The sequence below is a fragment of the Halorubrum xinjiangense genome, assembly GCF_900102375.1.
GTDB classification, from domain to species: Archaea; Halobacteriota; Halobacteria; order Halobacteriales; family Haloferacaceae; genus Halorubrum; species Halorubrum xinjiangense.
The window spans coordinates 1-40905 of record NZ_FNBO01000016.1 but is presented as its reverse complement, the minus strand read 5'-3'; the positions used below and the strand labels follow the sequence as shown (position 1 = coordinate 40905).

The window sequence follows — 40905 nt, the reverse complement described above, 5'->3', positions numbered from 1 at the left end:
CGTGGTCGTCGTGGTCGCCGTGGTCGTCGTGGTCGCCGTGGTCATCGTGGTCGCCGTGGTCATCGGACTCGACGTCGATCGTCACGGGCCCGTCGTCGTCGCCTTCCGACGGAGATTCCGCGACGCCGTCGACGGAGTCGAGCTCCTCTCCGTCCATCGATTCCAGCCCACTCAGAGCGTATCCGACGGCGTACCCCGTCGACCCGCCGATCAGCGCGCCGATGCCGGCGCCGACGGGTCCGCCCCGGGCGCCGAGGACGGCCCCGGTGAAGCCGCCGATCGTCGCGGGGCGTTCCGCGTCGCGCTCGGGGTCGCCGGTCGGTTCGAGCGGCTCCGGTTCATGTCGGTTCGTGTCGCCGTGGTCGTGGCCTGCCATATCGATCGTTAGGGCTGAGACGGTGTATATGTCCTGCCGAGCCACGCGTTTGCGGGGCGTTCGCTGGCGCGTACGTCTCCCCCTCGACCGGACCGGGCTCACGCCGTATGCTTCGCCTCTTCCGGGTCCTCGACGACCTCGACGCCGCGGTTGTTGACCGCGTACGGGTCGAGCCCCTGCTCCTGGAGGAACTGCTTATAAAGCCGCTCTGCGGTCTCGCCGTCTTTCTGCTTGTCGCTGGCGTGGTCGCAGAGCTCGACGAGGGTCTCGGGGACGTCGTTCTCGTGGACGATCCAGTGGTTGATCGTGTCCGACAGGCGGCGGATGGGCGACGTGAAGTGGCCGTAGATGTCGAAGTTGAGTGCGTGGTGGCCGCCGAACGGGTCGTTCATGTACTTCGCGCGGGGCATCACCTTCAACACGGCGCGCTGGATCTTGTTGAGCTGCCGCTCCGGAGACTCTTCGAGGGCGGCGTTGACGGCCTTCCGGGGGTCATCGCCCCACGCGTCGCCGGGGATCGAGACGCCGTCGAGCTCTTGGATCTCTTTGAGCGCCTCGTTCCACTGGTCGGGGGTCGGCTGCGGGTGGACGCGGTACATCGCCTCGACGCCGCGGTCCCACATCAGGGTGTGCGTCACCGCCTTGTTCGCCTTCAGCATCGACTCCTCGATGATGGTGTGCGCGCGGTCGCGCCGGGGGTTCAAGACGAGCGAGCCGTCCTCCTTGCGCTGCTCGTGCATCCGGTCGGCGAGCTCGAAGGCGAGCGTGTTCTCCTCACCGAGCGGCATGTCGGGGTCCTCGAGCCGCTTTTCGCACTGCTTGTAGGTGAGCCGCTCGTCGGAGTTGATGACGGACTTGTAGATGTCGATGTCCTCGAACGAGAGCGTCTCCTCGTCGATCTCCATCTCGACGGTGTGCGCGAGGCGGTCCTCGTTCGGCACGAGCGAGCAGACGGTCTCGGCCAGCACCGGCGGGAGCATGTGGATCGTGTAGTCGGGGAGGTAGACGGTGTTAGCGCGCTCGACCGCCTCCTCCCACATCGCCGTGTCCGGGGTGACGTAGTGGGTGACGTCGGCGATGTGGACCCACAGCCGGTAGGCCCCCTCCTCGCGCTCGATGGAGATGGCGTCGTCGAAGTCCTGCGCGTCGATCGGGTCGGTCGTCCACGTGGTGAGGTCGCGGAGGTCCTCGCGCTCGTCGATCTCGGCTTCGATCTCCTCGTAGACGCCCTCGGTTCGCGTCTCCGCCTCGCGGAGGACCTCGCTCGGGAACTCGTCGCGGATCTCGAACTCCTCGAACAGCTCCTCGCGCTTCTCGGCGAGTCGGTCCGCGAGCGCCGGCGTGATCGTCACGGGGCCCTGGTCCTCGGCGGACCCTTGCTTCGGCTCGTCGTCTGACATACCTCCACCAACGCGGGTCCGTTAGAAAGGCCTGTCGGGCGGGGAAACGCGCCGCGGGCGGCGAGTCGGGCGTATCGTCTCATATGGGCGTGCCGTCTCATCCGAACGAGCCGCACTCAGACGAACGTCGCGAGTGCCGGCGACAGCAGCAGGGCCGCGACGCCGAGCGCGACCGCGCCGAAGAGGATCGAGACCGCCGACGCGCCGACCAGTCGGAGTGCGGTCCGCCGCGCGCTCGCGTCCGAGACGACGAACGGCGAGCCGCCGGCGATCCGCGATTTCACCTCGCCGACGGGCGCGTCCGGGAACGCCTCGCTGTCGCCGACGACAGTCACCTCGTCGCCCGGGCGGAGCGTCCGCTGGACGTACCGGCGTCGCGGGTCGTCGCCGATCGTGAGCGGGCCGACCTCGTACCCGGTCTCCGTGTCGTCGACCTCGTCGACCGCGTCGATGAATCCCCGGACGCGTTCGGGCGGCTCCTCGCCCGCGTCGAGCTTTACCTTCTCGTCGACGTCGAGCGAGAAGGTCGCGGCCGCGGGGTCGACCCGGACGCCGGTTCCACCGTCCTCGACCCGGAAGGGAACGCCGGCCTCGCCCCCGTCGATCGTGACCCACGACTGCCCTTTCCCCTGGCTGCGGAGCTCGGAGACGTCGTACTCGACACAGACGCACGGCTCGCCGCCGAACGGCGCGGGGAGCGTCTCGCCGTCAACGTCGCCGGCGCGGCCGCTGACTCGTATCCGCCGCTCCGCGCCGTCGAGCCCGGTCGGACTCGTCGCGGTCGTTCGGAGGGTCCCGACCGCGTCGACCGTACCGCTCGCGCCGCGCGCGAGGAACGCGAGTCCGAGGATCAGGGAGCCGGCGCCGGCGACAGTCGTAGCCGGGTCGACGGTGCTGATGGCGGTCGGGACGAGGTCGACGGTGCTGATCGGGACGAGGGCAGAAGCCGCGGCTACTACGTGGAGGGCGCGCATGCGTACGGTCGCGGTACCGAGCCGCGACGGGTAGGATTATCGGTCGCGGTCGCGGTCGGAGCGCGTGCGGTCCGACCGGCCGCGGTCCGAGCGGCTCCCCGACCCGCCCTCGTCGCTCCGGCGGTCGGCGTCGTCCGCCACCGCGTCGGCGTAGCGGTTGAGGAACTCCTCGGTGGAGAGGCCGTCAGATTCGATCGAGAGGATCAGCGATTCGAGGCCATCGCGGGGCTGGTGAGATATCTCGTCGTCGCAGTCGGCACAGAGGTACTCGAACTCCTTGTCGCGCCGGTTCCAGCGGTCGCCCTCCTTGTCGTACTCGCGCGCGTCCTCCCGCAACACCGAGTCCCCGCACGCGATGCACACGACCGTCCGTCGGTCCCGACTCCCCCGGGAGCGCCACATATCGATACCCTCGGCCCCGCCCCACTTAGCGTTTGGTACCCGCGGCTGACGCCCGTCGGACGGGATTCTGGGTCGCGCATCGGACGGGATTCTGGGTCGCGCATCGGACGGAGTTTCGAGTCGCGTGGTTTGGCGACGAGCGCGGACGCGACCCCTGCCCGACGTACAGACATATTACGGTGGGCGCGCTGGTGCCGGTATGACGATCACCGAGTCCGACCTCCCGGGAGTCGGCAAGAAGTTCGAGATCGAGCTAGGTGGCGGCGAGGAGATGATCGTCGTCATCCACAACACCGGGAAACGCGAGGTGTTCCGGCGGCGCGACCCGGATGCCGACTCCGAGAAGGCGTTCGAGTTCTCCGACGACCTCGCGCGGACGATCGGCTCGATCATCGAGGGAGCGTACTTCCAGCCGGTCGAACCGGAGACGCAGGAGACGACGCTGCCGGGCGGGATCCTCTTGGAGTGGTACGAGCTCCCGCCCGGATCGCCGCTGGTCGGTGAGACGCTGGAGAGCGCCGACATCGGCAACCGCACCGGGCTCGCTGTCGTCGCGATCCAGCGCGGCGACGAGGTGCTCGACAGCCCGGGCGCCGAGACCACCCTCCGCGAGGGCGACACCCTGATCGGGGTCGGCACGCCCGAGAACTGCGCGGCGTTCGAGGAGATCCTCACGGAATGACCGGTCGGTACGGGGCGTCGGGGCTCGGCACGACGAGGCTCGGCGCGTCGGGGTTCGGCGGTACGGTCGGCCCTCCCGGCGGTGGTTGGTAGTGGCGCTGCTCGATGTCGGCGTCATGTTCGTCGCGGTCGCGGTCGCCGGCGCGCTCGCGAACCGCCTCGGACAGTCCGTGATCCCCGCGTACATCCTCGTCGGGATGCTGCTCGGGGAGTTCGTCCTCGGACAGATCGCGCTCCCCGCCGTCGGGACCGTCTACGTCCCCGAGACGGAGTTCATCTCGCTGGGCGCGGAGCTGGGGATCGTCTTCCTGCTCTTCTTCCTCGGCTTAGAGTTCAACCTCGACCGGCTGCTCGCCCGACGGGGCCCGATCGGGACGGCGGGCACGATCGACCTCGCGAACTTCGGGGTCGGGCTCGTCCTCGGCTGGCTCGTCTTCGGCGCGTTCCTCCCGGCGTTCCTGATCGCGGGGATCGTCTACATCTCCTCGTCGGCGGTGATCACGAAGTCGCTCATCGACCTCGGCTGGATCGCCAACGACGAGGCGGAGCCGATGCTCGGCACCCTGGTGTACGAGGACCTGTTCATCGCCGTCTACCTCTCCGTCGCGTCCGCCTTGGTGCTCGGCAGCGGCGACGTCGCGGCGGCCGCGACCGACGTGGGGATCGCGCTCGCGTTCATCGCCGGCCTGCTCGCGGTCGTTCGGTTCGGCACCCCGCTTTTCGACCGGCTCGTCGCGACGGACAACCGGGAGTTCGTGGCGCTGCGCGCCGTGGCGGCGGTCGTGTTCGTCGCCGGCGCGGCGCTCGCGCTCGGCGTCAGCGAGGCGGTCGCGGCGTTCTTCGTCGGGATGGCGTTCGCTCCGACCGCTCAGGCGCACACGATCGAGACGATCTTAGAGCCGGTCCGAGACCTCTTCGCCGCGGTGTTTTTCTTCTGGATCGGGCTCGTCACGAACCCCGCGCTGTTCGCGGACGTCGCGGCGCTCGTCGCGCTCGCCGTCGTCGTCACCACGCCGTCGAAGGTCGTCACGGGCTACCTCGCGGGGCGCGCGTTCGACCTCGACGCCCGCCGGTCGACGCGAGTCGGCCTCGGGATGACCACCCGCGGCGAGTTCTCGCTGATCATCGCCACGATCGCTGTCACCGGTGCGAACGCCGGCACGTTCGACCCGGCGTTGGCGGGGACGATCAACGCGTTCGCGGTCGGCTACGTCCTCGTGATGGCGGTCCTTGGGACGACGCTGATGGGGTACGCCGCCCCGTTCGAGTCGATCGCGACCGCGTGGCTGGACCGCGACGTGTCGGACGGCGGCGGGGCGAGCGGATAGGTGTTCGGCGCAGGAGTCGTTTATAAATGATGAGCTCTGTTAAAATCCTCTTTTTCAGACTCAGTAGTGTTTGAACGACCCAACTGGCGGGGAAACTTTCCGCATGTAGCGTCTACGTTCGACTACATGTTCGACCAAGATGTGGCCCCTGACGTTGTGGAATTCGGCCCGGGCGACGCGAACCTCGCTGTGGTCTGCAACATACACGGAGACGAACCGACAGGCGCCCGCGCGATCCATCGTCTCCTCAAGCAGTTGCCTGAATTCGAGCGGGCCGTAAAGTTCATCGTCGCCAATCCGCCGGCGTCTATCTCGCATCGCCGCTTTCTCGACGTGGACATGAACAGGGTGTTCCCGGGTGACCCGGAATCGGACGACCGCGAGCAGCGCCTCGCCGCCCAACTCGTTACCGAGACGGCCGGCTGTGACACCATCTCGCTCCATACGACCCACGCAACCCACGAGCCTGTCGCGTTCGTCTCGGAGGGACACCCCCGCTCGCTCGAGCTCGTCTCCCAACTCCCGATAGCGTATGTCATCAACGAGACGCCAGTCATCGACAGTTCGTTCAGTTCGACCGGGCAGATTGTCTCGATAGAGGTCGGGAAGGTCGAACATCCGAACTCGATCGCGAAAGCCGAGATGCTAATCCGGGCGTTCCTCACCAATGAGGGTGCCCTCTCGGGGAAGCCCCCGATGCATGCTCCCGTGACGAAATACTTCGATATCTACGACGAAGTCGAGAAGCCGTCCGGGGACAGGTACGAACTGCTCGCACGGAACTTCGAGCGAGTCGAAGCGGGAGAAGCGTACGCGAAATCGAGGAACGGGTATCTCCTCGCCGAGGAACCGTTCGTTCCGGTCCTGATGTCGCAGTCGGGATACGACGGGATATTCGGCTACCGGGGACGGAAGGTCGGAGAGTCGGTCGAGGACGCGAAGGAGGCGTGGCTTGATGAAGAGAAGTGACTGAACATCTGACTGATGGTGGAATGACCATCCTCGTACCGAATACACCACCTGTATTGACCGCAACCGGGTCAGAATGTGTCTCCTGTTACGGATTTCAACAGAGCCAAATGGTGGTCAACAGCCCGACGGTGAACACCGCCAAAGCCCCAGCCACGAAGCCGCCGCACACTCGCTGCGCTCCTTGCTCGTTCGCTTCGCTCACTCACTGCGGTGCTTACGTCGTCTGCGGCGGCTTCGTGGCTGACCCTTTGAGTCCCGCCCGGCACAGCGACCGCACCTCACGCCTCCCCAGCCTCGTCAGTCGGCCTCCGCTTCGCTCCGGCCGACTGACTCCCTCGCGCGTGCTCCTTGCGGCCGCCTTCGGCGACCGCTCGGAGGCGCGCGCCGACCGCTAGTTTATAAGTCACTCTCGTCGTCTCGGCGGCTGTTTATAAATAGAGTCGTCGCGCTCGACGCTTACTCGGTCGCGACCGGGCCGCGGCCGACGACGTCCTCGACCGCCTGAACGAAGTCGCTCCGGCTCTCGAACAGCGGGTCATCGGAGTCCGCGAGCACGTCGTCGAGGGCGCGGGGACCGTCGGGGGTCCGGAGCTCGGTGTCACCCTCCTGTTCGCGGACGTCGCTGTTCTTGGCGGGCCAGGTGAGCCGCGACGCGACGCGGGCGACCGGCTCGCCGGCCACCTCCGGCCCGTCGCCGAGTTCGACGGCCGGCTCCGCTTCCGCCTCCTCGTCCCCTTCGTCCGCGTCTGTGTCGCTCATGCCCCGCGGTTCCGCTCGGGCGACACTAATGGTTTCGATGCCGCTCGGGCGCCCGCAGAGCGGGTCCAGGCGCGCTCGGTCCGACTCAGGGAATACACCCGAAATAATTCGGTAATACCGTTATATTATCTGACGGTAATCCCCTATTGGGGGCAGGCACACGACTCCCGTATTCGCGTCTCGACGTCGACGCGCTGGTCTCCGCGTTTTCGCCGCATCACTCTTGACGACGGGCCGTGCGTCCGCGACCATCACGCCCAGCCGCGTCCGGTCCGGTTCAGCCGCTCGCAGCCGTCCTCGGTGACGACCACGAGGTCCTCGATCCGACAGCCGAACCGCCCGTCGAGGTAGATCCCCGGCTCGACGGAGCAGACCATCCCGGGCTCTAACGGGCGGTCGTTGCCCGCGACGAGGTACGGCTCCTCGTGGACGTCCAACCCCACGCCGTGGCCGGTGCGGTGGACGAAGGCGTCGCCGTACCCCGCCGCCTCGATCACCTCGCGCGCGGCGCGGTCGACGGCGGCCGCCGGGACGCCGGGCTCGACGGCCTCGACGCCGGCCGCCTGCGCCTCGCGCACGACCTGGTGGACCTCGGCGTACGCCTCGCTCGGCTCCCCGCCGAAGGCGAGCGTCCGCGTCTGATCGGAGGGATAGCCGTCGACGCGCGTCCCGAAGTCTAAGACGACCGGCTCGCCCGCGCGGATCTCGCGGTCGCCGTGGCCGTGGTGGGGCTTCGCGCCGTTCTCGCCCGCCGCGACGACCGTCTCGAAGCTGACGCCGCGCCCCCCGCGCTCGGCAAGGCGCTCGGCGATCCAGTCGGCGAGCGCGGCCTCGGTCATGCCGACCGCATCGGCCCCCAACTCGCGGAGGTCGTCCACGACCCCGTCCGCGACCGCGGCCGCCTCGCGGAGTGCCGCCAGTTCGGCCTCGTCCTTCCGGACCCGCAGGTCCGCGAGCGCCTCGCTCGCGAGCCCCCACGTCGCGTCGGGCGCCGCCGCGCGCAGGTCCTGCGTGAACCGCGCCCACATCGTGTCGTCGACGAGGAGCCGCCCCGCGTCGAGCCCTCGGTCCGCGAGCAGCTCGCGCGTCGCCGCGACCGGGTCGTCGCCGTCGTTCCACGTCCGTACCTCCCCGACGGTCGTCGCCTCCCGGACCTGCGTCTCGTACAGGGCCGGCGCGAGCAGCGCCGGCTCCGGCTCCGTGGCGCTCGAAGCGGGGATCACGAGGAAGAAGTGGCGCTCGCCGGGCTCCTCGGCGAAGCCGGTGAGGTACTGGAGGTTGCGGCTCGGGAACGCGACCAGCCCCGCCGCGCCGACGGCCTCCAGCCGCTCCGCGGCCCGTTCGCGTCGTCGCTCGTGCGGTCCGGTCGGCTCTCCCGCCGACCCGCCCGCGTGTGCGTCGTCGGTCACGCGCCGGAGTTCGGACTCGGTATATAAGTAGGGTGGCGTTGACCGGGCCGCAAGCGGTCCATAACTAGGGGCTGTCAGTCGCTATGCGATACCATGTCAACCGAGAAGGCCGCGACGTTCGACTGCCCGGAGTGCGACGTGTCCGCCCCCTCGACGTCGGTACCGTACGACTCGCTCGGCTACGTCGTCTGCCCGGTATGCGGGTACGCGGCCACGCCGAACGCGGAGGACTCGCCGGTCGCCGAGCGGTCGCCGAGCGCGGGCGATTGACTCGCCGGTCGCCGAGCGCGTCGCTCGGGGGCGCGACCTCGGGGCCCCGCGGCCGCCCCGGAACCGCACCGCTTTAGCCGCGGGACGCGTCCGTCCGGGTATGAGCTGGTCGCTGGAGCGCGACGACGGAACGGTCACCGAGTGGGAGCGATCGGACGGGTACGCGACGGTCAGGCTCCGCGAGCGCGCGGCCGGCGGCTTCGTCGTCCGCCTCGACGTGATGGAGCAGGCGGCCGACGAGTCGGCCTACGAGCGGGTTCGGTTCGACGACCGCGAGGCCGCCGAAGCGCGAGCGACCGAGTGGCGCGAGGGGCGCGACCTCGACGAGTAGCACCGCGGCTACGCGATATCGACGACGTCGTCGAGGAAGACCTGACACTCGACGGTCCGTCCCTCCGGGTCCTCGGCGAAACACTGGTAGATGTCGTACGTCTCGTTTTCTCGTGGCTCTTTCACGACCGCGTCGCCCAGCCGATTGGAGGCGGCGTCGACGCCCTCCCGGTCCGGGTAGACGAACGTCAGGATGCCGCAGTCGTCAGCCGCGTCGCGCTCGCAGAACCCGAACAGGAAGCCGTCGAACTCCAAGATCGTACAGTCAGGCTGTTCGAGACGCACGGTCGCGTTCAGTCGCTCGCGGTAGAACTCGACGACTGCGTCGCGCCGTTCCGTCGCGTGGAAGACGATTCCGGTCACGTCGGTTCGCTCGCGCGGCGGCCACTTCATCGCTCCGGGCGGATCTCACCGCTCCGGGCGGATCTCACCGCTCCGGGTGCGTCGGCGCGTCGAACCCGCCGCGGACGAGGGGTTTCGCGACGTGGCGCCGCGCGCTCGGCGGCACCTCGTACCACCCCGCTTCGAGGTCGCGCTCGATCGGTTCTTCGACCTTCCCCGGCGCGCTCGTTCCGCAGTCGCGACAGCGGTATCCCTGATCCCGCCCGGCCGACGACATCGACCGCCCGCAGTCCGGGCAGGTCGGTACCGCGGGCGCGGTCCGGACGAGGTCGCGGGCGGCGAACTTCTCTAATTTCAGGGTGCTCTCGGGGCCCGCGGCGTCCTCACGCACCTCGTGTTCGCCGCAGAGGGTGACGCGGTCGCCCGGGCGAAGCCCCCGGACTCGGTCGCGGAAGCGACCGGTGGGCGCGAACGCGACGGCGCGGAGGCGGTCGGCGTCCGTCCCGTCGCCGGAACCGCCTGCGCCGCCCGAACCCGCCGCGTCGCGGTCGCTCGCGACGTCGACATGGACGTGTCCCCCCTGTTTCGTCTCCGGCACGCTCGCCACCACGCCCGCGACGCGGTAGCCGGCGCCGTCGCGGAGGTCCCCGATCCTCCCGGGTGCGAGGTGGGCGTCGGTGCCCTGGTTCGTCAGGAACGTCGCCGCGCGTTCGACCGTCTCGCCGTCGATCGCGGCCGCGACCGCGCGGCACGCGGCCGGATCGTCGCCCCGGATTCCGTGGAGGATCGGGCCGGGGGCGTTCGGGACGCAGACGGCGGCGCCCGTCTCCCGGTCCACGGTGTCCCACACCGTCGGGTACCCCTCCTCCGCGGCGGCGAAGACGCTCTCGGCGTCGACCTCGCGGGGGGTGCCGCAGCGGTCGAGTTCGCGGTAGGAGATGCGCTCGAACGTCCAGTCGTCGAACGCGGCCGGCGCGCCGACCGCCGCGAGCGCGCCGATCCGGCCCCGTCCGGCGACCGCGTCGGCGTCGTCCGCGTCGGCGTCGTTCGCCCCGTCGGCGCCGCCCGCCGAGCCGACCGCGGCGTGCCGGAACCCGTGTCTCTCGGCCAGCTCGACCGCGTCCGCGACGGAGAGCCGCTCGCGGAGCGCGCGGCGAGCGAACGCGGCGACCTCGTCGGGGATCGGCGCCCCGGTCGAGTCGAAGGGGTCGCCGTCGACGTCGCGGTCGGCGACGACGACGCCGGGCGACGTCCGCGGGTCCGACGCCGCCGCGAACTCTTCGACTGTCTCGACGGCGACCGTCACGGCCCGCTCGGCGTCGACGCCGGCGACGTGGAGCGCGATCGCGGCGTTCCCGCGCGTCTTGTGCTTGACTGCCGGGTTCAGGCGGACGAGGAGCCGCCGTCGGACCCGACCCCCGGCGTCCGCGAGCCGCTCCGCGATCCGCGTCGCCACGTACGTCGTGCACATCCCGCGCTCGCGGGAGTCGGTGTCGTCGACGGCGACGATCGGCATGCGACGCGGTTCGCGGCGGCGCGTCAAGCCCCTTTCGGGGGTGGCCCCGTCGCTCTCCGGCCGGTCGAGTATTTAATCGTTTCCCGCCCCGAACGCGGAAAATCGCAGGCGGGCGGCAGTTTCGTCGGGGGCGGGACGACACAACGCATATATACGCCGAGCCGCTTGTTCCGGCTATGTCCCGGACTGCGCTCATCGGGAACGTCACCGCGATGCTGGAGGACGCAGGGTTCCTCGTCAGCGACCGGTGTGCGGTCCGGCCCAAGAGCTTCGACGTGGCGGCCCGCCGCGACGAGGACCTCCTCCTCTTAAAGATCCTCGGCAACGTCGACGCGCTCGACGCGGAGACCGGCGCGGAGATGCGCCGGCTCGGCGAGTACCTCAGGGGGACGCCGATGGTGATCGGGATCCGCACCCGCGACGAGGAGCTGAAGCCCGGCGTCGTCTACTTCCGGCACGGCGTGCCGGTGATCAACCCCGACACCGCCTACGACCTGTTCGTCGAGGGAATGCCCCCGCTCATCTACGCCGCCCCCGGCGGGTTATACGTCAGCCTCGACGGCGACCTGCTCGCCGACGAGCGCGAGGAGCGCGGCTGGTCGCTCGGCCGCCTCGCGACCGAGCTGGGCGTCTCCCGCCGCACCGTCTCGAAGTACGAGGACGGGATGAACGCCTCCATCGAGGTGGCGATCCAGCTGGAGGAGCTGTTTGACCAGCCGTTCTCCAGCCCGGTCGACGTCCTCGACGGCGCGGACGAGGTCCGCGACGCGGAGCCGACGCCCTCGGCGCCCGCAGCGGACCCCGACGACGAGCACGTCCTCCACGTGCTCACCAGCGCCGGCTTCACGGTCCACCCGACCGCTCGCGCGCCGTTCAAGGCCGTCTCGGAGGACGAGGACAGTCCGGCGACGCGCGTGCTCACCGGCCACTCGGCGTTCACCGCCGCGGCCGAGAAGCGCGCCCGGATCATGTCCTCCATCGGCGAGGTGGCCCAGACCCGTTCGGTGTACTTCACCGAGGAGAACGAGAAGCGCGAGTCCGTCGACGGCACCGCTCTCGTCTCCTGTGAGGAGCTCGCCGAGGTCACCGACCCCGAGGAGATCCGCGAGCTGATCCGCGACCGCGCCCGGGCCCCCTCCGAGGCCTGACCGCGCCGCCGCGCTCCGGTCGGTTCTCGCAGTCACTCTTCGCGTTCCACCGTTATCGACGAAAATCCCCGCAGCGGGCCGGTCTCACCGACCGAGGAGCCGGCTGAAGAAGCCGCCGTCGTCCCCCGGCTCCTCGTCGTCCGCAGCCGACTCCTCCCCGGTCCCCGACTCCGCGCTCTCGTCGTCGCCGTCAGCCCCCGTTTCGTCGTCCCCCTCCGACAGCACGGTGTTCATCGTCCCGGTGTCGTCGTCGCGGAACGGGATGCTGCCGGCGAGCTCGTCGTCGATGTCGTCCGCCGTCGGCTCGTCGCTCGCTCGCCCCTCGCCGCCGTCCTCGTCGCCGCGGTCGACGGCCGACTCGCGCGCCGTCTCGTCCGCGTCGGGGATCGCGTCCGAGTCCGCTGCCTCGGCGGCAGTCTCGTCCCCGTCGACGGTCTCGTCCCCGTCGTCGGCTTCGCCTTCGCTGCCGTCCTCGGCCCCGGCGGCGGTATCGGTGTCGCCGCCTTCCTCGGCCCCGTCGTCGGTATCGGCCTCGTCGACAGCGGTCGCCGTCGTTTCGGTGGCGGCGGCGTCGCCGGCGCTGCCATCGGTTTCGCCGTCGCCCTCGGCGGACTCCGGCTCCTCGTCGCCGGCGCCGGCCGTCTCCGCGTCCGGCGGCTCGCTCTCGCTCGCGACGATGATGTCGTCGCCGTCGCCCGGCTCCGTCACGCCGGTCGCGTCGGGATCCGCGACGATGATGTCCTCGTCCTCGCCGGTCTCCTCCTCTTCCCCTTCGTCGACGGCGTCGCCGCGCTCGTCCGCCTCCGCTTCGTCGCCGTCGTCCGGGCTGTCTGCCGCCCCGTCGTCGTCGTCGCTCGGCTCCTCGTCGACGATCACCGCGTCGTCGTCGGGCGCGTCGGGTTCGCTCTCGGTTTCGTCGTCGCTCTCGGCCTCCTCGGCGTCGTCGTCCGTTTCCGCGGCGCTGGAGTCCGCGGTCGATACCCCCGCTGCCGCGGCGGCCGCGGGCGCGTCGAGCCCCGCGCCGTCGACGTCGCCGCCGGTCAGCGCCCGGGCGAGGTCGCGGTACGCCCGGGTCGCCGGCGCGTCGGGCGCGACGGAAAGCAGCGGGCGGTCCGCCGCCGCGGCCCGGGCCACGGCCTCGTCGTCCGGGATCCGCCCGAGGATAGGGGCGTCGAGCAGGGCCGTGACGACCTCGTCGGTGTCGCCGGTCACGCGGGTGATCGCGGCGCCCGCGACGGTCCCGCCCAGGCGCTCGGTCAGCTGTCGCGTCTTCTCGGTGTCGCCGAGGGCGCTCCGCTCCGGGGTCGAGACGAGCAGTGTCTCGTCGGCGACCGCGAGCGGCAGCGTGGAGTCGTGCGACAGGCCGGCGCCCGCGTCGACGAACACGAAGTCGGCGTCGTCGAACGCCTCGACGACCCCCCCGAGCCCCGAGGGGTCCGCGGCCGCGTACGCGTCGAGGTCGGTCGCCCCCGGGACGACCCGGAGCCCGGCCGGCCCCTCGCGGACCGCCGCCGCCGGGTCCGCCTCGCCGGCGAGGACGTCGTGGAGGGTGGTCTCGCCGGGGGTCACCCCGACGGCGCCCGCGAGGTTCGCCATGCCGAGGTCGGCGTCGATCGCGACGACGTCGGCGCCCGAGTCCGCCAGGACCGTCGCCAGCGCGGCGGTCGTGGTGGTCTTCCCGACGCCACCCTTCGCCGACGCGACCGCATACACCGTTGCCATACGGTGAGGGTTCCGCGACTGCTACTTAAATGTAGGCGGCGGCGCCCGAACCTCCCCGGCGCCGCGGCCGCGTTCCGCGCGGAATCCGTCCGGCATCGCCCCGGAATCGGCGCGCAACCCCGCGGGCTTTCGCAAACACCTTATACGTCGCTTGTAGAGTTTCAGGCGATTAGTAGCATGGCGAGACCAGAGGTGCTCAACTCGATCAAGGAGGCCGAACGGGAGGCGGACGAGATCATCGCGGACGCGGAGTCGGACGCCGAGGAGCGCCTCGCCGAAGCTCGAGAGCGCGCGGACGAGATCCGCGCCGAGGCCGAGGAGGAGGCGGAGGCGGAGGCCCAAGAGCGGCTCGAAGCGGCCCGAGAGGAGATCGAGGAGCGGCGCGAGGAGATCCTCGAGTCGGGGCGCGCCGACCGCGACGAGCTCGAACGCGAGGCCCGCGACCGGGTGGAATCGGCCGTCGACTACGCCGTCGAGCGGTTCGAGGCGGCGGTTCACGAGCAGGCCGAGGAGGCGGTGGATGCTCAGGCCTGAGCGGATGAGCCGGGTGTCGGTGACGGGCTCGAAGCGCGTCATCGACGACGTCATCGAGGCGGCGTACGCCCACCACTCCCTACACGTCACCGACTACGACGACCGGTACGAGGGGTTCGAGCCGGGGACCTCGCTCGACGGCGCGGAGACCGTCAACGAGCGGCTCGTGACCGTCCGGTCGCTGGAGAGCATCCTCGACGTCGACGAGGACGACGCCGAGGTCGCCCGGTCGCTGGACGACGACGAGCTCGTCGACGAGCTCGAGCGCGTCCGCGAGCGGGTCAACGAGCTCAACGACGAGCGCGACGAGCTCCAGGCCGCGATCCGCGACCGGCAGGAGGAGATCGACCGCATGGAGCCGTTCGCAGAGCTGGGGATCGACCTGGAGTACCTGCGCGGCTACGACTCAGTCGAGGTCGTCGTCGGCGAGGCTAAGCCCGCCGCCGTCGAGGCGGCGCTCGAAGACGCCGACTCGATCGACGTCTTCGACGTCTTCGTCGGCGGCGACGTGGTCGCCATCGTCGCGCGGCCGGCCGACTCGGACGCCGAGGGCGTCGTTCAGGACGCGCTCGTCGGCGTCGACATCGCGCTGCTCGACGTGCCGGACGCGGACGCGAGCCCGGAAGAGTACGTCGCGGAGCTGGAGGCCGAGCAGGCCGACCTCCGCGACGAGCTCGCCGGCGTCGAACGCGAGCTCGAATCGGTGAAAGAGGAGGCGGCGGGCTTCCTGCTGCGTGCCGAAGAGCAGCTCACCATCGAGGCCGAGAAGAAGGAGGCGCCGCTCTCCTTTGCGACCACCGAGAACGCCTTCGTCGCCGAGGGGTGGGTGCCGACCGAGACGTACCCCGACTTCGAGGCGGCGGTCGTCGACGCCGTCGGCGACCACGTTGAAGTCGAGGAGCTCGAACGCGCCTCCTTCACCCCCGACGGCGACCATCACGCCGAGCCGGTCGACGGCGGGAATGCCGGCCGCGACGGCGGTGCGGCTGCGGCGGCCGAGGCCGAGGACGCGACGGCCGAGCGCGAGGCCGCCACCGACGGCGGTCACGCGGCACACGGCTCCGACGACCCGCCGGTCGTCCAAGATAACGGCGGCGCCGCCGGTCCCTTCGAGCTGCTCGTACAGGGGTTCGGTCGGCCGAAGTACTCCGAGTTCGACCCGACGCTCTTAGTCTTCCTCACGTTCCCGGCGATGTTCGGGTTCATGATCGGCGACGTCGGCTACGGCGTCTTGTACGCGCTGCTCGGCTACGTGATGTACTCGAAGTTCGACGGCGCGTTCCGCGAGCTCGGCTCCGTCGCGATGTGGGCCGGCGGCTTCACGATCCTGTTCGGGATATACTTCGGGATCGACGTCTTCGGCTACCACGCCTACCAGCTGCTGCCCGGTGACGTCCACTGGCCGATCGCCGGGAAGGGGCTCTCGCCGGCCGACATCGACTGGGCGCTGGCGTTTCTCGTCGTCAGCGTGCTGTTCGGGATGCTCCACCTCAACGTCGGATACGCCCTCTCGTTCGTGAACAACTACCAGCTCCACGACCTGAAGCACGCGGTCTACGAGAGCGCCTCGTGGCTGCTCCTGCTCAACGGTATCTGGGTCTGGATCTTCAGCCGGCACGTTCTCGGGCCGAAGCCCGACTTCCTGTTCGATTCGATCTCCCTGCTCACGCTCGGGGCGGTCTCGTTCAGCGGGTTCCCGGTCGTCGTCGGGTTCGTCGGGCTCGCCGCCGCCGCCCTCGGAGCGGTCCTACTCGGGATCGGCGAGCCGGCAGAGCTGGCCGAGGTGCTCTCTCCGCTCGTCAACGTCATCTCCTACGCCCGGATCATGGCCGTCCTGCTCGCGAAGGGCGGGATGGCGCTCGCGGTCAACCTACTCGCGTTCGGCGCGTACATCGACGGCAGCGGCGAGGGGAGCTTCCACTTCATCTTCACGCCGGAGTACCTCTCGTACGTTCAGGAGCACTCCGTCGCGAACGGCGGCGAGTACGAACTCGTCTTCGCGGGGCTGACGACCGCCTTCGAGCCGAGCGGAGTGGGAATCCTCGCGCTCGTGGGCGGGGTCGTCGTGGCCATCGTCGGTCACCTCGTCGTCCTGCTGCTCGGCGTCACCTCCGCCGGCATTCAGGCCGTGCGTCTCGAGTACGTCGAGTTCTTCGGGAAGTTCTATCAGGGCGGGGGTCGAGCGTACCTGCCCTTCGGCCGCGACCGTCGGTACACCCGCGAGGACTGATCCGCGACACGCCTCGGGGGCGGTGACCCCGGTTTGGCCCGTCGAACCCGGCAACGCAGTCGGGTTCTGAACCTCCGTAGCCGCGTCTCTCCTCGGCGTTCTCTCGCGTTTCACTCGGTCGTTTTGGGAAGCTTTATGACTCCTCTAGGGGCAATTAGCAACCGTTCGGAGACGAGCAACCGCAACTACTACCAATGCTTGAAGCTACCAACGAACTCGGGAACGTCGCACTGTCGACCGGTGGAACACTGACTGATCCCAGCGCCGCAGCGGCTCTCGCCGTCGGCCTGGCGGCGCTCGGTGCGGGCTATGCGGAGCGGGGTATCGGTTCGGCCGCCGTCGGCGCGATGGCCGAGGACGACGACCTGTTCGTCAACGGGCTCATCCTGACGGTCCTTCCCGAGACGATCGTCATCCTCGCGCTCGTCGTCGTCTTCATCGTCTGAACGGTCTCCCTTTCACACCAATGAGTTTGGAAACCGTCGTTGAGGACGTTGAAGATGAGGCCCGCGCGCGTGCGGAGGAGATCCGCGAACAGGCCGAGGCGGAGGCCGACGAGATCGTCGCCGACGCCGAGGCCGACGCGGACCGCATCCGCGAGGAGCGGCTCGCCGAGGTCGAGAGCCAGATCGACCAGGAGCGCGAACAGACGCTCTCCTCGGCGAAGCTCGAGGCCAAACAGGAGCGGCTCGGCGCTCGCCGCGACGTCTTAGAGGACGTTCGCGACGACGTCGAGGCGGCGATCGCCGCCCTCGACGGCGACGACCGTCGCGAGCTCACCGAGGCCCTGCTCGACGCGACCCTCGCGGAGTTCGACGACGACGAGGACGTCGCCGTCTACACCCGCGCCGAGGACGTCGAGCTGCTCGAGGAGCTCGTCGCGGACCGCAACGCCGAGGTCGACGGGGAGCTCGACTGCCTCGGCGGCGTCGTCGCCGAGAGCGACACCTCCCGCGTTCGCGTGAACAACACGTTCGACTCGGTCCTGGAGTCCGTCTGGGACGACGAGTTGAAGAACATCTCGGAGCGGCTGTTCGACCAATGAGCGCCGCCGGTAGCTCGAACCCCGAGTACGTCGTCGCGCGGGTTCGTGCCCGCCGCGGCAGCCTCTACGGGGACGAGGAGTACCGCAAGCTCACCCGGATGGGCCCGGCCGAGATCGCCCGGTTCATGGAGGAGTCGAGCTACGGCGACGAGATCAACGCCCTCGGTAGCCGCCACGGCGGCGTGGACCTGATCGAGTACGCGTTAAACCGGAACCTCGCCGAGCAGTTCGACGCCATCCTCGACTGGAGCGAGGGGTCGCTGTACGATCTCATCGCTCGGTACCTCCGGAAATTCGACGCTTGGAACGTGAAGACGATCATCCGCGGCGCCTACACCGACGCGGACCAGTCGGCCGTCGAGGTCGACCTGATCCGCGCCGGCGAGTTCGACGACCGTCGGATCCGCCGGCTGCTGGAGGCGGACTCGATCGACGCCGTGATCGAAGTCCTCGAGGACACGATCTACGGCGAGCCGCTGCGGGAGGCGTACGCGGAGTACGAGGAGACGGACGTGCTGGTGCCCTTAGAGAACGCGGTCGACCGCGCGTTCTACGAGCGGCTCCTCTCCGGGCTCGGCGGCGACGAGCCGACCCGGCAGTACGAGGCGTTCCTCAAGGCGGAGGTCGACTTCCGGAACGCGACGAACGCGCTCCGGCTCGCCCGCTCGGGCGCCGACATCGACCCCGCCGCGTACTTCATCGAGGGCGGCGACCTGTTCACCCGCTCGTCGCTCGCGCGGCTGGCGCAGAACCTCGACGAACTGGTCGAGTACATCGGTGACAGCCAGTACGGCGACGAGCTCGGACCCGCGCTGCGCGAACTCGAAGAGGCGGACAGCCTCATCGCGTTCGAACACGCGATCGACGCCGCGCTGTTAGCCTACGGCGACCGGCTCGGCACGGTCCACCCGGTGTCGGTCACCCCGGTAATCTCGTATATCCTCGCGAAGGAGCGCGAGACGGAGAACATCCGGGCGATCGCCCGCGGGAAGGAGGCCGGCCTCTCGCCCGACGAGATCGAATCGGAGCTGGTGATAACATGAGCCAGGAGATAGCGGTCGTCGGCAGCCCGGAGTTCACGACCGGATTCCGCCTCGCCGGCGTCCGGGCGTTCGAGAACGTGCCGGACGACGAGAAAGACGAGAAGCTCGACGACGCCGTCGAGCGGACGCTCGACGACGAGGGCGTCGGCATCATCGTGATGCACGACGACGACCTCGACCACCTCTCGCGGGGGACCCGCGAGGCGGTCGAGGGGAGCATCGAGCCGGTCCTCGTGACGCTCGGCGGCTCCGGCGCCGGCAGCGGCGGGCTGCGCGACCAGATCAAACGCGCCATCGGTATCGACCTGATGGAGGAAGACGACTAATATGAGCAAAGCAGACACAACCGACGCCGAGACAGACAACGGCGTCATTCAGAGCGTGAGCGGTCCGGTCGTGACCGCCCGCGATCTCAACGCCCGCATGAACGACGTCGTCTACGTCGGCGACGAAGGGCTCATGGGCGAAGTGATCGAGATCGAGGGCGACCTCACGACCGTTCAGGTGTACGAGGAGACCTCCGGCGTCGGCCCCGGCGAACCCGTCGAGAACACGGGCGAGCCGCTGTCGGTCGACCTCGGCCCGGGGATGCTGGACGCCATCTACGACGGCGTTCAGCGCCCCCTGGACGTACTGGAGGGCAAGATGGGCAGTCCGTACCTCGACCGCGGGGTCGACGCGCCCGGTATCGACCTCGAGGAGGAGTGGGCGTTCGAGCCCGAGGTTGAGGCGGGCGACGTCGTCGAGCCCGGCGACATCGTCGGCGTCGTCGAGGAGACGGTCACCATCGACCACAAGGTCATGGTGCCGCCGGACTACGAGGGCGGCGAGGTCGTCGCCGCCGAGGCCGGCAGCTTCGACGTCACCGAGACGGTCGTCGAGCTCGACAACGGCGAGGAGGTCTCGATGCACCAGGAGTGGCCGGTGCGCGAGGCGCGCCCCGCCAACGACAAGAAGACGCCGCGGACGCCGCTGGTGTCCGGCCAGCGCATCCTCGACGGCCTGTTCCCCATCGCGAAGGGCGGCACGGCCGCGATTCCCGGCCCGTTCGGCTCCGGGAAGACGGTTACCCAGCACCAGCTCGCGAAGTACGCCGACGCGGACATCATCGTCTACGTCGGCTGCGGCGAGCGCGGCAACGAGATGACGGAGGTCATCGAGGACTTCCCCGAGCTGGAGGACCCGGCCAACGGCAACCCGCTGATGGCCCGCACCTCGCTCATTGCGAACACCTCGAACATGCCCGTCGCGGCGCGTGAGTCCTGTATCTACACGGGTATCACGATCGCCGAGTACTACCGCGACATGGGGTACGACGTCGCGCTGATGGCCGACTCCACCTCGCGGTGGGCGGAGGCGATGCGCGAGATCTCCTCCCGGCTGGAGGAGATGCCCGGCGAGGAGGGGTACCCCGCGTACCTCGCCGCCCGCCTGGCGCAGTTCTACGAGCGCGCCGGCTACTTCGAGAACATCAACGGGACGGAGGGCTCCGTCTCGGCGATCGGCGCGGTGTCGCCGCCCGGCGGCGACTTCTCCGAGCCGGTCACCCAGAACACGCTGCGCATCGTGAAGACGTTCTGGGCGCTCGACGCGGACTTAGCGGAGCGGCGCCACTTCCCGTCGATCAACTGGAACGAGTCGTACTCGCTGTACAAAGACCAGCTCGACCCCTGGTTCGAGGACGAAGTGGCCGACGACTGGGCGGAGCGGCGCCAGTGGGCGGTCGACGTGCTCGACGAGGAGACGGAGCTACAGGAGATCGTCCAGCTCGTCGGGAAGGACGCCCTGCCCGACGACCAGCAGCTCACCCTGGAGGTCGCGCGCTACCTGCGCGAGGCGTACCTCCAGCAGAACGCGTTCCACCCGGTCGACACGTTCTGTCCGCCGGAGAAGACGTACCTCATGCTGACGACGATCCAGACGTTCAACGACGAGGCGTTCGACGCGCTCGACGCCGGCGTCCCGGTCGAGGAGATCATCGACATCGAGTCGGCCCCGCAGATTAACCGCATCGGCGTCCAAGAGGACTACGAGGAGTACGTCGAGGATCTCAAAGCCGAGATCACCGAGGAGCTCCGGAGCCTCTACTGACCATGAAAGAGTATCAAACCATCACCGAGATCAGCGGCCCCCTCGTGTACGCCGAGGTCGACGAGGCGATCGGCTACGACGAGATCGTCGAGATCGAGACGGCACAGGGGAAGACGCTGCGCGGACAGGTGCTCGAATCCTCGGAGGACGTGGTCGCGATCCAGGTCTTCGAGGGCACCTCAGGCATCGACAGAGACGCGTCCGTCCGCTTCCTGGGCGAGACGATGAAGATGCCCGTCACCGAGGACCTCCTCGGGCGGGTGCTGGACGGCTCCGGCCGCCCGATCGACGACGGCCCGGAGATCGTCCCCGAGGAGCGCCAGGACATCGTCGGCGCGGCGATCAACCCGTACTCCCGGGAGTACCCCGAGGAGTTCATCGAGACGGGCGTCTCCGCGATCGACGGGATGAACACGCTCGTCCGCGGGCAGAAGCTCCCGATCTTCTCCAGCTCCGGCCAGCCGCACAGCGAGCTCGCGATGCAGATCGCGCGGCAGGCCAGCGTGCCCGAAGAGGAGGAGGGCGACGACGAGGACGGCTCCGAGTTCGCCGTCATCTTCGGCGCGATGGGGATCACCCAGGAGGAGGCCAACGAGTTCATGGAGGACTTCGAGCGCACCGGTGCGCTGGAGCGCTCCGTCGTCTTCATGAACCTCGCGGACGACCCCGCCGTCGAGCGGACGGTCACGCCGCGGATGGTCCTGACGACCGCCGAGTACCTCGCCTTCGAGAAGGACTACCACGTCCTCGTCATCCTGACGGACATGACCAACTACTGCGAGGCGCTCCGCGAGATCGGGGCGGCCCGCGAGGAGGTGCCCGGCCGACGCGGGTACCCCGGGTACATGTACACCGACCTGGCGCAGCTGTACGAGCGCGCGGGTCGGATCAAGGGCCGCGACGGTTCGGTCACGCAGATCCCGATCCTCACGATGCCGGGCGACGACGACACCCACCCGATCCCGGACCTGACCGGGTACATTACGGAGGGGCAGATCTACGTCGACCCCGACCTCAACAGCCAGGGCCTCCAGCCGCCGATCAACGTCCTCCCCAGCCTGTCGCGGCTGATGGACGACGGGATCGGCGAGGGGCTCACCCGCGCCGACCACGCGGACGTGAAAGACCAGATGTTCGCGGCGTACGCAGAGGGCGAGGACCTCCGCGACCTCGTGAACATCGTCGGTCGCGAGGCGCTCTCGGAGCTCGACAACAAGTACCTCGACTTCGCGGACGCGTTCGAGTCGGAGTTCATCGACCAGGGCTTCGAGACGAACCGCGACATCGACGAGACGCTCTCTATCGGCTGGGACCTCCTCTCGATGCTGCCGAAGGACGCCCTCAACCGGATCGACGAGGAGTTCATCGAGGAGCACTACCGCGAGGACGACTCCGAGCGCGAAGTGCTCGAAGCGGCCGACTAACGCCGCGACTCACTTTTCGCCGGCAGTCACGCGTTCCCCCCGAGCGGCGGCGTCGCCGGCCCGCCGATCCGCCGCATCTGAAAAGAATTAACCGCCTCGGAGCGGAACCTTCCCCCAAGATGGCCAAGGACGTCAAACCGACGCGCAAGAACCTGATGGCGATCGAGGACCGCATCGAGCTCTCCGAGCGCGGTCACGACACGCTCGAACAGAAGCGCGACGGGCTCATCATGGAGTTCATGGACATCCTCGACCAGGCGCAGGACGTCCGGTCCGAGGTCTCCGAGAACTACGAGACGGCCCAGCGCAAGATCGACATGGCCCGGGCGATGGAGGGCGACGTCGCCGTCCGCGGCGCGGCCGCGGCGCTGAAAGAGCACCCCGAGATCACGACCCAGTCGAAGAATATCATGGGCGTCGTGGTCCCGCAGATCGAGTCCTCGAAGGTGAAAAAGAGTCTCGACGAGCGCGGCTACGGCCTGCTCGGCTCCTCGGCGCGCATCGACGAGGCGGCCGACGCCTACGAGGAGCTGTTAGAGAAGGTCATCCTCGCCGCCGAGGTCGAGACGGCGATGAAGAAAATGCTCACGGAGATCGAGACGACGAAGCGCCGCGTGAACGCCTTAGAGTTCACCCTGCTCCCGACGCTCTACGAGAACCAGGAGTACATCGAGCAGAAGCTCGAAGAGCAGGAGCGCGAGGAGATCTTCCGCATGAAGAAGATCAAGGCGAAAAAGGAGGAAGAGGAGAAGGAAGAGGCCGAGGAGGCCGCCGAGGTCGCGGCCGCGGAGACCGAAGAGCCGGAGCCCGCCGACTGACGGCTCCTCGCGCGTCGGCCTCCGAATCGCCATCACCGCTTTCGCGTCGGTCGCCGCTTCTTTCTCCGCCGTCGACTTTTACTCCGACCCGCTCGTAGCGACGAGCGTGTCCTGTCCACACTGCGACGCCGACGTCGTCGCGTTCGCCGTGCCGCCCGCGCTCCGCGAGCACGCCCCAGGCGACGCGGCCGCGATCTGTACCCGGTGTCTGCGCGTCGTCGCCGCGGACGAGGCGGGGGTCGCGAGCGACGCGACCGACGACCCCGCACTCGGCCGCGTCGACCCGGCGTTCCCCTCCGGCGAGGCCGGCGTCGCGCTGGCGCTCTGCTGCGGGAAACTGGAGTCGTTCGCGCTCAACCGCGCGTCGATCGAGGCGCTGATCGGCCACGCGGAGGGGGCGGGCGCCGACGCGTTCGCCTTCTTCGACCGGCTGGCGGCGCCGGCGGCCGCGTTCGACTTAGATAGGCGGCGAGCGGCGCTCCACGACGCGATTTAAGACTTTTATCGGTGATCGCTTTCGTCGAACGGTGACGTTGACGAGGGTCGTTTATAGGTAGCTGCTCATGGATCGACGGCGAACACCGCCAAAGCCCCAGCCGCTCATTTATAAATAACTGACAGTAGATCGGCGGCGAACAGCTCCAAAGCCCCAGCCGTGAAGCAGGCGCACGCTCGCCGCGCTCCTCGGTCGCTCACTCCGTTCGCTCCCTGCGGTGCTCGCGTCGCCTGCGCCTGCTTCACGGCTGCCCCTTTGAGTCCCACCCGACCGCAACCGCACGGCACCTCACGCCTCCCCAGCCTCGTCGGTGGTCCTCCGCTTCGCTCCGGACCCCCGACTCCCTCGCGCGTGCTCCTCGCGGCCGCCGGCGGCGGCCACTCGGAGGCACGCGCCACCGCATCGTTCTTTATAAAGCATCGACGCCACCCGCTCTCTGGTATTTAAATATCGCGTCGCTCGCTGTTGTCTCCGCGCTGATCGCCGTTCGTCCCGGTCGTCCCGTCAGAGGTCGACGCCGTCCGGATCGTTCCACTCGTCGTCCGCGTCGTCGCCGTCGTCCGCCTCGGTTCCCGCCGGGCCGAGCGACTTCTCTCCCTGTCGCGACTCGTGAACCGCGAAGCCGCCGGTGCGGCCGTCGTCGCCGCCGGCGTACGGGTCCTCCTCTGGGTCGTAGTCGAGCTCCTCGCGCTCGAAGATGTACGCGAAGAAGCCGAACAGCGGGACGACAAACGAGATGAGCGCCCACTTGCGGGGGTTCATTCCGTAGTTGGGCGCGTCGACGTACGCGTAGGCGGCGAAGCCGACGAGCCACGCGAGCGGGACGCCGACGAGGATGACGGCGACGAGCGGTTGCATACCGACGCTTCGGGTGCGTAGCAATAAGGCTGCGGGCAGGTCGCCGCTCGGTCGCGACCTAGAGGAACGGCCGCCAGTAGTACGGGCTGACGAACCCCTCGATGACGGCGGCGACGGCGAACAGGACCCCGAGCCCGACAGTCACCCAGAACGCGGTCTCTAAGGCGTCGGCGAACCGCTCGCGGCTCGCGCGACCCCGGACCGTCTGCCACGAGACCGCGCCGAGGTGGATCCCGAGCGCGCCCGCAACGACGAGCGCGGGGATCTCGAATATCCCGTGCGGGACCACGAACGCGACGAGCGCGAGGATGTTCTCCTCTAAGGCGGCGGTGGCGCCGAGCGCGAGCCCGTTGAACGCGAGCGACGAGAGCGCGGGGAGGACGAGCCCGACGCCGGAGAAGGCGGTCGCGATCGCGACTCCCCAGTTGTTCCCGAAGTACGTCAGCGCCGCCACGGGCGGGATCTGTCCGGCGATTCGCCCCTCGATCGAGGTCGGGACCGTCTCGGCGAAGGGGGCGGCGGCAACCCACCCGACCGCGCCGAACCCGACCGCGACCCCGAGCGCGAGGAGGTGGCTCCCGGGCGTCGATCGGACGAACCCGCCCAGCTCCCGCCACCCGCGGCGGAGGCCCCCGACGAGCTGCGCCTTGACGCCGGCCTCGGGAGGCGAGACGGGGTCGATCGTTCCGCGGTAGTCGCCGTAGAGGACGGTCTTCAGCAGGTCGAGCGCGGGCGCGACGACGACCGCGCTGGCGAGCGCGACGACGGGGCCGCCGCCGACGAACGCGACCCCGGAGGCGACCGACGCGACGGCGACCGCGGCGCCGATCGCGACCACGAGGTAGGCGGCGGCGTCGACGGGATTCGAGCGCACGAAGCCGCCCGCGCCCTCAATGCCGCCCACCACGCCGGCGTCGTCGACGACGACGGCCACCGGCGCGAACGCGAAGAGGATCCGGACGAGCGCGAGGGCGACGAAGCCGACGAGCAGGGCGACGACCGCGACGGCGGCGCCGAGGAACGGGTTCGCGAGGAACGCCGCGCCGACGGCGATCGACCCGAGCGCGACGACGCCGACCCAGAGGAGAAGCTCGGCGACGTAGAGGCCGAGGAACGTGAGCCAGCGGGAGCGAGCGCCCGCGATCCCCCCGACGAGCCCCCGCTCGTCGCGGAGGCTCGCGACGACGGCCGAGAGCTGCCCGGCCGAGACGACGGCGTACGCGAGGACCGCGAGGCCGGCCGTGACGAGAACGCCGGCGGCGAAGAGGACCCCGACGGTCGGGGTCAGCAGGGGCTCGAACGCGGGCGTCGCTCCCTCGACCCACGCCTGAAGCGCCTCCGGGTCCTGCGTCTCCGGCGGCGGCTCGACGCTGGCGAGCGCGTCGCGGGCCGTCGCGAGCCGCCCGGTCAGTTCGAGGTGGAGGTAGATCCCCGCGAGCGCGGCGAACGTGCCGAGGCGGGCGATCACCGGCACCGCGGTGCCGAGGAGGTAGAAGGGGAGGACGTCTGCGGGGCGTCGACGGAGGGTCGCTGTCGTTGCCGTGACGGCGGCGGAGAGGTCCATGTCTCCCGATCGGCCGTCCGATACTTAAAAACGGGAGTCCGGACCGCTCCCGGAGAGAGGCGGGGGATCCGAGCTAGTCCCAGAACGACTGCGTGCGCGCGTACTCGCGCTCCTGGCGGAGCACGTCGCGGTAGAACTCGTCTTCGTCCTCCCGGAGCTTGTTGATGATCCGCGCGGCGTTGTGGGGCCCGACGCCGCGGGCGGCCAAGGCGATCACCGCCCGCTTGCCGTGCGTCTGGACGAGGCTCGCGGCGCGGTGGGCGCGCTCGGTGCGGCGCTCCTGCTCGTCGTCCTTCTCCGGCGCGCGCACCGCGGCGACGGTCTCGTCGTCCCACGGGTTGAGCGCCGCGATCCGCGTCGACCCGCACTCGGGGCACTCGGGCTGGTCGCGGACGCGCCGGACCTTCGTGGTGTGTTTCCAGTCAGTACAGTGGAGGCAAAAGCAGATGACGCGGTCGTCCTGAATCCGCTCTCTGACCGTCTCGATCACGTCGGCGTCGGCGTTGTCGGGGACGAGGAACTCGGTGCCTGCGGAACGGCCCGCGGTGCCGAGCGGGGTGCGCTCGCGGGCGATCGCGAGGTCGAGCGAGCCGTCGCGGCCGCCGTCTCCCGACCGGATCCCTCTGAGCAGGTCGGCCGTCTCCGGGACCGCGAGGTCGGCGTGGAACACCTCGCGGAGCGCCTCGTCGTAGACGGGCGTGTCTTCGAGCGCCGCGAGCAGGCGGTCGCCGCCGAACCGCCCGCGCCCCTCCTTGTACCGCTTGACGGCGCCGAACTTCGCGGCGACCTGCGCGAGCGTGAACTTCAGCGCGTCCGACTTCTTGACGGCGAGTTCGAGGTACGCCTCCAAGCGGTCGGGGTCGGTCGTCTCCAGCACCTCGCGGAAGGTCCCCGGGTCGACGCCGTGTGGGACCTCGAACTCGATCCGGTACGGGTCGACGTCCATCCCGACCGACGAGCCGGCGCGCTGGCCGACGAGCGCCGCGAGCAGGCGCGCGAGCGTCTCGTTGACCTCGTGGCCGAAGGCGGCGTTGACCGCGACGGTGCGCGCGCTCCCCTCGATCACGATCCGGCGGTCCGTGGGGACCGGGTGGCCGGCTTCGACGTGGTCGACGACCGGTTTCAGCGCGGCCGCGACCGTTTCCTCGTCGGTCGGGTACCGCTCCGCGAGGTCGGCCGCGACGGCTTCGGGCGTCGAGCCGGCCTTCAAGGCGGCCGCGGCCTCGCCGCGAATCTCCCCCACCTCCTCCGCGACGGGCTTCGGGACGGGGATCTCCTGGCCGACCCACGAGGGCACCTCGCCGGTGGGATCGGGGATCGGCGTCACGTTCACGCGCTCCTCCTCCTCGTCGACCTCCGTAATCTTCCACATCTCGCCGCGCTGGACGAACGTCTCACCCGGCCCCGCGAAGTTGACGACGAACTGCTCGTCTAAGGTCCCGATACCCCGACGCGAGGACATGTCGTACACCTCGTAGGTGGACTCGTCGGGGATCATCGAGAGGTTCGCGTAGAAGTACTGCCACGTCCCGCCCGACTTCTCTAGGGTGTCCGTCTCCTCGTCGAGCCACAGCAGGCGGTTCCCGTCGAGCTCGCGGACGACCGCCTGGAATTCGGGCTCCGAGAGGTCCCTGAACGGGTAGGCGTTCGTGACGGTCTCGTACGCCTCGCGGGCGTGAACGTCGCCCTCGTCCATCACGAGCCCGACGATCTGGTTGGCGACCGTGTCGAGGCTGCCGTGGTGGATGTTCGCAGGCTCGACGAGCTCCTCGCCCGCACGGCGCGCGATGGCCATCGCTTCGAGGGTGTCGTCGCCGCCCTGCGTCACGACGGTTCCCTCGGAGACCAGATCGCGGCGGTGACCCGCGCGCCCGACGCGCTGGAGCAGCCGGGCGACCTCGCGCGGGCTCCCGTACTGGACCACGTGGTCGACGCGGCCCACGTCGATGCCGAGCTCCATCGACGAGGTGCAGACGAGGCCGTCCAGGTCGCCCGACTTGAACCGGTCTTCCACGTCGATCCGGACGTCCTTCGAGAGCGAGCCGTGGTGGAGCTCGATCTCGGTGGGGTCGGCGTCGTCCTCGTCGCCGGCGTCGCCGCTCGCCGCTTCCCGCTCCTTCTCCGCGAGCGTCTTGAACCGCGAGCCGAGCGCCTCCGCGGTCTGTCGCGTGTTGACGAAGATCAGCGTCGACTCGTTTTCCGCGACGATCTCGCGGATCGTCCGGACGTGGCTCGCGGTCGTCTCGTCGACCGCGAGCTCGCCGGCGAGGCGCGCGTCGCGGTCGGTTATCTCGGGGTCGAGGACGCGCACGTCGGTCCGCGTCCCGGCCGCCACCTCCACCGTTTCGAACGCGCGGTCGCCGGGGCGGTCGGGGTCGCGTCTCCCCGTCCCGACGAGGAACTTCCCGACCTCCTCGGGGTCGCCGACCGTCGCGGAGAGGCCGACGCGCTGGAACGGGCCCGCGACGCGCCGGAGCCGTTCGAGCCCGACCGTGAGCTGGGCGCCGCGCTTCGCCGAGGCGAGTTCGTGGACCTCGTCGACGACGACGTGCGCGACGTCTTCGAGCGCGACGCGCATCTTCGAGCCGGTGAGGATCGCCTGGAGGCTCTCCGGCGTCGTAATAAGGACGTCGGGCGGGTCGTCGGCCTGTTTGCTCCGCTCGTACTGGGTTGTGTCGCCGTGGCGCACCGCGACCTCAACGTCGAGGCGCTCGCCCCACCACTCCAGCCGGTCCATCATGTCGCGGTTGAGCGCGCGGAGCGGGGTGATGTACAGCGCGGAGATGCCCTCGCGGGGCTGGTCACCCGGCGAATCCCGGGCGTCGACGATCGCGCCGAAGACGGGTAACATCGCGGTCTCCGTCTTCCCGGTGCCGGTCGGGGCCAAGACGAGGGCGTTCCGCCCGTCGGCGAGCGGCGGAATGGCTTCGCGTTGGGGTTCGGTGGGTGTGGAAAAGCCCCGGTCCGAGAGCGCCTCGCGGATCTCGCTCCCGAGGTGCGCGAACGCGTCCATCCCCGACGATTCCTGCATCAAGTGATCGTCGAACGTTGGGCGCTCGAACGATTAAGCCCGTCGCTGTACGAATTCTGTTTATAAGCGGTTGGTGGTGCTGCCGTCGGTTGAGCCCCGCTCGTTACCGTTGGATTGCCAGTGACCGGTTCTGAAGCTCCTGTCAATCGATTATGACTAGTGTTCAACAGATCGACGGCGACGACCGCCAAAGCCCCAGCCGCGAGGGCTCGCGCGGCTTGCTGCGCTCCTCGTCACTCGCTTCGCTCGTTCCTGCGGTGCTTGCTGCGCCGTGCTTCGCCCTCGCGGCTGCCCCTTTGAGTCCCGCCCCGCACAGCGACCGCAGCCTCACGCCTCCCCAGCCTCGTCGGTCGCCCTCCGCGTTGCTCCGGGCGACCGACTCCCTCGCGCGTGCGGTTCGCGCCCTTCGGGCGCTCACCGGCACGCGCCACCGCAGTTCGGTTTATAAATAGTCGTCTGCGCCGATCACGTCACGCCGCCCTCGCTCGTCGCGTACGCCTCGTGCGCGCCCGAATCGAGGATCGCCTCGATCTCGTCGACGACTTCGAGCACGTCGGCGAACGAGGTGTACGGCGCGGCCGGACAGACTCGCACCACGTTCGGCGGCCGGAAGTCGACGACGACGCCGCGGTCCCTGAGCGCCTCGCTCAGCCGCTCGGCCTCGGGATGTTCGAGGGCGACGTGGCCGCCCCGGGCGGTGTGTTCGCGGGGGGTGCCGACCGAGACCTCGGGGAGCCTGTCGTCGACGAGGGCGATGAGGAAGTCCGTGAGCGCCAGCGACTTCTCTCGGAGGCGCTCGATCCCGGCCTCCCGGAGGAGTTCGGCGGAGCCCTCCAGCGGCGCGGCCGCGAGCAGCGGCGGCGTGCCGATCTGCCACGCGCCCGCGGAGTCGGCCGGGGTGTACTCGGTGTTCATCTCGAACTGCGTCGCCTTCTCGTGGCCCCACCAGCCGGCCAGCGCGGGCGTGAGACCGTGGTGGCGCTCCGCGACGAACAGCGCGCCGATCGAGCCGGGGCCGGCGTTGAGGTACTTGTACGTGCACCACACCGCGAAGTCGACGCCGGCCGCGTCGAACGCGTGCGGCACGGCGCCCGCGGAGTGGGCGGCGTCGAAGCCGGCGTACGCGCCCGCCTCGTGGGCGGCCTCCGTGATCCGTTCGACGTCGAACAGCTGGCCCGACCGGTACAGCGCGGTTGGCATGAAGACGATCCCCACGTCGTCGTGCGCCGCCAGCGCGGCCTCAATATCGCGGGAGTCGATCGTCTGCCCGTCGCGGCTCTGAACGACCCGCAGCTTCTCGTCGGGGTCGATCCCGCGCTGGCGCAGCTGCGCCCGGATCGCGTAGTGGTCGGAGGGGAAGTCGAGCTCGTTGACGAGGACGGCGGGATCGGTGGCCGCGTCCCAGTCGCCGTCAGCGGCCGCGAACCCCTCGCAATCCGGTCCGTTCCCGGCCAGCAGTTCATCGAGGAAGGTGCCGATCAGCGTGTGGATGTTGACGGTGATCGAGTTCCCGACGACGACCTCGTCCGGGTTCGCGCCCACGAGCGGCGCGAGCGCGTCACCGAGCCGCTCGCCGACCTCGAACCACGGCGGGTCGGCGTCGGTCCAGCCCGCGATGAGCAGGTCGCGCCACTCGTCGACGACGCGGTCGAGGCTCGCGAGGGCCGCGTCGCTCGCGGGGCCGAGCGAGTTGCCGTCCATGTAGAGGAGGTCGTCCGGAACACGATAGCGGTCCGCGAACTCCGAAAGGGGGTCGTTTCCGTCGAGCCGCGCGGCGAGGCGGGCGGGATCTGCGCCGGTGCCGTCGGCGTCGCCGTCACCAAGCGCCTCGCCGCCGATCCCCTCGCCCGCGAGCGCGTCCCGTGCGGGGGCGTACGGGTCGTCCATACACGAGGGCGCCGCGCCGGCGACTAAGCGTTTCCGGGGTCGGGCGGCGGCTTAAAAGGGCCGACCGAGCGCTACTCGACGATGTCGATCGCGGGCCGCCCCGGCTCGGCCTTGGCGACCACGCTCTCGTCGGCGTCCGCGGCGCGCTCGACGCGGACCGGCGCGTCGAACTCGCGCTCGATCAGCCACGCGGCCGCGCGCAGGGCGTCGTACTCGGCGTCGCCGCCGAGCGTCTCCTGTAACGCCTCGCGGTTCGCCTGGAGGTCCTGCCCGTACGAGGCGGCGGCGTCCCCCTGCTCGCGGATGTGGCTCTCGCCCATCAGCTCGGAGATGAGGTTGTCGGCGTCGCTGTCGATCGCGATCTCCAGCGCGTCGTACTTCCAGTCGGGCGCGACGACGACGTCGATCCGCTCGGGGTCGTCGATCCCCGCGACGTCGATTATGTCGCGCACGTCCTCGCGGGTGTTGGCGACCAGCCGGCGCCGGCGCTCGACGGTGTCGCGGTCGACGCTCGCGGTCGGCCACGCGGCCTCCGCGACGAACCCGTCGCGGCCGAGCGTCTCCCACAGCTCCTCCGCGAGGTGCGGCGCGACCGGCGCGAGCAGGCGGACCGCGACGTCGACGCCGCGCTCGAAGACGGCCGGGTGCGGGTCGGCGTACTCGCGGTAGCTCCGGAGTGTCCCCACGAGGTCCTGCGCCTCGCGGAGCGCGACGTTGAAGGTGAGGTCGTCGTACTCCGCGCCCGCGATGGCGACCGCGGCGTCGGTCTCGTCGGCGACGTAGTCGTCGATCTCACCGCGGTCGGCGGCCTCGGCGTCGCCGTCCCCGGCGAGCGCCACCTCGCCCGCGGCGTAGTCCTCGACGAGGTCGTTGAGGCGGGTCAAAAAGCGGTGGGTGGCCTTGACGCCCTCCTCGGACCAGTCGAAGTCGCGCTCGGGCTGAGCGGCCTCCATCATGAACAGCCGCGCGGTGTCGGCGCCGTACTCGTCGACGATCCGCTGCGGCGAGACGACGTTCCCCTTCGATTTGGACATCTTCTCGCCCTCCAGCTGGACCATCCCCTGCGCCAGCAGGTTCGTGAACGGCTCGCGGTGGTCGAGCCCCTCCTCGTCGGCCAACACCTTGGTGAAAAAGCGCGAGTACAGCAGGTGCATCACGGCGTGCTCGATGCCGCCCACGTACTGGTCGACCGGCATCCAGTCGTTCGCGCGGTCGAGATCGAAGGGGGCGTCCTCGAGGTCCGGCGAGACGTACCGCAGGAAGTACCACGAGGAGTCGACGAACGTGTCCATCGTGTCCGTCTCGCGGGTCGCGGGCCCGCCGCACTCCGGGCAGGTGGTCTCCTGCCACTCGTCGGCGGCGTCCAGCGGGTTCCCGGTCGTGTTGATGAACTCCGGCAGCTCGACGGGCAGGTCCTCGTCGGGCACCGGCACCGCGCCGCAGTCGTCGCAGTGGACGATCGGGATCGGCGTCCCCCAGTAGCGCTGGCGGGAGATGCCCCAGTCGCGAAGCTGGTACTGGGTGCTCTCCGCGGCGCTCTCGATGTCCTCCGTGAGACGCTCGCGGGCCGTCTCGCTGTCGAGGCCGCTGTACTCGCCCGAGTTGATCACGACGCCGTCGTCGGTGAACGCCTCCTCGCTCACGTCGGGGGCCTCCGGAACCGTCTCGCCGTCCCAGTCGTCCGGCTCCGGCGCGACGACCGGCTCGATGTCGACGCCCATCTTCTCCGCGAACGCGTGGTCGCGCTCGTCGTGGCCGGGGACCGCCATCAGCGCGCCCGTCCCCACGTCCGAGAGGACGAAGTCGGCGACGAAGACGGGGATCTCCTCGCCGGTGGCGGGATTGGTCGCAGTCAGCCCGGTCTCGACGCCGTTCGGCTCGTCGCCCTCGGGGTCCGCCTCCTCCTCGATGAACCGCCGGACGTCGTCGTCTTTCTCGGCCAGCTTCTCGGCGATCGGGTGGTCCGGGGCGACCGCGAAGAACGTCGCCCCGTGGATCGTGTCGACGCGGGTCGTGAACGCCTCGACGGGGCCGTACTCCCGCGGCTCGCTCCGCTCGCCGCGTCCGTTCGGGGCGCTTCGCGCCTCGCTCACGTCGAAGTCCAGCGTCGTCCCGTACTGCCGCCCGATCCAGTTGCGCTGCATCTGTCGGACCGAGTTCGGCCACCCCTCCAGCCCGTCTATCGCCTCCAGCAGCTCGTCGGCGTACTCGGTTATCTTCAGGAACCACTGGTCGAGCTCGCGGGTCTCGACGGGGGTGTCACAGCGCCAGCACAGCTCCGCGTCGCCCTCGACCTGCTCGTCGGCGAGGACGGTCTCACAGGAGGGACACCAGTTCACCTCGGCGTCGCGGCGCTCCACGAGGCCGGCCTCGTGGAAGCGGCGGAACAGCCACTGGTTCCACCGGTAGTAGTCGGGCGTACAGGTGGTGACCTCGCGGTCCCAGTCGTAGCCGAACCCCATCGACTTCATCTGCCCTTTCATCGTGTCGATGCAGTCGAACGTCCAGTCGCGGGGGTTGGTGTCGCGCTCCTTGGCGGCGTTCTCGGCGGGCAGGCCGAACGCGTCCCACCCCATCGGGTGGAGCACGTCGTCCCCGCGCATGCGGCGGTAGCGGGCGTACGCGTCCGTGATGGTGTAGTTGCGGACGTGGCCCATGTGGAGCTTCCCGGACGGGTACGGGTACATCCCGAGGACGTACGTCGGGTCGTCGGCGTCGTCCGGGACGTGGTAGACGGCGGCGTCGTCCCACGCCTCCTGCCAGCGTTGTTCGACCGTCGCGTGGTCGTATCCCTCCTGAGACATCTGCTTATATACTCGTGGTCGGTTCGGCGTCGTATAGCTTTCCATCCAGTGGTGAACCGTGTCACACGGACCCGCGGGCGAGGGCGGCGGCAGTGAGCGGAGGGCTACAGCAGTGAGCGGAGGGCGGCGGCCACCGAATTGCGGACCCCTACGGCTTCTCGGAGTTCTGCGCCTGCTCGACGCGCTCGGTCGCCTGCTCGATCCGCTTTCCGGTCGCGCTCGCGAGCCCGGGTGGGAGCCCCTCGCGCGCTGCCGCGAGCCGCTCTTCGATCCGGGCGATCCGTTCGGCGACGTTCTCCAGCTGTCGGTTCGTCCCCTCGCGGTCGCCCTCGCGGGCGCGCTCCTCGGCCCGCCTCGCTTGGTCGACCGCGGCGGCCAGGGCCCGCTCGAGCCCGTTGACCGCGTTCGACGGGCCGCCCGAGTCGCCTCCGCCGCCGGAGCCGCCGCCGGAGTCGTCGTCATCGCCGTCCCCGTCGTCGCTCTCCGCCGCCGCGGCCGCAACCGCGGCGCGAGTCTCCTCGGCAACGTCCGCGACGTAGCCCGCGAGCGGGGCCGCCCCGGTCTCCGGGCGCTCGATCCGGATCGGGCTGTTCCCGGGGGTCCCGTCCCCGTCGCCCCCGTCGTCGCCGTCGTCCGAGCCGTCGCTGTCGTCGCCCCCCGCCGACGGGTCCGGGTTGACGCGGTACGCGCCGACCTCGTCGTCGGCGTCGCGGACCTCCGTCGTGTACGCGCCGCCGGCGTGGACGTAGGCGGCGTCGCTCCCGTCGATCGCGGAGTCGTAGATCCGCCCGGCGAAGTCGTCCTCGATCGCGGTCCGAGTCAGGTCGACGTCGCTCTCCGCGTCCGACAGCTCCACCTTCCGCGCGTTCTCGCGGGCGACGAGTGGGATCTCCCCCTCGACGCCGGCCCTCGTCACCGGCTCGTCCGCCGAGACGGTCAGGGTCTCGCTGTGGGGCGTCCGTCCGGCGCCGTTGACCGTGAGGCGGTGGTCGCCCTCGGGCACCCCGTTCGCGACCGCGACGCCGCCGGCGAACGTCGGGACCGCCTCGGGGTCGCTCTCGATCAGGACGAACGACTCGACGCCCGCGTCGGTCGTCGTCAGCCCCTCGCCGTCGGGCGCCTCGTCGCTCTCGGTCGCCTGCGTGACGCGCGCGACGACGGAGTCGAGCGCCCCGGCCGCGTCGTCGCCGAACGAGGGGTCGTCGGCGATGGCCTCGTACCGGGCCGCCAGTTCCGACCGGTGGTTCCCGGCGGTGACGTCGAGCGCGGGGTTCTCGTAGCGGGGCTGCTCCCACGGGACGCCGGTGGTCGTGATGTGGCCCGCGACGGCGTCCTCGACGGCCTGAGGGACCGCGAACTCGAAGCTGAGCTGCGGGCCGGTGAACGCCGAGATATCCTCCAGCTCGGCGCTCTCGACGAGGTCGTACCCGACGACCGACTCGGCCACCTCGTCGGCGAGCGCGGCGTCGTCGCCGTCGGCGGTCCCGTCGTCGGCCGAGCGCTCGCGGTATCGGTAGGCGATCCCCGTCTCCCGGAGCGGGAGGTCGGTCGGCGGCGACCGCAGCGCGTCGAGCGACCGGATCGTCAGGGCGCCGTCGACCAGCGATTCCTCGGTGACCGACGGGAGGTCGGGGTGGTCGTAGATCGGCTCGCCCTCGTACTCGGGGACGACGAAGGGGAGCCGAGCCCCCTCGTCGCGGGGCAGGCCGTACGCGATCGGGATCCCGAGCAGGTCCTCGACCGTGTCGATCGTCGTGTTCGTGATGTCCGCGAGGAGCCCCTCCTCGCCGACGCGCCGGAAGCCGTCGGGGATCTCGTTGACCGAGAGCGTACTGGAGTGCGACCCGAGTTCTGGTAAGATTCGCGGGACCACGTCCGGCTCCGGGTCGAGGAACTCGTTGTTCGGGACGCTCCGGGAGTGCGAGCTGGCGACGTACAGCTGGGGGTCGCCCGTGTCGAGGTCGACGAAGACGTGGAGCACCTCCCAGTCGTGCCAGTGGAAGTTCGCGGTGAACTGGTCGAACGCGGAGTACATCCAGAACTGGACGACCGCGAGCGGGGAGTCCTCGTACCGCATCCCGTTGTAGAAGACGGTCGGGTTCGGCGGCTCGCCCGCCTCGTCGTACCGCTCGTGGTAGCCGTCGAACGCCTCGAAGCCGTCGACGACCGTCTCGCCGTCCTCCTCTATCGTGTACGGACGCGGGTCGGTCGGGAACCACGGCTCCGCGGAATCGAAGTACAGCGTCGGCGCGAACCGCGCCGCGAGCTCGTCGAGCCGGTCCGCGTCGAGGTCGGTCGTCGCGGCGTCGTCCGGCCCGGAGCCGGAGCAGCCGGCGACCGCGGCGCTCCCGGCGCCCGCGAGCGCCCCGAGGACCGTCCGTCGGTCGACGCGAGTCCGGGGGTCGACGCGGTCCGCGCTCGCTCCGTCGGACGCTCCGCCCGGATCTGTCCCGCCCTCGCCGTCGCGCTCGTCGGGTGCCCGATTCATCCTCTTGGCGGATGAGAGCCGGAGGAATAACGTTTCTGCTGCCCGCGCGCCGATCGATCCGCTCGCCTGTCACGTCTCGGGGCGTCCGCGGGAGACGTCCGAGACCACGGCGTCGACGCCGGCGGTCGCGACCGCCTCGTACTCCCGGGCCGAGGCGACCGTCCACGGCAGCACTCGGAGGCCGGCCTCCGTCGCCCGCGAGACGAGGTCCGTCCGGAGACAGAGTTCGTACCGCGGCGACACCGCCGCACAGCCCAGCTCGGTCGCGGTCTCGACCATCCCCGCGACGTCCTGTGGCGGATACGCCCACCGCGGAGCCCCCAGCCCGATGCCGGGCCCCGGAATCACCGGTCGGAGGGCTCGCGCCGGGATCGACTCGTGGACGCCGTAGACGGTCTGGACCGTCGGATCGGCCGCGCTCACGGCCTCGATCACCGCGGGGTCGTCGGCGGTGACGGCGAGGTCGAGGTCGCGGTCCGCGCCGACCGAGAGCGCGTCCGCCGCGATCCCCCGCTGTTTCAGGTCGAGCATAACCCACGCGTCCGCCGGCGCGGCGTCGAGCGCCGCGGCGAGCGTCGGCACCGGCTCGCCGGAGTCCTCGACCGAGAGCTCGGAGAGCCGACCCAAGGGGGTCTCGTCCACGCGACCGGTCGCGTCCGTCACCCGGCCGAGCGTCGCGTCGTGGAAGGCGACGAGTTCGCCCGTGCCACACCGGCGCACGTCGAGTTCGACCCGGTCGACGACGGCGCTCGCCGCCTCGACCGCCGCGACCGTGTTCTCCGGGTTCTCGGCCGCGAAGCCGCGGTGTGCGATGAGGGGCGGGTCGTCGGGGTCGACGTCGTTCTCGACCGTCTCTCCGTTATCGCGCCCGACGCAGCCGGCGAGGGCCGTCGACCCCGCCGCCGCGACCGCACCGACCGCGAGCGCCCCGCCCCGCCGAAGCACCGCTCTGCGGGTCGGGCGGGCCCTCTGGCCGGATTCAGTTGAGTCGATGTCGCTCACGGCGCCGTTCTCGTGGGGTGTTCGGGCGCGCGGACAAAAGCTCGCGGTCGCCGGCTCCCTGTCCGCGCGGTAATGTGTGATTTCGACGGCAGTGAACGGCCGACGGCGATTATTTATAAACAGGTCCGCGGTGGCGCGTGCCGATGAGCGCCCGGAGGGCGCGAATCGCACGCGCGAGGGAGTCGCGACCGGAGGGAGCGACGAGGCTGGGGAGGCGTGAGGTGTGGGGCGGGACTCGAAGGGGCAGCCGTGAGGCGGGCGCAGGCGACGCAAGCACCACAGGAACGAGCGGAGCGAGTGACGAGGAGCGCAGCGAGCGTGCGCCCGCCTCACGGCTGGGGCTTCGGCGGTGTTCTCCGCCGACTTAGTCACGGCTATTTATAAGTGAACGGCTAGGGTTTAAAAGAGTCCGTCACAGGAGCGTCGCTCACGCGGAAACGGCCCCGGCAACACCACTCGATCACTGATAAACAGCCTCGTTCGTAATCCAACTCCCTCACCTAACCGATCCGGAGGCGCTCCGCGGCGACCGGCCGTTCTGACTCCGACCGCTCCGAACGCAGACCACGGATCAACGGGAGAAGGTATTTGCGCCCGGCAGCCCGACGCCGCGGTATGGACGGAAAGAAGGCCCTCTATTACGGTGCGATCGCGCTCGCGATCCTGATCGGGATCAGCGTCGTGCTGTCCGTGATATCGGCCATCATCGGACTCGTCGGTACGGTGATCTCCGGGATCGTCTCGCTCGCGGTCCTCGCCGGAATCGTCTACGTCGCGTACAAGGCCGGCTCGTGGCTGCTCGGCGGCGACGACGCCGGGTCGCTCGACTCGATCGGCTCGGGATCGTCGTCGACCTCGCTCGACGCCGGGGCGAGCCGGCAGGACCGCCTCCGACAGCAGTACGTCGAGGGGCAGATCAGCGAGGCGGAGTTCGAGCGCCGCATCGGCGAGGAGTTAGAGACCGAGGAGGTCGACGAGATCGACCGCGAACTCGAACGCGAGCGCTAGGTCCTAGAACCGATCGCGGAGCTCCTCGCGGAGGTCGTCGACGTCGAGGTCCTTCATCGCGAATAACACGAGCAGGTGGTAGACCAGGTCCGCGCTCTCGTAGGTGAGCTCCTCGCGGTCGTCGTCTTTCGCCGCGAGGATCGCCTCCGTCGTCTCCTCGCCGATCTTCTCTAAGACGGCGTTTTCGCCCTTCTCGTGGGTAAAAAGCGAGGCCGTGTACGACCCCTCCGGCAGCTCCTCCTTTCGCGACTCGATGGTGGCGAACAGCTCGTCGAGGACGGCCTCGGGCGGGACGGCCGAGTCCTCGCCGGGTTCGGCGTCCGGGGCGTCGCCCTCCGTCGGCTCGCTCACGCGACCACCTCTCGCTCGGGGAAGAAGGCGAGGTCGTGGATCCGCGAGTCGTCGGTGAGCTCCGGGTGGAACGCGGTGGCGACGACCGGGCCGTCGCGAACCGCGACCGGGCGCCCGTCGACCGACGCGAGCGTCTCGACGCCGTCACCGACCTCGTCGATGGCGGGCGCGCGGATGAACACGGCGTGGAAGGGGTCGTCGAGCTCCGAGACCGGAACCTTCGCCTCGAAGGAGTCCTTCTGTCGGCCGAACGCGTTGCGGTCGACGGAGACGTCGAGCAGCCCCAGCGGCTCGACCCGGTCGTCCTTCGCGTCGGTCGCGCAGACGATGAGCCCGGCGCAGGTGGCGAGGATCGGCTTCCCGCTCGCGGCGTGGGCCTCGATCTCGGCGGCGATCCCCTCGCGGCGGATCAGCCGCGAGATGGTCGTCGACTCTCCCCCCGGCATGAGGAGGACGTCGCAGTCGGGGACGATCCCCGCCTCCCGGATCTCGACGACCTCCGCGGACTCGTCGTGGGCGGCCGCGGCGTTGCGGACGGCGGCGGCGTGTTCGGCCACGTCGCCCTGAACGGCGATGACGCCTGCTTTCATACGGATCGGTGGGGCGGGCGCGTGGAAAAAGGGCGCGCTACGCGGTCGGGCCCTTCGTCGGCAAAACGGCGGAAATCGGCGTGAGCCTACGCGACCGTCAGCGAGAGGATCTGGACGAACACGCCGAAGAGGACGCAGAACGCGAGGACCGTCTTGGGGTCGATCGCGATGGCGTTCCGGTCCTCGTTCTCGAAGTAGCGGACCAGTCCCGCGCTGGACATCAGCCCGCCGGAGTTGGAACCACTCATACCCCCTGCTGGGCGGCGACGCGTTCTAAACGTTTCGTTCGCCGGACGGAGCGCGTCGAGTACGTCCGCTGCGCCGTCCGCGGACCGTGGCCCTCGCGTCGACTTCCGGCGGACCGCGTCGGCTTCGACTGGCCGCGCTGACCGCGCGGACACACAAGTGGGAAACCCTTATGCGCGGGCCGGCGGTAGTTGTGGCCGACTATGACCGTTCGACTGCTGGATTTCCACGCCGAGTGGTGCGGCCCGTGTAAGACCCAAGACCCCATCCTGGAGGAGATTCAGGAGGACCTCGGCGACGCGTTCGAGCTCCAGAAGGTCGACGTCGACGAGGAGCAGGACGTCGCGAACCAGTACCAGGTCCGCTCGCTCCCGACGCTCATCGTCGAGAACGACGACGGCGTCGTCGACCGCTTCGTCGGCGTCACGCAGCGCGAGGACATCGAGGCCGCCCTCTCGGAAGCGGGCGCGTAAAGCGGGCGCCTGACGCTGGTCTCGCCGGCTCGCCGCTCTCCCGCGGCCGCCGCGGCGTCTCGCAACCTTTTACAGCACCGCCCGTCCAGTAGCCGTATGGCCAGTTTCGACGCCGCCGAACGTCGCATGCTCGACCGACAGATCTGTATGCGCTGTAACGCCCGCAACGCCTCCGAGGCCGAGCGCTGCCGCAAGTGCGGCTACACCAACCTCCGCCCGAAGGCGACCGAGCGTCGCGCCGCGTAATCCGGTCGGTTCCGGGTCGGTTCCGGCCCTTCTCGCGAATCTTCCCTTCGACGGCCAGCCACGCGTGTACCTCGCTCCTCCCCAGCCTCGGCGGGCTGCCCGGCGCGGGCAGGGCCGCGCCGGGCCGCCGCCTCCCTCGCGGACCCCTCGCGGCCGTTTTGAAACGGCCGCTCGGGGGCGCGCCGAAGTTGGCGGTCGGTCGGCGCATCGATTGCTTTTAAATCCGGATCCTGTTCACTCGCCGGGGTACTTCGGCTCGCGGCGCTCGGCGCGCTCCGTCGCGCGCTCGATCACCTCGCGGACGGTGTCTGGCCCCTCGCCGGCGCGGTAGACGTCGCCGTGGCCGGGGAACATGGCCTCGGTGGTGTCGGGCAGTCGGTTGAGGATCTCGTGAAGGCTCTCGATCAGGCGCTCGCGCGACTGGCCGGCCATGTCGGTGCGGCCGAACGAGCCGTCCTCGAACGCGCCGTCGTTGTAGACGACCACGTCGCCGGAGTAGAGCCGCTTCTCGCCGACGAGCGAGACGTGGTCGTCCGCGTGGCCCGGGGTGTAGACGACGTCGCAGGGCTCGCTCCCGACGAGGATTTCGTCGCCGTCCTCGAGCGCGACGTCGCGGCGCGGGTGGTTCGCGTACGCGAACACTCGAGGGTCGAAGCGGTCGACCACGGCGTCGAGTTCGCCCACGTGGTCGCGGTGCTGGTGGGTCACGACGAGGCGGTCGAGGCCGTCGACGCCGGCCTCGTCGAGCGCGTCGGCGACGACCCCGTCCACCCCGGGCATCGTTCCGGCGTCGACGAGCGTCGTCGCGTCCCCGACGACGAGGTACGCGTTGCAGGTGAACTCCTCCGCGTCCGCGGTGACGGTGATCGGCTCCATGGCCGTACTCGCTCGCGGAGCGACAAAAGGGTACAGTCGGGGCCGCGCTCGGAGTTGGCCGCGCCCGGAGCCGCTGGCGTCGTGTTAACTTAAGCATGATTCCACCAGACGGCGTGGGCTTGCAACCACGTTTCCGCGGTCGGTGGATCGACATGGCTGAAACAGTTTGAA

General features: G+C 69.9%; 38 protein-coding genes and 2 pseudogenes. 19 read left to right on the top strand and 21 right to left on the bottom strand.

The genetic code is table 11. The annotated features are described in order from the left end of the window. The 4 genes and pseudogenes from F3H13_RS16310 to F3H13_RS14570 form a co-directional block, all read right to left on the bottom strand. A pseudogene (locus F3H13_RS16310) lies at positions 1–376 on the bottom strand (hypothetical protein); the annotation flags it as partial. A gap of 98 nt (positions 377–474) precedes the next feature. Continuing rightward, on the bottom strand, positions 475–1776 hold the full coding sequence (locus tag F3H13_RS14580) for an RNB domain-containing ribonuclease (RefSeq protein WP_149799723.1): 1302 nt from the start codon (positions 1774–1776) through the stop codon (positions 475–477). Between the two features lie 116 nt (positions 1777–1892). Next, on the bottom strand, positions 1893–2750 hold the full coding sequence (locus F3H13_RS14575) for a GIDE domain-containing protein (RefSeq protein ID WP_149799722.1): 858 nt from the start codon (positions 2748–2750) through the stop codon (positions 1893–1895). 36 nt (positions 2751–2786) lie between these two features. Continuing rightward, positions 2787–3152 carry a DUF7562 family protein gene (locus F3H13_RS14570; RefSeq protein WP_149799721.1) on the bottom strand — a complete coding sequence of 122 codons (366 nt, stop codon included), beginning with the start codon at positions 3150–3152 and terminating at the stop codon, positions 2787–2789. A gap of 199 nt (positions 3153–3351) precedes the next feature. Between F3H13_RS14570 and F3H13_RS14565 the strand changes: the two genes are divergently transcribed. The 3 genes from F3H13_RS14565 (at position 3352) to F3H13_RS14555 (ending at position 6130) form a co-directional block, all read left to right on the top strand. Continuing rightward, positions 3352–3834 (top strand): cation:proton antiporter regulatory subunit, encoded by a 483-nt coding sequence (locus tag F3H13_RS14565; RefSeq protein ID WP_149799720.1) that lies wholly within the window; start codon positions 3352–3354, stop codon positions 3832–3834. 91 nt (positions 3835–3925) lie between these two features. After that, the gene (locus tag F3H13_RS14560; RefSeq protein WP_149799719.1) at positions 3926–5161 is read left to right on the top strand and encodes a cation:proton antiporter; all 1236 of its coding nucleotides are present in this window, start codon (positions 3926–3928) and stop codon (positions 5159–5161) included. Between the two features lie 126 nt (positions 5162–5287). Beyond that, on the top strand, positions 5288–6130 hold the full coding sequence (locus F3H13_RS14555; protein ID WP_149799718.1) for a M14 family metallopeptidase: 843 nt from the start codon (positions 5288–5290) through the stop codon (positions 6128–6130). A gap of 459 nt (positions 6131–6589) precedes the next feature. On the opposite strand, the gene F3H13_RS14550 is transcribed toward F3H13_RS14555, so the two are convergent. Then, the gene (locus F3H13_RS14550; RefSeq protein ID WP_149799717.1) at positions 6590–6892 is read right to left on the bottom strand and encodes a DUF5789 family protein; all 303 of its coding nucleotides are present in this window, start codon (positions 6890–6892) and stop codon (positions 6590–6592) included. A 251-nt stretch (positions 6893–7143) separates the two neighbouring features. Next, positions 7144–8301 carry an aminopeptidase P family protein gene (locus F3H13_RS14545; protein ID WP_149799716.1) on the bottom strand — a complete coding sequence of 386 codons (1158 nt, stop codon included), beginning with the start codon at positions 8299–8301 and terminating at the stop codon, positions 7144–7146. Between the two features lie 93 nt (positions 8302–8394). Here F3H13_RS14545 and F3H13_RS16305 point away from each other — a divergent pair, with 93 nt between their 5' ends. After that, positions 8395–8571: a hypothetical protein gene (locus F3H13_RS16305; RefSeq protein WP_188128083.1), complete on the top strand. Its 177-nt coding sequence runs from the start codon at positions 8395–8397 to the stop codon at positions 8569–8571. 100 nt (positions 8572–8671) lie between these two features. Continuing rightward, positions 8672–8902, top strand: a complete 231-nt coding sequence (locus tag F3H13_RS14540; protein ID WP_149799715.1) for a DUF7543 family protein — start codon at positions 8672–8674, stop codon at positions 8900–8902. Between the two features lie 8 nt (positions 8903–8910). Here the strand turns inward: F3H13_RS14540 and F3H13_RS14535 are convergent, their stop codons facing one another. Further along, the gene (locus F3H13_RS14535; protein WP_149799740.1) at positions 8911–9264 is read right to left on the bottom strand and encodes a VOC family protein; all 354 of its coding nucleotides are present in this window, start codon (positions 9262–9264) and stop codon (positions 8911–8913) included. 64 nt (positions 9265–9328) lie between these two features. Further along, positions 9329–10759, bottom strand: coding sequence for a tRNA(Ile)(2)-agmatinylcytidine synthase (locus tag F3H13_RS14530; RefSeq protein WP_149799714.1), 1431 nt, complete (start codon positions 10757–10759; stop codon positions 9329–9331). A 176-nt stretch (positions 10760–10935) separates the two neighbouring features. On the opposite strand from F3H13_RS14530, the gene F3H13_RS14525 reads away from it, so the two are divergent. Next, positions 10936–11907: a transcriptional regulator gene (locus tag F3H13_RS14525; RefSeq protein ID WP_149799713.1), complete on the top strand. Its 972-nt coding sequence runs from the start codon at positions 10936–10938 to the stop codon at positions 11905–11907. A gap of 84 nt (positions 11908–11991) precedes the next feature. Here the strand turns inward: F3H13_RS14525 and F3H13_RS14520 are convergent, their stop codons facing one another. Next, positions 11992–13629: a nucleotide-binding protein gene (locus tag F3H13_RS14520; RefSeq protein ID WP_149799712.1), complete on the bottom strand. Its 1638-nt coding sequence runs from the start codon at positions 13627–13629 to the stop codon at positions 11992–11994. Positions 13630–13806: 177 nt separating this feature from the next. Between F3H13_RS14520 and ahaH the strand changes: the two genes are divergently transcribed. From ahaH to F3H13_RS14470, 10 genes are all read left to right on the top strand, one after another. Beyond that, entirely contained in the window at positions 13807–14163 is a 357-nt protein-coding gene (gene ahaH, locus F3H13_RS14515; protein WP_149799711.1) for an ATP synthase archaeal subunit H, read from the top strand. Positions 14164–14167: 4 nt separating this feature from the next. Continuing rightward, entirely contained in the window at positions 14168–16393 is a 2226-nt protein-coding gene (locus F3H13_RS14510) for a V-type ATP synthase subunit I (protein WP_149799739.1), read from the top strand. Positions 16394–16587: 194 nt separating this feature from the next. Beyond that, a complete protein-coding gene (locus tag F3H13_RS14505; protein ID WP_149799710.1) occupies positions 16588–16839 on the top strand; it encodes a hypothetical protein in 252 nt (83 codons plus the stop codon). A gap of 20 nt (positions 16840–16859) precedes the next feature. Beyond that, positions 16860–17438 (top strand): V-type ATP synthase subunit E, encoded by a 579-nt coding sequence (locus F3H13_RS14500; protein WP_149799709.1) that lies wholly within the window; start codon positions 16860–16862, stop codon positions 17436–17438. Next, the gene (locus tag F3H13_RS14495) at positions 17435–18481 is read left to right on the top strand and encodes a V-type ATP synthase subunit C (protein WP_149799708.1); all 1047 of its coding nucleotides are present in this window, start codon (positions 17435–17437) and stop codon (positions 18479–18481) included. Before F3H13_RS14500 ends, F3H13_RS14495 begins: the two co-directional genes overlap by 4 nt. Then, a complete protein-coding gene (locus F3H13_RS14490; protein WP_006629423.1) occupies positions 18478–18807 on the top strand; it encodes a V-type ATP synthase subunit F in 330 nt (109 codons plus the stop codon). The genes F3H13_RS14495 and F3H13_RS14490 overlap by 4 nt, the downstream gene beginning before the upstream one ends. A 1-nt stretch (position 18808) precedes the next feature. Further along, positions 18809–20572 carry an ATP synthase subunit A gene (locus F3H13_RS14485; RefSeq protein ID WP_149799707.1) on the top strand — a complete coding sequence of 588 codons (1764 nt, stop codon included), beginning with the start codon at positions 18809–18811 and terminating at the stop codon, positions 20570–20572. A gap of 2 nt (positions 20573–20574) precedes the next feature. Next, positions 20575–21996 (top strand): V-type ATP synthase subunit B, encoded by a 1422-nt coding sequence (locus tag F3H13_RS14480; RefSeq protein ID WP_149799706.1) that lies wholly within the window; start codon positions 20575–20577, stop codon positions 21994–21996. A 119-nt stretch (positions 21997–22115) separates the two neighbouring features. Then, on the top strand, positions 22116–22814 hold the full coding sequence (locus F3H13_RS14475) for a V-type ATP synthase subunit D (protein ID WP_149799705.1): 699 nt from the start codon (positions 22116–22118) through the stop codon (positions 22812–22814). Positions 22815–22920: 106 nt separating this feature from the next. After that, positions 22921–23310 (top strand): DUF6276 family protein, encoded by a 390-nt coding sequence (locus F3H13_RS14470; protein WP_149799704.1) that lies wholly within the window; start codon positions 22921–22923, stop codon positions 23308–23310. Positions 23311–23814: 504 nt separating this feature from the next. On the opposite strand, the gene F3H13_RS14465 is transcribed toward F3H13_RS14470, so the two are convergent. The 7 genes from F3H13_RS14465 to F3H13_RS14435 form a co-directional block, all read right to left on the bottom strand. Further along, complete coding sequence (locus tag F3H13_RS14465; protein ID WP_149799703.1) at positions 23815–24168, bottom strand: hypothetical protein; 354 nt, start codon at positions 24166–24168, stop codon at positions 23815–23817. Positions 24169–24226: 58 nt separating this feature from the next. Continuing rightward, positions 24227–25732, bottom strand: a complete 1506-nt coding sequence (locus F3H13_RS14460; RefSeq protein WP_149799702.1) for a stage II sporulation protein M — start codon at positions 25730–25732, stop codon at positions 24227–24229. Between the two features lie 73 nt (positions 25733–25805). Beyond that, positions 25806–28763 (bottom strand): DEAD/DEAH box helicase, encoded by a 2958-nt coding sequence (locus F3H13_RS14455; RefSeq protein ID WP_188128082.1) that lies wholly within the window; start codon positions 28761–28763, stop codon positions 25806–25808. 465 nt (positions 28764–29228) lie between these two features. Then, the gene (gene kynU / locus F3H13_RS14450; protein ID WP_149799701.1) at positions 29229–30650 is read right to left on the bottom strand and encodes a kynureninase; all 1422 of its coding nucleotides are present in this window, start codon (positions 30648–30650) and stop codon (positions 29229–29231) included. 71 nt (positions 30651–30721) lie between these two features. After that, on the bottom strand, positions 30722–33454 hold the full coding sequence (leuS, locus tag F3H13_RS14445; RefSeq protein ID WP_149799700.1) for a leucine--tRNA ligase: 2733 nt from the start codon (positions 33452–33454) through the stop codon (positions 30722–30724). 148 nt (positions 33455–33602) lie between these two features. After that, positions 33603–35942, bottom strand: coding sequence for a hypothetical protein (locus tag F3H13_RS14440; protein WP_149799699.1), 2340 nt, complete (start codon positions 35940–35942; stop codon positions 33603–33605). A 69-nt stretch (positions 35943–36011) separates the two neighbouring features. After that, positions 36012–36944: a glycerophosphodiester phosphodiesterase gene (locus F3H13_RS14435; protein WP_149799698.1), complete on the bottom strand. Its 933-nt coding sequence runs from the start codon at positions 36942–36944 to the stop codon at positions 36012–36014. Between the two features lie 615 nt (positions 36945–37559). Here F3H13_RS14435 and F3H13_RS14430 point away from each other — a divergent pair. Continuing rightward, a complete protein-coding gene (locus F3H13_RS14430; protein WP_149799697.1) occupies positions 37560–37952 on the top strand; it encodes a hypothetical protein in 393 nt (130 codons plus the stop codon). 3 nt (positions 37953–37955) lie between these two features. On the opposite strand, the gene hisE is transcribed toward F3H13_RS14430, so the two are convergent. The 3 genes from hisE to F3H13_RS14415 all read right to left on the bottom strand — a co-directional run bounded on the left by hisE (position 37956) and on the right by F3H13_RS14415 (position 39141). Continuing rightward, positions 37956–38303 carry a phosphoribosyl-ATP diphosphatase gene (hisE, locus tag F3H13_RS14425; protein ID WP_149799696.1) on the bottom strand — a complete coding sequence of 116 codons (348 nt, stop codon included), beginning with the start codon at positions 38301–38303 and terminating at the stop codon, positions 37956–37958. Continuing rightward, positions 38300–38893, bottom strand: a complete 594-nt coding sequence (gene pdxT / locus F3H13_RS14420) for a pyridoxal 5'-phosphate synthase glutaminase subunit PdxT (protein WP_149799695.1) — start codon at positions 38891–38893, stop codon at positions 38300–38302. The genes hisE and pdxT overlap by 4 nt, the downstream gene beginning before the upstream one ends. 86 nt (positions 38894–38979) lie before the next feature. After that, positions 38980–39141, bottom strand: coding sequence for a preprotein translocase subunit Sec61beta (locus tag F3H13_RS14415; RefSeq protein WP_049910744.1), 162 nt, complete (start codon positions 39139–39141; stop codon positions 38980–38982). Between the two features lie 201 nt (positions 39142–39342). Between F3H13_RS14415 and F3H13_RS14410 the strand changes: the two genes are divergently transcribed. Together F3H13_RS14410 and F3H13_RS14405 are read left to right on the top strand one after the other, a co-directional pair. After that, on the top strand, positions 39343–39612 hold the full coding sequence (locus F3H13_RS14410; RefSeq protein WP_006111654.1) for a thioredoxin family protein: 270 nt from the start codon (positions 39343–39345) through the stop codon (positions 39610–39612). 96 nt (positions 39613–39708) lie between these two features. Then, on the top strand, positions 39709–39858 hold the full coding sequence (locus F3H13_RS14405) for a 50S ribosomal protein L40e (RefSeq protein WP_017342016.1): 150 nt from the start codon (positions 39709–39711) through the stop codon (positions 39856–39858). A gap of 234 nt (positions 39859–40092) precedes the next feature. On the opposite strand, the gene F3H13_RS14400 is transcribed toward F3H13_RS14405, so the two are convergent. After that, on the bottom strand, positions 40093–40734 hold the full coding sequence (locus F3H13_RS14400; RefSeq protein ID WP_149799694.1) for an MBL fold metallo-hydrolase: 642 nt from the start codon (positions 40732–40734) through the stop codon (positions 40093–40095). An 89-nt stretch (positions 40735–40823) separates the two neighbouring features. Continuing rightward, positions 40824–40905, bottom strand: a pseudogene (locus tag F3H13_RS14395) (IS6 family transposase); the annotation flags it as partial.

Coding starts and splice junctions, on each gene's coding strand:
- F3H13_RS14580 (WP_149799723.1), bottom strand. CDS start 1,776: ATGTCAGACGACGAGCCGAAGCAAGGGTCCGCCGAGGACCAGGGCCCC.
- F3H13_RS14575 (WP_149799722.1), bottom strand. CDS start 2,750: ATGCGCGCCCTCCACGTAGTAGCCGCGGCTTCTGCCCTCGTCCCGATC.
- F3H13_RS14570 (WP_149799721.1), bottom strand. CDS start 3,152: ATGTGGCGCTCCCGGGGGAGTCGGGACCGACGGACGGTCGTGTGCATC.
- F3H13_RS14565 (WP_149799720.1), top strand. CDS start 3,352: ATGACGATCACCGAGTCCGACCTCCCGGGAGTCGGCAAGAAGTTCGAG.
- F3H13_RS14555 (WP_149799718.1), top strand. CDS start 5,288: ATGTTCGACCAAGATGTGGCCCCTGACGTTGTGGAATTCGGCCCGGGC.
- F3H13_RS14550 (WP_149799717.1), bottom strand. CDS start 6,892: ATGAGCGACACAGACGCGGACGAAGGGGACGAGGAGGCGGAAGCGGAG.
- F3H13_RS16305 (WP_188128083.1), top strand. CDS start 8,395: ATGTCAACCGAGAAGGCCGCGACGTTCGACTGCCCGGAGTGCGACGTG.
- F3H13_RS14540 (WP_149799715.1), top strand. CDS start 8,672: ATGAGCTGGTCGCTGGAGCGCGACGACGGAACGGTCACCGAGTGGGAG.
- F3H13_RS14530 (WP_149799714.1), bottom strand. CDS start 10,759: ATGCCGATCGTCGCCGTCGACGACACCGACTCCCGCGAGCGCGGGATG.
- F3H13_RS14525 (WP_149799713.1), top strand. CDS start 10,936: ATGTCCCGGACTGCGCTCATCGGGAACGTCACCGCGATGCTGGAGGAC.
- F3H13_RS14520 (WP_149799712.1), bottom strand. CDS start 13,629: ATGGCAACGGTGTATGCGGTCGCGTCGGCGAAGGGTGGCGTCGGGAAG.
- ahaH (WP_149799711.1), top strand. CDS start 13,807: ATGGCGAGACCAGAGGTGCTCAACTCGATCAAGGAGGCCGAACGGGAG.
- F3H13_RS14510 (WP_149799739.1), top strand. CDS start 14,168: ATGAGCCGGGTGTCGGTGACGGGCTCGAAGCGCGTCATCGACGACGTC.
- F3H13_RS14505 (WP_149799710.1), top strand. CDS start 16,588: ATGCTTGAAGCTACCAACGAACTCGGGAACGTCGCACTGTCGACCGGT.
- F3H13_RS14500 (WP_149799709.1), top strand. CDS start 16,860: ATGAGTTTGGAAACCGTCGTTGAGGACGTTGAAGATGAGGCCCGCGCG.
- F3H13_RS14495 (WP_149799708.1), top strand. CDS start 17,435: ATGAGCGCCGCCGGTAGCTCGAACCCCGAGTACGTCGTCGCGCGGGTT.
- F3H13_RS14490 (WP_006629423.1), top strand. CDS start 18,478: ATGAGCCAGGAGATAGCGGTCGTCGGCAGCCCGGAGTTCACGACCGGA.
- F3H13_RS14485 (WP_149799707.1), top strand. CDS start 18,809: ATGAGCAAAGCAGACACAACCGACGCCGAGACAGACAACGGCGTCATT.
- F3H13_RS14480 (WP_149799706.1), top strand. CDS start 20,575: ATGAAAGAGTATCAAACCATCACCGAGATCAGCGGCCCCCTCGTGTAC.
- F3H13_RS14475 (WP_149799705.1), top strand. CDS start 22,116: ATGGCCAAGGACGTCAAACCGACGCGCAAGAACCTGATGGCGATCGAG.
- F3H13_RS14465 (WP_149799703.1), bottom strand. CDS start 24,168: ATGCAACCGCTCGTCGCCGTCATCCTCGTCGGCGTCCCGCTCGCGTGG.
- F3H13_RS14460 (WP_149799702.1), bottom strand. CDS start 25,732: ATGGACCTCTCCGCCGCCGTCACGGCAACGACAGCGACCCTCCGTCGA.
- F3H13_RS14455 (WP_188128082.1), bottom strand. CDS start 28,763: ATGCAGGAATCGTCGGGGATGGACGCGTTCGCGCACCTCGGGAGCGAG.
- kynU (WP_149799701.1), bottom strand. CDS start 30,650: ATGGACGACCCGTACGCCCCCGCACGGGACGCGCTCGCGGGCGAGGGG.
- leuS (WP_149799700.1), bottom strand. CDS start 33,454: ATGTCTCAGGAGGGATACGACCACGCGACGGTCGAACAACGCTGGCAG.
- F3H13_RS14440 (WP_149799699.1), bottom strand. CDS start 35,942: ATGAATCGGGCACCCGACGAGCGCGACGGCGAGGGCGGGACAGATCCG.
- F3H13_RS14430 (WP_149799697.1), top strand. CDS start 37,560: ATGGACGGAAAGAAGGCCCTCTATTACGGTGCGATCGCGCTCGCGATC.
- pdxT (WP_149799695.1), bottom strand. CDS start 38,893: ATGAAAGCAGGCGTCATCGCCGTTCAGGGCGACGTGGCCGAACACGCC.
- F3H13_RS14415 (WP_049910744.1), bottom strand. CDS start 39,141: ATGAGTGGTTCCAACTCCGGCGGGCTGATGTCCAGCGCGGGACTGGTC.
- F3H13_RS14410 (WP_006111654.1), top strand. CDS start 39,343: ATGACCGTTCGACTGCTGGATTTCCACGCCGAGTGGTGCGGCCCGTGT.
- F3H13_RS14405 (WP_017342016.1), top strand. CDS start 39,709: ATGGCCAGTTTCGACGCCGCCGAACGTCGCATGCTCGACCGACAGATC.
- F3H13_RS14400 (WP_149799694.1), bottom strand. CDS start 40,734: ATGGAGCCGATCACCGTCACCGCGGACGCGGAGGAGTTCACCTGCAAC.